The sequence below is a fragment of the Streptomyces sp. NBC_01257 genome (assembly GCF_035917255.1).
GTDB lineage: Bacteria > Actinomycetota > Actinomycetes > Streptomycetales > Streptomycetaceae > Streptomyces.
The window spans coordinates 1713413-1771083 of the sequence record NZ_CP108472.1; the positions used below are offsets into that span (position 1 = coordinate 1713413).

44 protein-coding genes and 1 riboswitch (2 of these 45 running past the window's edge) are annotated in these 57671 nt (G+C 71.8%); of the genes, 16 read left to right on the plus strand and 28 right to left on the minus strand.

Annotation, left to right across the window (positions count from 1 at the left end; genetic code table 11):
- Window positions 1-232: the start of a bifunctional diaminohydroxyphosphoribosylaminopyrimidine deaminase/5-amino-6-(5-phosphoribosylamino)uracil reductase RibD gene (gene ribD / locus OG408_RS06955; protein ID WP_326668902.1), read on the minus strand. 869 nt of this gene lie to the left of the window's left edge; 232 of the gene's 1101 nt are visible here — the first part of the coding sequence; the start codon lies at window positions 230-232; the stop codon falls past the left edge of the window.
- 156 nt (window positions 233-388) lie between these two features.
- Window positions 389-519, minus strand: a riboswitch (FMN riboswitch).
- 584 nt (window positions 520-1103) lie between these two features.
- Window positions 1104-2282 carry an ROK family transcriptional regulator gene (locus OG408_RS06960; protein ID WP_326668904.1) on the minus strand — a complete coding sequence of 393 codons (1179 nt, stop codon included), beginning with the start codon at window positions 2280-2282 and terminating at the stop codon, window positions 1104-1106.
- Between the two features lie 150 nt (window positions 2283-2432).
- Here OG408_RS06960 and OG408_RS06965 point away from each other — a divergent pair, with 150 nt between their 5' ends.
- Window positions 2433-3656 (plus strand): MFS transporter, encoded by a 1224-nt coding sequence (locus tag OG408_RS06965; protein ID WP_266776456.1) that lies wholly within the window; start codon window positions 2433-2435, stop codon window positions 3654-3656.
- Between the two features lie 22 nt (window positions 3657-3678).
- Here the strand turns inward: OG408_RS06965 and OG408_RS06970 are convergent, their stop codons facing one another.
- Complete coding sequence (locus tag OG408_RS06970; RefSeq protein ID WP_266776457.1) at window positions 3679-4965, minus strand: alginate lyase family protein; 1287 nt, start codon at window positions 4963-4965, stop codon at window positions 3679-3681.
- A gap of 235 nt (window positions 4966-5200) precedes the next feature.
- Between OG408_RS06970 and OG408_RS06975 the strand changes: the two genes are divergently transcribed.
- Complete coding sequence (locus tag OG408_RS06975) at window positions 5201-6595, plus strand: uracil-xanthine permease family protein (protein ID WP_266776458.1); 1395 nt, start codon at window positions 5201-5203, stop codon at window positions 6593-6595.
- Window positions 6596-6600: 5 nt separating this feature from the next.
- Here OG408_RS06975 and OG408_RS06980 read toward each other — a convergent pair whose 3' ends face one another.
- From OG408_RS06980 to OG408_RS07010, 7 genes are all read right to left on the minus strand, one after another.
- Window positions 6601-7791, minus strand: coding sequence for a glycoside hydrolase family 6 protein (locus tag OG408_RS06980; protein WP_442806012.1), 1191 nt, complete (start codon window positions 7789-7791; stop codon window positions 6601-6603).
- A 123-nt stretch (window positions 7792-7914) separates the two neighbouring features.
- Window positions 7915-8850, minus strand: coding sequence for a GNAT family N-acetyltransferase (locus OG408_RS06985; protein ID WP_266776460.1), 936 nt, complete (start codon window positions 8848-8850; stop codon window positions 7915-7917).
- The gene (locus tag OG408_RS06990; RefSeq protein WP_326668911.1) at window positions 8847-10997 is read right to left on the minus strand and encodes a peptidase C14; all 2151 of its coding nucleotides are present in this window, start codon (window positions 10995-10997) and stop codon (window positions 8847-8849) included. The genes OG408_RS06985 and OG408_RS06990 overlap by 4 nt, the downstream gene beginning before the upstream one ends.
- 62 nt (window positions 10998-11059) lie before the next feature.
- Window positions 11060-11899, minus strand: a complete 840-nt coding sequence (locus OG408_RS06995) for an SDR family NAD(P)-dependent oxidoreductase (RefSeq protein WP_266776462.1) — start codon at window positions 11897-11899, stop codon at window positions 11060-11062.
- A 160-nt stretch (window positions 11900-12059) separates the two neighbouring features.
- Window positions 12060-12905, minus strand: coding sequence for an amidohydrolase family protein (locus tag OG408_RS07000; RefSeq protein WP_266776463.1), 846 nt, complete (start codon window positions 12903-12905; stop codon window positions 12060-12062).
- The gene (locus tag OG408_RS07005; RefSeq protein WP_266776464.1) at window positions 12902-14089 is read right to left on the minus strand and encodes a mandelate racemase/muconate lactonizing enzyme family protein; all 1188 of its coding nucleotides are present in this window, start codon (window positions 14087-14089) and stop codon (window positions 12902-12904) included. Before OG408_RS07005 ends, OG408_RS07000 begins: the two co-directional genes overlap by 4 nt.
- Window positions 14089-15459 carry an aspartate aminotransferase family protein gene (locus tag OG408_RS07010; protein WP_266776465.1) on the minus strand — a complete coding sequence of 457 codons (1371 nt, stop codon included), beginning with the start codon at window positions 15457-15459 and terminating at the stop codon, window positions 14089-14091. Before OG408_RS07010 ends, OG408_RS07005 begins: the two co-directional genes overlap by 1 nt.
- 289 nt (window positions 15460-15748) lie before the next feature.
- Here OG408_RS07010 and OG408_RS07015 point away from each other — a divergent pair, with 289 nt between their 5' ends.
- The 10 genes from OG408_RS07015 (at window position 15749) to OG408_RS07060 (ending at window position 27519) form a co-directional block, all read left to right on the plus strand.
- Window positions 15749-16606, plus strand: a complete 858-nt coding sequence (locus tag OG408_RS07015; RefSeq protein ID WP_266776466.1) for an IclR family transcriptional regulator — start codon at window positions 15749-15751, stop codon at window positions 16604-16606.
- A 208-nt stretch (window positions 16607-16814) separates the two neighbouring features.
- Window positions 16815-18965, plus strand: coding sequence for a peptidase C14 (locus tag OG408_RS07020; RefSeq protein ID WP_266776468.1), 2151 nt, complete (start codon window positions 16815-16817; stop codon window positions 18963-18965).
- A gap of 40 nt (window positions 18966-19005) precedes the next feature.
- On the plus strand, window positions 19006-20262 hold the full coding sequence (locus OG408_RS07025) for a Gfo/Idh/MocA family protein (RefSeq protein WP_326668916.1): 1257 nt from the start codon (window positions 19006-19008) through the stop codon (window positions 20260-20262).
- Window positions 20263-20306: 44 nt separating this feature from the next.
- A complete protein-coding gene (locus OG408_RS07030) occupies window positions 20307-21563 on the plus strand; it encodes an ABC transporter substrate-binding protein (RefSeq protein WP_266776472.1) in 1257 nt (418 codons plus the stop codon).
- A 94-nt stretch (window positions 21564-21657) separates the two neighbouring features.
- On the plus strand, window positions 21658-22563 hold the full coding sequence (locus OG408_RS07035; RefSeq protein WP_326668918.1) for a carbohydrate ABC transporter permease: 906 nt from the start codon (window positions 21658-21660) through the stop codon (window positions 22561-22563).
- A gap of 2 nt (window positions 22564-22565) precedes the next feature.
- Window positions 22566-23513 (plus strand): carbohydrate ABC transporter permease, encoded by a 948-nt coding sequence (locus OG408_RS07040; protein ID WP_326668919.1) that lies wholly within the window; start codon window positions 22566-22568, stop codon window positions 23511-23513.
- 6 nt (window positions 23514-23519) lie between these two features.
- A complete protein-coding gene (locus OG408_RS07045; RefSeq protein WP_266776478.1) occupies window positions 23520-24548 on the plus strand; it encodes an NAD-dependent epimerase/dehydratase family protein in 1029 nt (342 codons plus the stop codon).
- Between the two features lie 8 nt (window positions 24549-24556).
- Window positions 24557-25612, plus strand: coding sequence for a dihydrodipicolinate synthase family protein (locus OG408_RS07050; protein ID WP_326668923.1), 1056 nt, complete (start codon window positions 24557-24559; stop codon window positions 25610-25612).
- Window positions 25596-26621: a hydroxyacid dehydrogenase gene (locus OG408_RS07055; protein WP_285566124.1), complete on the plus strand. Its 1026-nt coding sequence runs from the start codon at window positions 25596-25598 to the stop codon at window positions 26619-26621. The genes OG408_RS07050 and OG408_RS07055 overlap by 17 nt, the downstream gene beginning before the upstream one ends.
- A 49-nt stretch (window positions 26622-26670) precedes the next feature.
- The gene (locus OG408_RS07060; protein ID WP_285566122.1) at window positions 26671-27519 is read left to right on the plus strand and encodes a fumarylacetoacetate hydrolase family protein; all 849 of its coding nucleotides are present in this window, start codon (window positions 26671-26673) and stop codon (window positions 27517-27519) included.
- An 18-nt stretch (window positions 27520-27537) separates the two neighbouring features.
- On the opposite strand, the gene OG408_RS07065 is transcribed toward OG408_RS07060, so the two are convergent.
- Complete coding sequence (locus OG408_RS07065) at window positions 27538-29238, minus strand: flavin monoamine oxidase family protein (protein ID WP_266776485.1); 1701 nt, start codon at window positions 29236-29238, stop codon at window positions 27538-27540.
- 50 nt (window positions 29239-29288) lie between these two features.
- Window positions 29289-30086, minus strand: a complete 798-nt coding sequence (locus OG408_RS07070; RefSeq protein ID WP_326668927.1) for a carbon-nitrogen hydrolase family protein — start codon at window positions 30084-30086, stop codon at window positions 29289-29291.
- 288 nt (window positions 30087-30374) lie between these two features.
- Between OG408_RS07070 and OG408_RS07075 the strand changes: the two genes are divergently transcribed.
- Both OG408_RS07075 and OG408_RS07080 read left to right on the plus strand, forming a co-directional pair.
- Complete coding sequence (locus OG408_RS07075) at window positions 30375-33803, plus strand: CHAT domain-containing protein (RefSeq protein ID WP_326668928.1); 3429 nt, start codon at window positions 30375-30377, stop codon at window positions 33801-33803.
- A 3-nt stretch (window positions 33804-33806) separates the two neighbouring features.
- Window positions 33807-34793, plus strand: a complete 987-nt coding sequence (locus OG408_RS07080) for a hypothetical protein (protein ID WP_326668930.1) — start codon at window positions 33807-33809, stop codon at window positions 34791-34793.
- A 45-nt stretch (window positions 34794-34838) separates the two neighbouring features.
- On the opposite strand, the gene OG408_RS07085 is transcribed toward OG408_RS07080, so the two are convergent.
- The 3 genes from OG408_RS07085 to OG408_RS07095 form a co-directional block, all read right to left on the minus strand.
- Window positions 34839-35306 carry an Lrp/AsnC family transcriptional regulator gene (locus OG408_RS07085; protein WP_266776493.1) on the minus strand — a complete coding sequence of 156 codons (468 nt, stop codon included), beginning with the start codon at window positions 35304-35306 and terminating at the stop codon, window positions 34839-34841.
- 137 nt (window positions 35307-35443) lie between these two features.
- Window positions 35444-36901, minus strand: a complete 1458-nt coding sequence (locus OG408_RS07090; protein ID WP_326668932.1) for an aldehyde dehydrogenase family protein — start codon at window positions 36899-36901, stop codon at window positions 35444-35446.
- Between the two features lie 207 nt (window positions 36902-37108).
- A complete protein-coding gene (locus OG408_RS07095; RefSeq protein ID WP_266776497.1) occupies window positions 37109-38575 on the minus strand; it encodes a GuaB1 family IMP dehydrogenase-related protein in 1467 nt (488 codons plus the stop codon).
- A 307-nt stretch (window positions 38576-38882) separates the two neighbouring features.
- On the opposite strand from OG408_RS07095, the gene OG408_RS07100 reads away from it, so the two are divergent.
- On the plus strand, window positions 38883-39905 hold the full coding sequence (locus tag OG408_RS07100) for a terpene synthase family protein (RefSeq protein WP_266776499.1): 1023 nt from the start codon (window positions 38883-38885) through the stop codon (window positions 39903-39905).
- A 76-nt stretch (window positions 39906-39981) separates the two neighbouring features.
- On the opposite strand, the gene OG408_RS07105 is transcribed toward OG408_RS07100, so the two are convergent.
- The 4 genes from OG408_RS07105 to fmt form a co-directional block, all read right to left on the minus strand.
- On the minus strand, window positions 39982-40998 hold the full coding sequence (locus tag OG408_RS07105; protein WP_266786003.1) for a sugar-binding transcriptional regulator: 1017 nt from the start codon (window positions 40996-40998) through the stop codon (window positions 39982-39984).
- A 164-nt stretch (window positions 40999-41162) separates the two neighbouring features.
- Window positions 41163-41846: a ribulose-phosphate 3-epimerase gene (gene rpe, locus OG408_RS07110; protein ID WP_266776501.1), complete on the minus strand. Its 684-nt coding sequence runs from the start codon at window positions 41844-41846 to the stop codon at window positions 41163-41165.
- A 116-nt stretch (window positions 41847-41962) separates the two neighbouring features.
- A complete protein-coding gene (locus OG408_RS07115; protein ID WP_266776503.1) occupies window positions 41963-43396 on the minus strand; it encodes an RsmB/NOP family class I SAM-dependent RNA methyltransferase in 1434 nt (477 codons plus the stop codon).
- A 69-nt stretch (window positions 43397-43465) separates the two neighbouring features.
- Entirely contained in the window at window positions 43466-44398 is a 933-nt protein-coding gene (gene fmt / locus OG408_RS07120; protein WP_326668937.1) for a methionyl-tRNA formyltransferase, read from the minus strand.
- 277 nt (window positions 44399-44675) lie between these two features.
- Here fmt and OG408_RS07125 point away from each other — a divergent pair, with 277 nt between their 5' ends.
- Window positions 44676-45182, plus strand: a complete 507-nt coding sequence (locus OG408_RS07125) for a hypothetical protein (protein WP_266776507.1) — start codon at window positions 44676-44678, stop codon at window positions 45180-45182.
- A 470-nt stretch (window positions 45183-45652) separates the two neighbouring features.
- On the opposite strand, the gene OG408_RS07130 is transcribed toward OG408_RS07125, so the two are convergent.
- The 9 genes from OG408_RS07130 to carB form a co-directional block, all read right to left on the minus strand.
- Entirely contained in the window at window positions 45653-47812 is a 2160-nt protein-coding gene (locus OG408_RS07130) for a primosomal protein N' (protein ID WP_326668939.1), read from the minus strand.
- Between the two features lie 349 nt (window positions 47813-48161).
- On the minus strand, window positions 48162-49370 hold the full coding sequence (gene metK / locus OG408_RS07135; RefSeq protein ID WP_266776511.1) for a methionine adenosyltransferase: 1209 nt from the start codon (window positions 49368-49370) through the stop codon (window positions 48162-48164).
- Between the two features lie 240 nt (window positions 49371-49610).
- Window positions 49611-50813 (minus strand): bifunctional phosphopantothenoylcysteine decarboxylase/phosphopantothenate--cysteine ligase CoaBC, encoded by a 1203-nt coding sequence (coaBC, locus tag OG408_RS07140; protein WP_266776513.1) that lies wholly within the window; start codon window positions 50811-50813, stop codon window positions 49611-49613.
- A gap of 158 nt (window positions 50814-50971) precedes the next feature.
- The gene (gene rpoZ, locus OG408_RS07145) at window positions 50972-51244 is read right to left on the minus strand and encodes a DNA-directed RNA polymerase subunit omega (protein ID WP_003970369.1); all 273 of its coding nucleotides are present in this window, start codon (window positions 51242-51244) and stop codon (window positions 50972-50974) included.
- 104 nt (window positions 51245-51348) lie between these two features.
- Window positions 51349-51966, minus strand: coding sequence for a guanylate kinase (gmk, locus tag OG408_RS07150; RefSeq protein ID WP_266776515.1), 618 nt, complete (start codon window positions 51964-51966; stop codon window positions 51349-51351).
- Between the two features lie 38 nt (window positions 51967-52004).
- Window positions 52005-52328, minus strand: coding sequence for an integration host factor (locus tag OG408_RS07155; protein ID WP_018524251.1), 324 nt, complete (start codon window positions 52326-52328; stop codon window positions 52005-52007).
- A 245-nt stretch (window positions 52329-52573) separates the two neighbouring features.
- On the minus strand, window positions 52574-53413 hold the full coding sequence (gene pyrF / locus OG408_RS07160) for an orotidine-5'-phosphate decarboxylase (RefSeq protein WP_266776518.1): 840 nt from the start codon (window positions 53411-53413) through the stop codon (window positions 52574-52576).
- Window positions 53410-54519, minus strand: a complete 1110-nt coding sequence (locus OG408_RS07165) for a quinone-dependent dihydroorotate dehydrogenase (RefSeq protein WP_326668941.1) — start codon at window positions 54517-54519, stop codon at window positions 53410-53412. Before OG408_RS07165 ends, pyrF begins: the two co-directional genes overlap by 4 nt.
- 56 nt (window positions 54520-54575) lie before the next feature.
- A protein-coding gene (gene carB / locus OG408_RS07170; RefSeq protein WP_326668943.1) for a carbamoyl-phosphate synthase large subunit crosses the window boundary here: on the minus strand, window positions 54576-57671 show its 3' portion. It continues 213 nt past the right edge of the window; the window shows 3096 of its 3309 coding nt (coding positions 214-3309); its start codon lies off the right edge, out of view; the stop codon is at window positions 54576-54578.

Consider the following 57671-nt stretch of genomic DNA (forward strand, 5'->3'; position numbering starts at 1 on the left):
GTTCGAGGGTGACGTAGGCGGTGCCGCCACGGGCCTTCTCGCCGGCCGCGCGCAGGGCGTGAACCTCGGCGTGCGGCCCGCCGGCGCGCTGGTGGAAGCCCTCGCCCACGGGGTTGCCCGCCGCGTCGAGGACGACACACCCGACGACCGGATTGGGGCTGGTGGAGCCGAGGCCGCGGGCGGCGAGCGTGATCGCTCGGCGCATGGCGGTCGTGTCGGCTGCGGTGTCCACCGGGTCCTCCTGCCTCTTCGGGCACGGACTCCGGGGCCTGTCGATGAAGACAGATGAAGCGGAACGCTGAACAGGGACGCCGGAACATCCGAAAAACGGATGGATCGGTCGCCCGAAAACCACCCGCCGACGGCGGCGTACCCGCGAAACGGCCCGCCGCGCACTGCCTCCCATCCGGACTTTCACCGTCGGTCCAGGAATCTCACCTGGTCAACCGGCCGCTGGATGCGGACGGGTCGCGGACTATAACCGCCGGTTCGGAATTACACCGACCCCGGAGTGCGCTGCTGCTGGTACACGATCAGTGTGCCACGACTGGCCGTGACCCATACGGGTGAACGCTGTGGAGTGGCTCACAGACAGGCCGTGACAAGGCGGTTTTCGGACACGGTTGCCGCTGCGCTCCTGGGGTGCGGGGCCCCGTGTTGCGGGGGCGCCATTGTCCGGTGGGTGGGGGTGGGGGCCCTCCGGGGCGTCTCCTCAAAAACTGGCGTGGCGACCGGAGACGTTGCGGGGGCCGGGTATTACGCCATTTTTCTGCGGGGACCCCCCTGCACGCCCCCACCCACTCTCGCGTGCGTCTGAACACCGACGAAACGACTGCCGCAGACGCGGGGCGGCCGGGTCCGGGGCCGTGCAGGGGAGTCCCCGCAGGACGACGAACGGATTCCGGGGTTCGCTCGCGTGGGACTGGAAACGTTCGTCGTCTGAGGAGACGCCCCGGAGGGGCACCGGACCCCCACCCACCGAGGCAGGCGCCCCCGGGTCGCGGAGCACCCGCACAATCCAGCCCGTCGAGGGGGTCCCCCCATGCCCTTAAGGCTATGGGGGAGATTGAGGACGGAACCCCGCACCACGGACCGGCGCAACGTCACACCGCCGGGGCGAACAACGCGTCCTGCGCCGCCTCCCGCGCCACAAGCAGCGCGCCGCGCAGGACCGCGGTGCCGCCGAGCAGCCCGGCCCGGACCTCCGTGCGCAGGGGCGACATCAGGGCGAGCCGTTCCTCGACCCGGGCGGCCAGCGCGTCGCCGCCCGCGTGGCCGACCTCCCCGGAGAGCAGGACACAGCCGGGGTCCAGGACCGAGGCGACGGCCGCGGCCCCGGTGGCGAGGCGGTCGGCGAGGGTGTCGAGGAAGGTCTCGCTGTCGCCCTCGCCCGCGAGGGCCGCACGCACGGCGACCGCGGCGCCGGGTTCCCGGCCGCCGGCCGGTGCGGTGATGCCGTGGGCGGCGGCCAGTTCGCAGAGCGGGGCCGAGCCCACGAGCGAGTGGAATCCGCCGTCGCAGTTGACGGAGGAGGGCGTCCCGGCCGTGCCGGGCACCGGCAGGAAGCCGATCTCCCCCGCGCCGCCCGACGCGCCGCGGCGCAGTTTCCCGTCCAGCATCACCGCCGCCCCGACACCATGGCCGAGCCAGAGCAGGACGAACGTGTCGTGGTCCCGGACGGCGCCGACGCGGTGTTCGGCGACGGCGGCGAGGTTGGTCTCGTTCTCCACGAGCACGGTCGCGGACAGGCGTTGCTGGAGGGCGCGGACCAGGCTGCGGTGCCAGGCGGGCAGGCCGGTCGTGTCGCGGAGTTCACCGGTGACCGGGTCGATCAGGCCGGGGGCGCCGATGCCGACGCTGTGCAGGGGCGCCGTCCCGGCCTTGCGCGCTGTGCGCTCCAGGAGGGCGACTGCCTGTGCCACCGCGTCGTCGGCGGCGGTGTCGCTGCCGATCGGCAGGGTGGCCTCGGCGAGGGTGACGCCCAGCAGGTCGGCGACGACGACGGCGACGCTGTCGGTGCGTACGTCGAGGCCGGCCAGGTGGGCGCGGTCGGCGACGATCCCGTAGAGCCGGGCGTTGGGCCCCCGGCGCTCGGCCCCGGCCTCGCCGACCACCCGGACGAGTCCCGCTCCCTGCAGTCGTTCGACGAGGTCGGCGACGGTTGGCCGGGAGAGTCCGGTCAGGGTCTTCAACTGCGTGGCCGTCAGGGGGCCGTCCTGCTGGAGGAGGCGCAGGGCCAGCCGGTCATTGATGGCCCGGGCGGTGCTCGGTGATGCGGGCATGCCGGGATCCTTCCAGATCACTGTCGCGATGCAGACGCTCTATTTATCAGGCAGGGTTCCTGATAGTTTACTGCCCGCATCGTGGAGAAGGGCGCCCGGGAGCGTCACGAACCGCGCGGACAGAGAATTTCCAGGGGAGGGAACGGCGGCATGACGACGGATTCCACGGCCAAGGTCTTCGGCATACAAGAGGTGAGGCGGGCCAGGTACGCCGTTGCCGCGGTCTTCACCGTGCACGGCGCGGTGACCGGGAGTTTCGCCACCCGGGTGCCCTGGATCCAGGACCACGCCGGGGTCAGCGCCGGGCAGCTCGGCATCGCTCTGGCGTTTCCCGCGATCGGCGCCTCGCTCGCCATGCCGCTCGCCGGTGCGGTCAGTCACCGTTTCGGCGCGCGGACCGCGTTGCGCGGGCTGCTGGCCCTGTGGACCCTGGCGCTGATCCTGCCGTCCCTGGCCCCCAGTCTGCTGACCCTGTGCGCGGCGCTGTTCCTTTACGGGGCGTCGGCCGGCATGTCGGACGTGGCGATGAACGCGCTCGGGGTCGAGGTGGAGAACCGCCTCAACAAGTCGATCATGTCCGGGCTGCACGGGATGTGGAGCGTGGGCGCCCTGATCGGTTCGGCGGCGGGCACGGTGGCCGCCCATCTGGGAGCCGACGCGCGGCTGCACCACACGATCGCCGCTCTCGTCCTGACCGCACTGGGCCTGATCGCCTGTCAGCGGGTGCTGGACCTGCGCAGCGAACCGGACGAGGAGCCGCCGCCGCGCTTCGCGCTGCCGCCGAAGTCGGCGCTGATCATCGGTGCGGTCGGTTTCTGCGCGGTGTTCGCCGAGGGGGCCAGCCTGGACTGGTCGGCGGTCTACCTGCGTGATGTGCTGGACAGTTCGGCGGGGCTGGCCGCCGCGTCGACGACCGCGTTCGCCCTGACCATGGCGGTCGCGCGGATCGCCGGTGACCGGGTCGTCGACCGATTCGGCGCGGTGCGCACCGTACGGACCGGCGGCGTCCTCGCGACGATCGGCGGGGTCATGGTGGTCACCGCTCCGAACGCGGCGCTGGCGATGAGCGGGTTCGGCCTGATGGGGCTCGGCATCGCCGTGGTCGTGCCGCTCGCCTTCGCGGCGGCCGGGCGCAGCGGTCCCAATCCGAGCCAGGCCATCGCGGGCGTCGCGACGATCACGTACACCTCGGGTCTCATCGCCCCGTCGGCCATCGGTTCCCTGGCGGAGGCCACGTCGCTGGTCGTCTCGTTCGGTGTGGTGTCGGTGCTGGCGTTCGGGCTGGTGCTCGGTGCCGGGGTGCTGCGGGCCGGGGACCGGAAGACCGTGGCGGGATCGGACGCGACGAGCAGGGCGGCGGCGCCGCGCCCCTGAGCGCAGGGGCGCGGCGGGCCGTTCAGCCGGCGATCGAGTCGAGCTGTTCGGCGGCGGGCCGCAGGGCCCAGAGGTCTCCGCCGGGCGGTGTCTCCAGTTCCGCCACGGCGGCCCGGGCCTTCGCGTCACCGGCGTCGGCGGCCGCGTGCACGATGTCGCTCGCCGCGTAGCGGTAGAACTCCAGCTCCGGGTGGGGCCAGGGCGCTGCACCCGTTGCGGCGGGCAGGAGGTAGTCGACCGCCTTGAACAGGCTCTGGCCCTGCGGACCTTCGTACGCCCAGAGGTCCACCCCGACGTGTCGGCCGATGGCCGCGAGGCGAGTGTAGGCGACCAGGTCGAAGGTCGAGTAGTGCCAGCTGCGGGTGCGTGCCAGTTCCTGCGGCTGGGTGCCGTCGCCGGCGATCTGCGGATCGATGCGGAGTGCGCGGGCGGCCAGGACGGTCCTGCGGGCGAGCGCCTTGTCGCCGGTGGCGAGGGCGAGGCCGGCGATCTGCATGTCCTGGAAGGTGCCGTGGTTGTTCTGCGCCGCGGACTCCTGCTTCCCGAAGTCGGAGTCGACCAGCCAGTCGAGGAACGCGGCGTTCCAGCTCCGCATGGCGGTCCGGTCGTTCGTCGTCCAGCCGGGGGCGCCGGTGTCGAGCAGGGCGACGGCATCCAGGACCGATGTGTACTGCTGGGAGAAGTCGATGATGCCGATCGCCCGGCCGTCGTACTTGCAGGGGATGAACTGCCCGTGGTTCAGGTTGGGGTTCATCCGGGTCGCCGGGTCCAGGAACCAGGTGCGCAGGATGTCGGAGGCGTGTTCCGCGTACTGCTTCCGGCCCGTGTAGTACCAGGCGAGGCTGAGGGTGGTCACGGAGTTGAAGACCTTGCCGATGTCGGGGCGGTCGGTGCCGGTGTCGACCTCGGGATTGCGTTCGCCGTCGCGCTGGACGTACGGGCAGCCCCAGGGGTTCTCCGTGGTCCTCGGCTGGGACGGCCACCAGTAGGGCGCCTGGCTGAGGTAGTCGTGCGGGTCGCCGCCAGGTGCGGGCTTCGGCTTGTCGACGACCGTCCAGGGGCCCTGGCCGAGCCACTCGTCCGCCTTGGCGGTGAGGGAGCGCAGCGCGGTGCGCAGGGCCGGATCGCCGTGGTCGAGCCGGACCTTGGTCTGCTGGATGCGGTGCCCGTCGATGACCACGGTCGCCGGGGTACGGGACGGCGGGTGGCCGGGCGGGGCCGCCGAGGCGGTGGTGGGGACGAGCAGGGCGGTCAGGGCGGCCGCGGTGGCGAGGAGGGCGCCGAGGCGCCGACGGGGACTTCCACTCATCGAACACTCCCAGTCATGTATATGAACAATGTTCACGAGCAAGACCGTGCGAGCGTAGGGCCGACCGTTCTGAGTGACAATGCCTCGCGCACGATTCACGGATGGGACCCCGCCGGGCCACCGAACCCGGCGGGGTGGACATTCCGGACCGGCACTACCATGGCGCTGATCATTTCTGCGGTGCTGCCGTACCCGTCGAGGTACCGGACTCCGCGTCTACACACAGGGAGCAACCATGGGCGGCCTCGGCGTGCGCTGGACCTTGCACGGCGACGGGAAGACGCCCGCACCGGGAGCGGTGGTCCGCCCCGACGAGCGGCTCACCTGGCCCCGGACGTTCGGGCTCGGCGCCCAGCACGTGGTCGCCATGTTCGGTGCGTCGTTCGTGGCCCCGGTGCTCATGGGGCTCGACCCGAACCTGGCGATCATGATGTCGGGTGTCGCCACGGCCATCTTCCTGCTGGCCACCCGCGGTCAGGTGCCCAGCTATCTGGGCTGTTCGCTCTCCTTCGTCGGGGTGGCCGCCACCATCCGGGCCAGTGGCGGCAGCAGCGCGGTCGTCACCGGTGCGGTCTTCGTCGTCGGGGCCGTCCTCTTCCTCGCCGGTCTCGCGGTGCAGCGGTTCGGCGCCCGGATCATCCACGCGGCGATGCCGCCGGTGGTGACGGGCGCGGTCGTGATGCTCATCGGCTTCAACCTGGCACCGGTCACCGCGTCGACGTACTGGCCGCAGGACCAGTGGACCGCCCTGCTGGTGATGCTGTTCACCGGACTGGCCGTGGTCTGCCTGCGCGGTTTCTTCTCCCGTATCGCGATCTTCCTCGGTCTCGTCTTCGGCTACGTGCTGTCCTGGGTCCTGGACCGTGTCTTCGGCAAGATCCACTCACCGGCGGGCGGGGCCGAGGCCGTGGACCACTGGCGGCTCGACCTGTCGGGCGTCGGGAAGGCCGACTGGGTCGGACTGCCGACCTTCCACGCACCGAGCTTCGAGTGGTCGGCGATCCTGGTCGCGCTGCCCGTCGTCATCGCGCTCATCGCCGAGAACGCCGGCCATGTGAAGGCCGTCGGTGAGATGACCGGCCACTCCCTGGACAGCAAGCTGGGCACCGCGATCGCCGCGGACGGCGCCGCCTCGATGCTCTCGACCGCCGTGGGCGGCCCGCCGAACACGACGTACTCCGAGAACATCGGGGTGATGGCCGCGACCCGGGTCTACTCCACCGCCGCCTACTGGGCGGCCGCCTGCTTCGCCCTGCTGTTCGGCCTCTGCCCCAAGTTCGGCGCCGTCGTCGCCGCCATTCCCGGCGGGGTGCTCGGCGGCATCACCGTCATCCTGTACGGCATGATCGGCCTGCTCGGCGCCCAGATCTGGCTGAACGCCAAGGTCGACCTGCGCAACCCGCTGAACCTGGTGCCGGCCGCCGCGGGCATCATCATCGGCGTCGGCGGGGTCAGCCTGAAGATCTCCGACAACTTCGAACTGAGCGGGATCGCGCTCGGCACCATCGTGGTCATCACCGGCTACCACGTGCTGCGCGCCTTCGCCCCGGCCCATCTGAAGACGCAGGAGCCACTGCTGGACTCGGGCACGTCCGCGTACGACAAGGAGCCGCCGGCCGACGGCTCCTGATCCGGTCAGCCCGTCGCCAGCTGGTAGGCGTAGTCGGGGGTGAAGGACCCTGCCGCACCCTTGCAGCCGTCGGACTCGCCGGGCAGCTTCACCCACAGATAGGCGTCGATCCGGGACTCCCCCGTGGCCGTCGTGGGGGCCCGGCCCAGCGCCCGGCCCGCCGGATCGCACCACTCGCCCGCCTTCGGCGCCCCGTTCCCGTTGCGGCTGGTGTCGATGACGGCGCCGAGCCGCGCCGGGCCGCCGAGCTCGGCCAGCACCCGGCGGGCGTAGGCGGCCTCGTCCGCGGTGCGGTGGAAGTTCGACACATTGGTGAAGATGCCGTCGCTGCTGCTCGCCGCACCCGCCGCCCGCAGCGCCGCGGCCTGCTTCGGGGCCGCGTGCCAGCCCGAGTGGCCGCCGTCGAAGTAGACCCTGGTCTTCGGGTTCGCCGCGTGCAGGGCGTCGCCCGCCCGCGCCAGCGAGGCATAGCGCGCCTGCCGGTCACCGGCGGACAGGCAGTCGGCGAGCGCGACGGAGTCGGGCTCCAGGATCACGATCACCGGCCCGCTGCCGAGCCCCGCCGCGAACTCCCGTATCCACGCGTCGTACGCCGCGAGTCCGGGAGCACCACCCTGGGACGCCCCTCCGCAGTCCCGGCCGGGGATGGCGTAGGGCACCAGGACCGGTGTCCGGCCCGCCCTGGCCGCGGCCGCTGTCACCGACCGGACCTGACCGGTGACGGCCCCCGGGTTGTAGGCGGCGAACCAGACGGCGGCGGGCTGCGCCGCGATCCGGGTCTCGATCAGCGGGCGCCGCGGGTCGCCGCGGTGGGCCGCGACCCAGTCCAGGACCTGGGACTCGGGGTGGCGGTAGAGCCTCCCGGCGGGCGGGACCGCGGCGCCGCGGGACGCCGGCGGCGCCGCTTTCGAGGGGCGGGGCGCGGGTGAGGCGGTGGAGGCCGGGGCGGACGGGGTGCGCGGGGCGGCCGTCGCGCTCGGCACGGCGGGCAGGGGCACCACCGTCGGCGACGCCGTGGTGTCGGGGCGGGCCGTGGTCCGGTCCTCCTCCCCCGCGACGGCGGAGATCACCCCGGCAGCCGTGCCCACGGCCACCACGGCCGATGCGACGGCCGCCATGGCGTGCCTGCGCGCACGGCGTCTGCGTTCCCGGAACTCCCGCTGCGCGACCCGGCGTTGTGTGCGTGCCCCCGACACTCCCCGTTCCCCTCCCCGGCCCCGGCGACGACTCCCGGGTGCCACGGCGAGCCTACGGGCGGGGCGTCGGCCCAGGGTGCGGTTCGGGCAGTCGGACCACATCGCGGACCGGACCGCCGGCGCTCAGAAGCAGTCGCCGTACCAGTGGACGGCGCCGGGCGCGGTGACGGTGGCCCGTACGGACTCGGCGGTGGCGTGCAACGGCTTCGCCATTCCCACGTGTTCCGTCACCTGCCGGGCATCGGCCAGCAGGGCGGGAAGCGCGGCCGCCAGGCCTGGGCCGTCGGGGATCCGGACGCGGGCCCGGACCGCCCCTGCCGCCCGGCCGCGGGACGCGACGGCGGCGAGCAGCGCGCCCAGGCTCGCGATCTCGCCGGCGAACTCCCGAACCTCCACGCAGTCCCCCTCGTCCTGCGCGACGATCCAGCCGGCCAGCGCCCCGGAGCCGGGGTCCACCGCCACCAGGGACTTCTCGACGGGGCCGTACCAGGCGGGCACACGCACCGCCCAGTCCCCGGGTTCCCGCAGGGAGCTCAGCGGCCGGCCCGCGTTGTACGCGTGGTGTAGCGCGGCCACCTCCGCCGCGTCCCGCGCGGTGGCCTCGCGGACCGGGAGGGTGCCGGGGGCGGCCGCCGGGGCGGCCAGGGTCCCCTCGGTGTACGAGCTCGGGAACTCCTGCCATCCCGAGCCCCGGTAGACACCGGGTGTGCCGGTGAACAGCAGTGACCAGGCGCACTGTTCGGCGGCCATCGTGCGCTCCGCCGCCCCGAGCAGCCGCCGCACCAGACCCTGTCCCCGGGCCCCGGGGCGGGTGGCGACGCTGCCGATGCCGCCGACGCGCTGCGGGGTCCCGTGCGCGTCGCGGATCAGCCGCGGCACGTAGACGACGACCGCGTCGATCCCGTCGCCCGCGGCGTCGCACGCCACGAACGTGCGGCGGTGGCGCTGGGGGTCCAGGGCGTGCAGGGCGGTGATGTGCGGGGCGTCGAAGCACTCCTGCCACAGCGCGGCCAGGGCCGGGTCGTCGGCGGCGGTCGCCGTGCGGATCAGGGTGCTCACAGAACCAGGTTCCCGTCGGTGCGGACGGTGGCGCCGTCGCCCGGCATCGCCGTGCGCCGCGTGCCGTCCTCGACACACGCGGTGTGCAGGACCGAGGCGAGGGCGTCCGGGGCGAGGTGGAGGGTACCGCCGGTGTAGCGGCTGCCGGTGGCCGCGTAGTGGTTGGTGCCGTCGGCGATCCGGACGTGGGCGGTATCCGGTCCGGCCGCCGTGCTGCTGATCCCGGTGATGTCCCAGGTCACCCTCCCCGGGCCGTCCGCACGGCCGAGCAGCGCCTTGGCCTTGTTGCTGCCGGTGAACCGGGCGCCGCCGGTCACGGTGATCCGCTGGTCGCGCACACCGCTGAGCTCGATGCCGGTGTTGTCGTACGTACCCCCGTCGATCCGCAGGTCCGCCGAACCGGCCGAGACCGGGGCCGCGTTGTCGGTGCCGGTGACCGTGCAGTCGGTGAAGTGCACGGGTCCCGCACCGCGCAGGACCGCGCCGTCGACACCCTTGAACGTGCAGCGCACGAAGTGGACGGGCGCGGTGACCGGTGTCTGGACGAGGACGGCGCCGGCGGGCGGCTCGAAGGAGCAGTCGCTGATCGTCGTCGGCCGGGTGGAGCGTGCCGAGCGCTGGGCCACGGCGAAGGTCTTCGCGGTGCAGCCGCGCACCTGGGCCCCGTCGGCGTTCACGGTGAGGGTGCCGGCCTGGTCGAAGGTGGGGCGTGCGATCACCGTGACGTCCTCCAGGGTCAGGTCGGTGATCTTCGTGTTGGCGGTGAACCAGGAGCAGACGTGTCTGCGTACGGTGATCCGCTTGGCGGAGATGCCCCACTGGGCGCCTGAGTTGGCGATGTCCATCAGCCCGGAGTTGCCGTCGAAGAGCAGATCGTGCTCGTACTGGCCGTGGGTGGTGAAGGGGTTGCCGCCCGCGTCGTCGCCGTCGCCGTGGCAGTTCACGACGGTGCAGTAGGCGGAGGCGGTGAGGTCGTTGAGGTGGCGCACGTTGCTCGTGGTGCAGTCGGCGACCCGCCCGTACAGGCAGTAGATCTGCTGGGTGAGATAGCCCGCGCCGCCGTACTCGACGGTGGGCGGGTTCTTCAGGGAGCAGTCCTCGGTGCGGAAGCGGGTGCACCAGCGGCGCATGACGACCGGCCAGAAGGTGCCGGTGGCGTGGATGCCGGAGACGTCGCAGCCGACGGCGTACTCGAAGCTGACGGGGTGGGAGCCGGTGTACTCGTCGGGTCCCGCGCCCTCGAAGCGCATGTTGCGGATGTGGGTGTTGCGCACCGGTTCGATGCGGGTCCAGGTGAGGGTGCGGCCCTCGGCGAGTTCCCAGCCGTTGAGGTAGCCGATCCGGATGTGGCCCGCGTCGATGATCTCGGTGATCTCGACCAGCTTCTGCAGCTCGCGCTCGTCCCCGCCGCCGCCCGCGACCGGGTCGACCTGCACGGCCCACCACTGGCCGACGGCGAACGCCTTGGCGTCGGGGACCGGGAAGGTGTCGGTGAGTTCGATGACCTTGCCGGAGAGCGCGTGTCTGACGGTGGTGTCGGTGATGGTGCCGCGGAAGGAGAGGACGGCGCCGAAGGGGTTGTCGTGGGTGTTCTTCTCGATGTTCTCGGTGCGGATGTGGTGGCCGCCGAAGTCGAGTTCGATGTGGGAGCGGTCGAAGAGGTGGCGTTGGGTGAGGAGGAGGTCGGTGTGGGCTTCGATGCGGTGGACGGTGGGGTCGTTGACCATGGTGTCCAGTGCGGTGTCGGCGGGGGTGCCGGCGTCGAAGTGGCCGAAGGTGCGGAAGTCGAGGGTTCCGGTGTGGAGCTGGTGCCAGCGTCCGGTCTTCGTCGTGCCGTTGGGGGCGATGACGGTGCCGGCGTTGTGGGTGGCGGTGGATTTCTTGTTCCAGCGCAGGGCCATGGTGCCGCCGTCGCCGGGGGTGTTGTAGCCGGCGACGATGACGTGGGTGCCGTCGGCGAGGGGCTTGGTGTTCAGGGCGCGCAGGGCGGTGACGGTGTCCAGGTGCAGGACGTCACCGGTGTGTGCGGGTGCGGCCTGCGCGGAACCGGTGGCCACGGCGGTGCCGGCCATGACCAGACCGGCCAGACCCGAAGCCCGCAGCACACTGCGACGGGACGAGGCGGGGGACGAAGCAGGGGCGGACATGACGGAGGTGCTCCTCGCGTTGTCGATGCGTGCTCGGGGTACCGACTGCCGGTCGGCCGCGGTCAGATCGTGTTGCGGTAGGGCGGCATGAAGCGCATCCGCGGCATCTGGTCGGCCAGCACTCCCCCGTCCACGACGAGGCGCGCACCCGTGAGGTAGGCCCCCGCGTCCGAGGCGAGCAGCAGCAGTGCGCCGACGCACTCGTCGGGCTGCGCGTACCTGCCGAGCGGGATGCGCTCGCGGTACGCGGACTCGAAGGCCTCCCGGTCGAAGGGGAACTCCCCGTCGATGGGGGTCTCGACCATGCCGGGGGCGAGGGTGTTGGCGGTGATGCCGTGCGGGGCGAGTTCGACCGCCAGGGTCTCGGTGAGCAGCTGGGCGGCGGCCTTGGAGGCGTTGTAGTGGGCCAGGCCGGCCTCCGCCACGAGGGCGTTCTTCGAGGTGATGGTGATGATGCGGCCGGCGACGGAGTCGGCCGTCATGTGTTCGGCGACGCGCTGGCTGAGGAAGAACACCGCGTCGACGTTGACCCGCATGATGTGCGACCAGCCGGCCGGGGTGATCTCGTTGAAGCGCTCCAGGGCCGCCGTGCCCGCGTTGTTGACGAGGATGTGCAGCGGCCCGGCCTCGGCGCGCACCGTGTCGACGAACGCGGACAGCGCCTCGATGTCCGCGAGGTCCTGCCCGTAGACGCGGCAGCGCCGGCCGAGCGCCTCGATCGCCGCGGCGGTCCCGGCGACGCCCTCGGCGTCTGGCAGGTCGACCAGGACCAGGTCCGCGCCCGCCTCGGCGAGCCCGACGGCGAAGGAACGGCCGAGGCCCCGGGCGGCCCCGGTGACGACCGCGGTGCGGCCGGTCAGGTCGAAGCGGTCGGTGCCGCGGGGCGGGACGGCTGCGGTCATCGCGGGTTCCTTCGGGCGAGGGCGGGCGGGGAGAAGCGAGGGGTGGGCCGCCGCGCGGGACACAACAGGGTGGGGAGCGCGGCGGCCCGTCTGCGGACCGGCACCGGGTACCGGGGGGTGGCCCCTGGCGCCGGCCCGCAGGCTTTGGTGAACGGCCGGGTCAGCCGTTCAGGCCCAGAAGATCGAGGGAGGGCCGGTGGATGATCTCCTCGATCGCGTCCGCGTCCAGCGGCGGCAGCCCGGGGATGCCGGGGATGCGGGCGATCTCCCGCAGCCCCTTCACCGAGTCGTCGACCGTCGTGAACGGGTAGTCGCTGCCGAACAGCACCTTGTGGAAGACCCCGTAGTCCTGGACCAGCCGGAGGCTGTGCCAGAGCTGGAAGGGCCGGTAGTGCAGGGCACTGAGGTCGGCGTACACGTGCGGGTGCTTGCGGATGACCGCGATGCACTCGCCCTCGAAGGGGTGGCCGAGGTGGGCGAGGACCATCCGCAGTTCCGGGTGGCGGATGGCGACCGCGTCCAGGTGGCGGGGCATCGCCCACTCCAGCGGTGCGCTGGAGACGAACGTGGTGCCGGTGTGCACCAGGAGCGGCAGCCCGTGCCGTTCGGCGTACGTGTACAGCTCGTCGTACTCCTCGGCCGCCGGGTCGAAGCCCGCGTACATCGGCATCAGTTTGATGCCGCGCAGGCCGAGCTCCTGGTGGCCGTAGCGCAGTTCCTCCTGCCAGCCGGGCTGGGTGGGGTCGAGCGCCAGGTAGCCGATCAGCCGGTCGGGGTGTTCGCCGACGTACGCGGCCACGGCGGCGTCGTCGACCCAGAGCCCGCTGCGGCGCGCCTTGCCGCCGACGACGATCGTGCGGGTGGAGTCGGGCGCGGTGGCGGCGTACTCCTCCCACTTCACCGTGAGGTCGACCTCGCCGGCGTGGGCGCGGGCGGAGTCGGAGCTGAACGGGTCGGTGAAGTCGTGGCTGTGCCGGAAGAGGTGGGAGTGGACGTCGGTGATCATGTGCGGTTCCGCTTCTCCCAGCCGTCCGCGAACATGTTCCAGAAGCGGTGGCTGGGCGGGTGTTCCTCGAAGACCTCGTCGACGAGTTCGACGCCGAGCCCGGGGGCGGTCGGCAGTCCGATGCGGCCGTCCGCCATCGGGAGGGTGCCCTTGAGGGCGTCGAAGACGAACGGCTCCAGGAGCCCGTCGAAGGTCTCGAGGATCTTGAAGTTGGGGATTCCGAGCGCCGCGTGCACCGAGACGGTGGTGCAGAGCGGGGAGTTGGAGTTGTGCGGGGCCACCAGCATGCCGTGGGTGTCCGCGATCGCGGCGAGCTTCCTGACCTCGGTGAAGCCGCCGGCCATGGACAGGTCGGGCTGGATGATGTCGACGGCGTTCGTCGCGAAGAGCTGCTTGTACTCGTAGCGGTTGTGGAAGTGCTCGCCGCCGGAGATGGGGAAGGCAGCGCGCTGCCGCAGTTCCGCGTACCGCTCGATGTGCGTCCAGGGCATCGGCTCCTCGAACCAGCCGATGTCGAAGGGCTCCAGCTCCCGCACGAGACGGGCGGCGGTCGGCATGGCGAAGCGGGCGTGGCCCTCGATGAAGAGGTCGATGTCCGGTCCGATGGCTTCGCGGACGGCGGCGACGAGGTCGATGGAGCGGCGCAGTTCGGCGCGCTCCAGCTCGTGCAGGCCGGGGCCGAAGGGGTCGAACTTGAGGGCGGTGTAGCCCTTGGCCACGGTCTCCTTCGCCTTGGCGGCGAAGGTCTCGGGCTCGCGTTCGCCGGTGTACCAGCCGTTGGCGTAGACCCGGACGTCGTCGCGGCAGGCGCCGCCGGTCAGCCGGTAGGCGGGGACGCCGAGCGCCTTGCCCATCAGGTCGTACATCGCCTGGTCGAGGCCGGACAGCGCGACGCCGCCCATGTCGCCGCCGCGCAGGAAGTCGCCCTGGTAGACGCGGAGCCACAGCTCCTCGATGTCGAAGGGGTCGGCGCCGATGAGGTGCCGTCCGGCGATGGCCTCGGTGAGGGCGCAGACCTCGCTCACCCGGTACGGGTGGGTGATCTCGCCGATGCCGGTCAGGCCCTCGTCGGTGTGGACCCGGACGTAGCCGAAGTCGCGCCAGGAGGTGCCGAGCATCAGGGTCTCGACGCGGGTGATCCGTCCGGCGGGGCCGGCGGGGCGGGTGCGGTTGACGGTCAGCATCAGCGGGTCGCTCCGCCCATGGTCGAGGTGTTCTCCAGGTCGCGGGCGCCGCCGTCGGCGAGGACGGCCTTGACCGCGGCCTCGGTGCCCTCGATCAGACGGTCCACGTCCGCGTCGGTGTGGGCGTAGCTGATGTGGCTGCGCTTGAGGTTGAGCGGGAGCTCGAACAGGCCGTGGTCCAGGAGTTTGCGGCGGTAGCCGACGAACATCGAGGCGTCGTTGTTCAGCAGGTCCGCGTAGGTGCGGGGGGCCTCGCCCGCCATGAAGTAGCTGACGAACACGGAGCCGTAGCCGGTGACGACGGCGGGGACGCCGAGGCGCTCGTACAGTGCGGTCAGTTCGGTGCGGACGCGGTCGCCGAGCCGGAAGACGTGGTCGTGGACCGGTTCCTCGCGGAGCTTGCGCAGGGTGGCGAGGGCGGCGGCGACGACGGACGGGTGGCCGTTGTACGTGCCGGCGAAGAAGGCGGGGGCGCCGGGGCGGGTGGAGAAGAGGTCCATCAGGTCGGCGCGGCCGCCGATCGCGCCGACGGGGGCGCCGTTGGCGATGGCCTTGCCGAGGGTGGTGAGGTCGGGGGTGACGCCGGAGATCTGCTGCCAGCCGCCGATGCTGTGGCGGAAGCCGGTGATGACCTCGTCGAAGATCAGCACGCTGCCGGCCTTCGTGGTCTCCACGCGCAGCGTGGTGAGGAACTCCTGGTACGGCAGGAGTGCGCCGACGTTGTGCGGGACGGGTTCGACGATGACGGCGGCGATGTCGGAGCCGTGCTCGGCGAAGGTGCGGCGGACGGCCTCGCTGTCGTTGAACGGCAGGACGAGGGTGGCTTCGAGGACCTCGGGCAGGATGCCGGTCGAGATCGGGTCGTGGCCGCCGACCTTCGAGGGCTCGGAGATGACGTTGAGGCTGACCGCGTCGTGCCAGCCGTGGTAGCAGCCCTGGAACTTGACGACCAGGCGGCGGCCGGTCGCGGCGCGGGAGACGCGCAGCGCGTGGAACGTGGCCTCGCTGCCGGTGCTGGTGAGCAGGACCTTCTCGATCGAGGGGATCAGCTCGGTGAGCTGTTCGGCGAGGAGGACCTCGCCCTCGGTGACGCCGACGCCCATGTGCCCCAGGGTCGCGCCCGCCTCGGCGGTGGCACGGGCCACGTCGGGGTCGTTGTGGCCGAGCAGCGGTGGGCCGAACGCCGAGTGGAAGTCGGTGTACTCGCGTCCGTCGGCGGTACGGAACCGTGCGCCGTGGGTCCCCGTGACGACCAGGTCGGTCAGTCCGGGAACGCTGCGCTGACCGCTGTTCACGCCGCCGGGTACGACCTGGCGGGCGCGCTCGGCGAGTCGGGCTCCGGATTCGTTGCCTACCGGGCCTGAACTCATGGTGCTTGCTCCTTGCGTCGAGAGTCGTCGGTTTTCGCGGGCCCTGCCCGGCCCGTGAGTCCCTGGCGCCATCCGCCCGGCAGTCGCCGCAGGAAGAGGGTGATCCGTGGTGCTCGGTGATGCGTTTCGCTTTTTCAGAACGCTGTTCTGTAGAGCAGAACAGTGCCTGGATATTACGTCCGGGCCGAAAACCGGTCAACCCCCTTCCGCCCCGCCAAGGCCCGGATGTGGGGGATTTGTTGAATCGGAGGCACTCTCCGCACCCACGGAGGCACTACGCTGTTCTGCTATGACGAACAGTGCTGCCCCAGAAGAACCGAAGTACTGGGTCAAGAGCGTGGCCAGGGCAGCGGACATCCTCGAAGCGCTCGCCGCTCCCTCGCAGGGGAACGGCCTGAGCGTCACCGAGGTCGGTCAGGCCTGCTCCATCTCCAAGAGCGCCGCCTTCGGCATGCTCCAGACCCTGCGCGCATACGGCCTCGTCTCGGACGACGGCGAGGGCATGAACCGCCGCTACCGGCTCGGCATGAGCCTGGCCCGGCTCGGCGACCGGGCCAGGTCCCAGGTCTCCCTGCGCGGGGTGGCCCACCCGGTGCTGCGCGACCTCACCCGGACCACCGGCATGGCGTCCCGGCTCGCCGTCCCCGAGGACGGCCACGCCGTCGTGGTGGACCAGGTCGAGCTCGACCAGCGCGTCCGGCTCGATCTGCGGATGGGCCAGCGCGAGCTGCCGCACTGCACGGGGCTCGGCAAGGCGCTGCTCTCCGCCGTGCCGCAGAGCGAGGCCGCCTCGGTGATCGAGCGCTTCGGGCTGCCCCGGCGCACCTCGCGCACGATCACGGACCCGGCGACCTTCCTGGCCCATCTCCGCGACATCGCCCGGGTCGGGTACGCGCTGGACGACGAGGAGGACGCCGAGGGCATCATCTGCATCGGCGCACCGGTTTTCGACGACCGGTCGGTGTGCGCGGGCGCCGTGTCCATCACCGGTCTCAAGCTCGGGCTGCCTGCCTGGCGCTACCAGGAACTGGGCGGCCAGGTACGGGACGCGGCCCGCCGGATCAGCGTCTCGCTGGGCTGGACCGAGGACCCGGACGAGGCCGACACGGAGGCCGGCACGGCACATTCCGACGGAATCGGGTCTTGACCGATCGGCATCACCAGCCGTAGGTTCCCTGCCAACCGAGGTGACATTCACCGGTCACCGACGTTTTATCCCCTCCGGTCCGCTTCCGGCGCCTGCCCACCGCGCCGTGAACACCCGACGACCGGAGCCTTTTCAGCCATCCGCCGTATGGCAGTCCACCGCAGGAACGCTCCCTCACTCGTCGCACTTCTCGGAAGGCGAAGTCCGCATGAGCGTTCCGCACCACCCCTCCCCCGCCTCGTCCCGTCGCAGTGTGCTGCGGGCTTCGGGTCTGGCCGGTCTGGTCATGGCCGGCACCGCCGTGGCCACCGGTTCCGCGCAGGCCGCACCCGCACACACCGGTGACGTCCTGCACCTGGACACCGTCACCGCCCTGCGCGCCCTGAACACCAAGCCCCTCGCCGACGGCACCCACGTCATCGTCGCCGGCTACAACACCCCCGGCGACGGCGGCACCATGGCCCTGCGCTGGAACAAGAAATCCACCGCCACCCACAACGCCGGCACCGTCATCGCCCCCAACGGCACGACGAAGACCGGACGCTGGCACCAGCTCCACACCGGAACCCTCGACTTCCGCACCTTCGGCCACTTCGACGCCGGCACCCCCGCCGACACCGCACTGGACACCATGGTCAACGACCCCACCGTCCACCGCATCGAAGCCCACACCGACCTCCTCCTCACCCAACGCCACCTCTTCGACCGCTCCCACATCGAACTCGACTTCGGCGGCCACCACATCCGCACCGAGAACATCGAGAAGAACACCCACGACAACCCCTTCGGCGCCGTCCTCTCCTTCCGCGGCACCATCACCGACACCACCGTCAAGCACAGCCTGAGCGCGGCGATGCCGGACCTGTCGGACCTCTTCGAGGTCGGTGACTCCTCGAAGTTCGCCGTCGGACAGTGGTGGGCGGTGGAGATCAACGCCCTGGCGGGGACGTACGAGAAGGAGATCCAGCGCCTCGTCCAGGTCACCGGCGTCGTCGACGCGACGCACATCCGGGTCAACTACCAGATCGGCTGGGACCTGGCGGCCGGCCGCACCCTGACCTGGACCCGGATCGAGCCCGTCGACCGCGCCCACGTGCGCAACATGGTCTTCGAGGGCTGGGGCGAGGACGAGATGACCGGCTCGCACCCGGTCGCCTACGAGTACGCGGTGCGCTGCGACGTCTCCGGGATCGAGGCCGTCGGCACCTTCTGGCCGGTGGTGATGCGCCGCTGGTGCACGTACTACCGCACCGAGCAGTGTTCGCTGACCAACCCGAAGTCCGTCACCTACGGCGGCGCGGGCTACCTCACCCAGCAGATCTACTGCCTGTACGGGCACGTGGAGGACTGTCACACCTCCAACGCCCGTCACCTCAACGACTTCACGGCCTCGGCCTACTGCTACGTCACCAACTGCCACGGCGACGGTGACGACGAGGGCCCGTTCGTCACGCACGGCCAGTTCGAGCACGACCTCGTCTACACCGGCAACTCCGGTCTGATGACGTTCGCCAACTCGGGGGCGGCCTGGGGCGGCAGGGCCAAGCGGATCACCGTCCGGCGGCACGCCTGTTCCTGGTTCGTCGCCCGCGTCAAGATCACCGATCTGACGCTGGAGGACGTCCTGGTCATCGGCAAGGAGTCGCTGGCCGGCTCCGGGATGCTCTGGGTCAACGCCGACGGGGTGCAGATGCGGGGCTGCACGGCCACCGGTCCGCTGATCGTCTCCCGCGCCTCGGACCTCTCCGCCCGCCCCAACGTCATCGCCGACTCCTCCTTCGCCTTCGCGGCGGGCGCGGAGGTCACCCAGGCAGGCGTCACCGTCCCGCTCACCCTCCAGCGCACCACGCTGAAGGGCGTCGACGGCGCGGTGTTCAACGGCACCGGGCCGCTCGTCATCGACCAGTGCACGCTGACCGGATCCAAGGACACCGCCCCGGTCTCGCTCGCCCACGCCGACATCAGCGTCCTCGGCGGCGAACTGCGCGACACCGGGATCAAGCTGACCTCGGCCAAGGACCAGCGGCTGCGCGTCGACGGCACGCGGCTGTCCGGCACCAACAAGGACGGCGCCCTGCTCGCCCGTACCGGCTCGGCCCGGACCGTCGACTGGCAGCTCAGCGGCCTCGACTCGACCGCACCCGAGGGCACCGCCCATGTGCTGGTCACCGAGGGCACCAACCGCTACCGGGCCACCGGCTCCACCTTCACCGGCGGCCGGCTCGAACTGCGGCCCGCGGCGTTCGGCGGCAGCAGCCATCTGCTGCACACCGGCTGCGTCGAGGACGGCACCGAGCGCACCGCGCTGCCGGACGAGGGCGACCGCGTCGCCCACACCGCGGCCACGCTCCGCTTCTGACCACCGGGCCCAACCGCCCATCGAGCACCAGGGATTCCCCGTGTCCACGCATACCCCGATCACCGGCCGGCCCGTCCGGGTCGCGCTCGTCGGCGCCGGCAACCGCGGTCTGACGTACGCCGAGTGGATCAAGGCGCACCCCGAGCGCGCCGAACTCGTCGCCGTCGCCGATCCGCGCCCCGCCGCGCGGACCGCCGCCGGCGCGCCCGTCGAGTTCGACGACTGGCGGCCGCTCGTCGACACCCGCATCGCGGACGCCGTGATCGTCGCCACCCAGGACCGCTTCCATGTGGAGCCGGTGCTGGCCCTGGCCGAGGCCGGTTACGCGATCCTCGCCGAGAAGCCGCTCGCCCCGACCGAGGAGGAGACCCGCCGGATCGTCGAGGGGGTCGAGCGGGCCGGGGTGCTGTTCGCGGTGTGCCACGTCATGCGGTACACCCCGTACACCGACCTGGTGAAGGAGGTCGTGGACTCCGGAGTGCTCGGGCAACTGGTCTCGATCGACCATCTGGAGCCGGTCGGCTGGTGGCACTACGCGCACAGTTACGTACGCGGCCCGTGGCGCAGCGAGAGGGACTCCTCCCCGATGCTGCTCGCCAAGTCCTGCCACGACCTGGACTGGATCACGTACGTCATGGGCGGCCGGATCGAGCAGGTCACCGGTTTCGGCGGGCTGAAGCACTTCCGGCCCGAGAACGCCCCGGCCGGGTCGGCCGGCCGCTGCCTGGACTGTGCGGTCGAGTCCGGCTGCCCGTACAGCGCGCAGAAGCTGTACATGCCGACGCTGCGCGAGAAGGGCGCGGTCTGGCCGGTCACCCATGTCACCGAGGCGACCGACGAGGCCGGTCTCGTCCAGGCGCTGCGCGAGGGCCCGTACGGGGTCTGCGTGTACCGGAGCGACAACGACGTGGTCGACCACCAGGTCCTCGCGATGCAGCTGTCGGACGGGGTGACCGCGACCTTCCAGATGGTGGCGTTCACCGAGCAGACGCACCGGCAGACCCGGATCTTCGGCTCGCACGGCTGGCTCGTCGGTGACGGCGAGCGCGTCACCGTGCAGGACTTCCGGACCGGTGAGTCCACCGTCCGCGAACTCGGCACGTCCGGGTCGAACGCGGCGGACGGGCACGGTGGCGGGGACGCCGCGCTCGTCGAGGCGTTCGTCACCGCCGTCGCCACCGGTGACGCCGGGGCGGTCCGCTCCGGTCCCGCCACCTCGCTCGGCAGCCACCTCGCGGCGTTCGCCGCCGAGCGCGCCCGGCACACCGGCACCGTCCAGACGGTCCCGGCGCAGTGACTCCCCCTCTTCTTCCCACCCTCACGTCCTCGGAGGACCCCCTCATGTCCCGTCTTCTCACCCGCCGTTCCAGAGTCCGCGCCCTGGCCGCGCCCGTCGTGGCGACCGCGCTCGCCGCCGGTGTGCTGGCCGGCTGTTCCGGCAGCGGCGACGACGGCAACACCGTCACCATGTGGACCTACCCGGTCATCTTCGACGAGGCCAAGAACAAGGCGTACTGGGACGGCCTGATCAAGGCCTTCGAGAAAGAGCACGCGGGCGTCACGGTGAAGGTCGAGACCTTCCCGTGGGCCAACCGCGACACCGCGCTGGCCACCGCGATCGCCTCGGGCAAGGGCCCGGACGCGGTCTACCTGATCCCGGACCAGCTGCCGAAGTACGCCAAGAACATCGTCCCGGCCGACGACTACATGCCGGCCGACGCCAAGTCCGACTACACGGACTTCGCCCTGAAGTCCGTCACGGTCGACGGCAAGGCGCTCGCCACCCCGATCCTGACCAGCGCCAACCCGCTGATCTGCGACAAGCGCGTGTTCGCCGCCATCGGTGAGAAGACCTACCCGACGAGCTGGGCGGACCTGGAGGCGCTGGCCCCGAAGCTGAAGAAGAAGGGCTACTACGCCACCAGCTACAGCGGCGACACCCAGCAGACGCTGAACATGACGTTCTACCCGCTGCTGTGGCAGGCCGGCGGCGACGTGTTCTCCGATGACGGCAAGAACGTCACGTTCAACGACGCGGCCGGCGTCAAGGCGCTGACGTACCTGAAGAAGCTCGTGGACGGCGGCTACACCGACAAGGACCTGGTCACCACCACCCCGAAGCTGGAGCAGACCCCGACCGCCAAGGGCAAGGTCGCCTGCACCTGGCAGAACACCCCGGCGGACGTCGAGCCGTTCTGGGGCAAGGAGAACATCGTCGTCCAGCCGCCGCTGAAGGACACCGCGTCCGTCGGCTACGGCACCGTCGGCGCGCTGTCGATGCTGAAGGGCGCCGACAAGAAGAACACCGGCGACTGGCTGAACTTCGTCGCCGAGTCGAAGAACACGGCCGGTCTGCAGAAGGCTGCCGGCTTCTTCCCGGCCCGCACGTCCGGCGGCAACCTCTACCCGGACGACGCGCTGCAGTCGGCGGTCGGCGCCACGCTTCCGAGCATGGACGTGGGCCCGCTGCAGGACAAGGCCCGTGAGGTCCAGGGCGTGCTCGCGCCGGAGATCCAGGCCGCCCTGCTCGGCAAGAAGAGCCCGCAGGACGCGCTGGACGCCGCACAGAAGGCCGCGCAGGCGATGCTCGGCCGCTGATCCACGGCGGCGGGGCCGGCCTCCGGCCCCGCCGCCCCACGGGGGTGAAACCCCCGGACCCCCCGCAATTCCCCCGTACCGCAAGGAGATCCCCGTGGCAGTCGTCGCGGAACCCACCCGCCGGGGCCGTCGCAGCGGGCCGCAGGCGCGCCGCGAGGCCCGGATCGGCCTGCTCTTCGTCCTCCCGTGTTTCCTGCTGTTCCTGGCCTTCCGGTTCGGCCCGGGCGTCGCCGGTGTGCTGATGAGCTTCACCGACTACTCCCTCACCGGCGGCGGCAGCTTCATCGGGCTCGACAACTTCACCCGCCTGTGGGACGACCCGCTGTTCTGGCAGGCGCTGAAGGTCACCGTCCTCTACACCGTGCTCGCCGTGCCGGGCACGCTCATCGCGTCGGTGTCCCTGGCGCTGATCACCCGTCGCGCGTTCCGCGGCGCGAAGTTCTTCCGCTCGGTGTTCTTCCTGCCGGTCGTCACCTCGCTGGTGCTGGCCGCCACCGTCTTCGTGTGGATCTTCTCGACCGGCGGCCCGTGGTCCACCCTGATGGGCTGGTTCGGGATGTCCGAGGGCTCCTGGCTCTCCGACGACGTGCTGGTGCTGCCCGCGCTCGCGATCGTCGGCGTCTGGTCCCGGTTCGGGTACGGGATGCTCATCCTGCTCGCCCGGATGCAGGACATCCCGCGCGAGCTGGAGGAGGCCGCGCTCACCGACGGGGCCGGCCCCTGGCAGAGGTTCCGGTACATCGTGCTGCCGCAGCTCAAGCCCGCGCTGTTCTTCCTCGCGGTGATCGAGACGACGGCCTCCTTCCAGGTCTTCGACGCCGTGTACACGATGACCGGCGGCGGCCCCGCCAACGCCAGCTACACGCTCGTCTTCCAGCTCTACGACGCGGGCTTCAAGTACTTCGACCTGGGTTACGCCTCCGCCATCGGGGTCGCGCTCTTCGTGCTGACCGTGGTGGTCGCGGTGATCCAGCGGCTCGTGATCGGGAAGGACCAGTGACCATGACCGCAGCACCCGCAGAGACGAAGGCCCCGCCCGCGGGCCCGGCCCCCGCACCGCGGGACCGGGCCGAGCGCCGGGCCGCGCGCAGGCTGCGCAAGCTCTCCGAGCAGGACACCGTCCCGTACGGCATGCGCGCCACCCGGACCGGAAAGATCGCACGCGGCGTGCTCCTGACGGTCGCCGCGCTCGTGACGGTCTTCCCGTTCTACGCGATGGTCGTGCTCTCCCTGAAGCCGTCGGCGGCAGTCGACTTCCCCGGCAGTCTGCTGCCGTGGCCGCTGACCGGCGAGGCGTACGACACCGTCATGGGCGCCCAGGACGTGCCGCGCTGGCTGCTGAACACACTGATCTACTCGGTCGTCTCCGTCGTCGGCGTGCTGCTGCTCGCCTCGCTCGCCGGGTACGCCTTCGCGAAGAAGCGCTTCCCGGGCCGGGAGACGATGTTCTGGTCGTTCCTGTCGATGGTGATGGTCCCGTACCACGTCACGATGATCCCGACCTTCGCGATGATCGCGAAGCTGGGCGGCGTCGACACGTACTGGGGTCTGATCGTGCCGACGCTGGCCAACGCCCAGGCGGTGTTCCTGATGCGGCAGTTCATCCAGGGACTGCCGGACGAACTCTTCGAGGCGGCCCGGCTGGACGGCTGCAACGAGTGGCAGATCTTCTACCGGATCGTGCTGCCGCTGCTGAAGCCGATCCTCGCCACGCTCGGTGTCTTCGTCTTCCTCTGGCACTGGAACGACTTCCTGTGGCCGCTGGTCATCGGCCAGTCCACCGACATGCGCACCCTCACCGTCGGCATCGCCTCGCTCCAGCAGCAGAACGTGCCGCTCAACGTGGTGCTCTCCGGCTCCGTCATCGCGTTCGTGCCCATCTTCGCCGCGTACATGGTGGGCCAGCGCTACTTCACCGAGGGCGTCACCGCGTCCGGAATCAAGGGATAGCCACACATGTTCACCGATGAGGCCGCACTCGAAGAGCGGCTCGCCACCCCCTCCCCCGCGCTCGTCGCCGACCTCGGCGCGCTCGAAGGCGATCTGCTGGTGCTCGGCGCCGGCGGCAAGATGGGCCCCAGTCTGTGCCGGCTGGCACGCCGGGCGCTGGACGCCGCGGGCCGCGGGGACGTGACCGTGTACGCGGTCTCCCGCTGGTCGGACAGGACGGCGGCCGAGGAGCTGGAGGCGGCCGGGGTCCGTACCGTCGCCTTCGACCTGATGGACCCGGCCGCCGATCTGGCGGAACTGCCCGACGCGGGGAACATCGTCTTCATGGTCGGCGCCAAGTTCGGTTCCGCCGGGGCACCCTCGCACGCCTGGGCGGTGAACGCCGCGATGCCGGACCGGGTGGCCCGGCGCTGGTCCGGCGCCCGGATCGCCGCGTTCTCCACCGGCAACGTCTACCCCCTGGTGCCGGTCTCCTCCGGCGGCTGCACCGAGAGCGACCCGGTCGGCCCGGTCGGCGAGTACGCCATGTCGTGCCTGGGCCGGGAGCGCGTCTTCGCGCACGCCGCCCTGACCCGTGGCACCAGGGTCGCCAACATCCGCCTCAACTACGCGGTCGACCTGCGCTACGGCGTGCTGGCCGACATCGCCTACCGCGTGCAGGCCGGGGAACCCGTAGACGTGACGACCGGTCACGCCAACGTGGTGTGGCAGGGGTACGCCAACGAGGTCGCGCTGCGCTCGCTGCCGCACGCCACCGACGGCGACGCGTTCACCCTCAACCTCACCGGCCCGGAGACCGCTTCGGTGCGCCGCATCGCGCAGTGGTTCGGCGAGGAGTTCGGCAAGGAGCCGGTCCTCGCCGGCCAGGAGGCACCCACCGCGCTGCTCTCCGACGCGAGCCGCTGCCATGCTCTCTTCGGCTACCCGGACGTCGCGCTGCGCACCCTCGTCGAGTGGCAGGCCGACTGGCTGCGCCGCGGGCTGCCGCTGTCCGGCAAGCCCACCAAGTTCCAGGTACGTGACGGAAGGTTCTGATCCACTCCATGTCCACTCCCTCCCTCCTGTCCACGCCCGCGCTCGAACTGCTCGCCCACGGCGCGGCCATCCCCGCCCATCCGCTCGCCCTGCACGCGGACGGCACGTTCGACGAGCGCCGGCAGCGCGCCCTGACCCGGTACTACCTGGCCTCGGGCGCGGGCGGCGCGGCCGTCGCCGTGCACACCACCCAGTTCGAGATCCGTGAGCGGGAGGTGGGGCTGTTCCGCCCCGTCCTCGAACTCGCCGCCGAGACGATCGACGCCGAGGCGGGCCGCCCGTTCGTGAAGGTCGCCGGTGCCTGCGGCTACACCGCCCAGGCCGTCGCCGAGGCGGAGACCGCCGCCTCGCTCGGCTACGACGCGGTGCTGCTCAGCCCGGCCGTGCCCGGAGCGGACGAGAAGGGGCTGCTGGAGCGGGCCCGGGCGGTCGGCGAGGTGCTGCCGGTGATCGGCTTCTACCTCCAGGAGGCCGTCGGCGGGCGGTACTTGTCGCCGTCCTTCTGGTCCGCGTTCACCGATCTGCCGAACACGGCCGCGGTGAAGATCGCCCCGTTCGACCGCTACCGCACCGCCGACGTCGTCCGGGCGGTCGCCGCCGCGGACCGGGCTGACGAGGTCGCCCTGTACACCGGCAACGACGACGACATCATCGGCGATCTGCTCACCCCGTACGAGACGGCCGCCGGCACCCCGCGCTGGTTCGCGGGCGGGCTGCTCGGCCAGTGGGCGGTGTGGACGAGCTCCGCGGTGACGCTGCTCGACGACGTCCGCCGGGCCCGGGCCGGGGACCACGAGGCGATGGTCCGCTGCCTGGCCCGCCGCACCGAACTCACCGACGCCAACAGCGCGGTCTTCGACGTGCGCGGCGCCTTCCGCGGCTGCATCGCGGGCATCCACGAAGTGCTGCGCCGTCAGGGCCTGTTGGCGAACATCCGCTGCCTGGACCCGGCCGAGACGCTCTCCCCCGGACAGGCCGAAGAGATCACCCGGGTGGCCGCGGCCTACCCTTGGCTGACCGATGACGCCTTCGTTGCGGAGCACCTCGATGCCTGGCTCTCCTGAATCCGCCGACCGCACCTCACGGGTGGTCGTCGCCGTACCACCGGGCCTGCGCGCCCAGTTCTTCACCGCCGATGTGTGGCGGGAGCTGGAGCGGGCGGCCGAACTCACCGTCATCGACGACCACTCCGACCGTGCGGCGGTCGCGGCGGCCCTGCCCGGCGCCCGTGCGCTGATCACCTCGTGGCGGGCCCCGAAGGTGGACGCGGAACTGCTGGCGCACGCCGACCGGCTGGAGCTGGTGGCGCACACCGGTTCCGCGGTCGCCCCCTATGTCACCGAGGACGTGTTCCGGCGCTCCATCCTGGTCACCCAGGCAGGCGACGAGATGGCCCGCCCGGTCGCCGAGGTGGCTCTCGCCTTCACGCTGTCGCTGCTCCACCGCATCCAGCGCTTCGACCACGCGCTGCGCGGCGGCCTGGACTGGGCGGCCGCGAGCGAGGCCCCGGCGCGCCACGAGATCCACGGCAGCGAGATCGGCGTGATCGGCGCCTCGCGCACCGGCCGCGCCTACATCAAGCTGGCGCGGGCGATGGGGGCGCGGGTGAGCGTCACCGACCCGTTCCTCTCCGACGAGGAGGCCGCAGAGCTCGGTGTGACGTCCGTGCCGCTGGAGACGCTGCTCACCGGCAGCCGGATCGTGGCCGTGCACGCCCCGGTCACCGAGGAGACCCACCACATGATCGGCGCCGCTCAGCTGGCGCTGATGCCGGACGGCGCGGGTCTGGTGAACACCGCCCGGTCGTGGCTGGTCGACGAGGACGCGCTCCTGGCCGAGCTGGCCACGGGCCGGCTGGACGCGGCGATCGACGTGTTCGACGCCGAACCGCTGCCCGTGGACCACCCCTTCCGCGCGCTGCCGAACGTGCTGCTCACCCCGCACCAGGCGGCGGGCAGTGTCGAGTGCCGGCAGCGGCTGGGCACCAGCGCGGTCAACGAGGTGCTGCGGCTGATCGCCGGACGCCCCCCGGTGCACGCGGTGACCGCCGCGGCTCTCACCCGACTGCGCTGACTCCCTTTTCGTCCCCGCACAACCCCAGAATTCAGGAGATCTCACCGTCATGCGACTGATGCGCATCGGCGAGCCGGGCCATGAGCGCCCGGTCGCCGTCTGCCCCGAGGGCCGCCACTACGACCTGTCCGGCATCACCGACGACATCGACGGCGCCTTCCTCGCCGCGCTGGCCGACAAGCCGCACCTGATCCCCGCGGCGGCGGTCCTCCCGGAGACCGACATCGCCGGACAGCGCATCGGCGCCCCGGTGGCCCGGCCCTCCGCGCTCCTGTGCATCGGGCAGAACTACGCGGCCCACGCGGCGGAGTCCGGTGCCGAGCCGCCGGAGCAGCCGATCCTCTTCTACAAGTCGCCGAACACCGTGGTCGGTCCGTACGACGACGTCCTCATTCCGCGCGGGTCGAAGAAGACCGACTGGGAGGTGGAGCTCGCCGTCGTGATCGGCCGCCGCGCCTCCTACCTGGACTCCCCCGCCGACGCCGCCGCCCACATCGCGGGCTACGCGGTCAGCAACGACGTGTCCGAGCGCGCCTTCCAGCTGGAGGAGTCGGGCGGCCAGTGGTCCAAGGGCAAGAGCTGCGCGACCTTCAACCCGCTGGGCCCGGTGCTGGTGACGGCCGACGAGGTGGGCGATCCGCAGCAGTTGCGGCTGCGCAGCTTCGTCAACGGTGAGCCCCGGCAGGACTCCTCCACCGCGGACATGATCTTCGGCGTGGCGCATCTGGTGCACCATCTGTCGCAGTACCTGGTGCTGGAGCCCGGCGACATCATCAACACCGGTACGCCGCAGGGCGTGGCCCTGTCCGGCCGGTTCCCGTACCTGGGTGCCGAGGACGTGATGGAGGTCGAGATCTCGGGCCTTGGCCGGCAGCGCAGCGTCTGCCGGCCCGCGTAACCGGGGCCGCGAGGGGCCTCAGTCCTCCGGGAGTTCGACCGGGGCGATCTCGTCGAAGACGTCGCCGGGGCCGGGGTTGGTCGCGTCGGTCGCACCGCCGAACTGGGCCATCACACCCCAGACGGCGTTCAGCGCCGTCTGCACGGCCCCCTCGGCCCAGCCGGCCGTCCAGGAGATGTCGTCGCCGGCGAGGAACAGGCCCCGCTTGTCGGCGGGCAGCCGGTCCTGCATGAAGTGGGTGAACAGCCGTCGCTGGTAGCGGTAGTGGCCGGGCAGGTTCGCCTTGAACGCGCCCATGAAATAGGGCTCGTTCTCCCAGGACACGGTCACCGGATTGCCGGTGATGTGCTTGCGGATGTCGACGTTCGGATAGATCTCGCCGAGCGACTTCAGCATGACGTCCATGCGCTCGGTCGCGGAGAGCGGCAGCCACTTCAGGCTGTCGTCGCACCAGGTGTACGAGAGGCAGATGCTGGCCGGCTTGTCCGGGCCGTCGTCGAGGAGGTACGTGCCGCGGGTCATCCGGTCGGTCAGCGTCATCGACATGGTGTCGCGGCCGGTGGTCTCGTCCTTGTCCAGCCAGAACGGCCGGTCGACGGGGACGAACAGCTTGGACGACTCCATGTAGTGGGTGCGCTCCATCGCCGTCCAGTGGTCGATGGGGAAGAGCGCGTCGTCGCAGGCGATCTTGGAGAGCAGCAGCCAGGACTGCCCGGTGAAGACGGCGGCGCGGAAGGTCCGGATGTCGCCGGTGGCGTCGGTGACGGTGATCCGGTTGCCGGCCGTGCGGTGCAGCCGGGTCACGGCGCCGCGCGGCTCGCCGTCGTGCAGCGAGGCCAGCGAGGTGCCGAGCGGCCAGTGGACGATCTTCTGCGGCTCGCGCTCCCACAGGCGCAGCGGGAGCTGCTGGCTGCCGCCGACGATGGAGCGGTGGTGGTCGTCCGCCTCGGTGTAGACGACGCGCAGGATCTCCAGGATGGAGTTGGGGAAGTCGGTGTCCCAGCCGCCGGTGCCGAAGCCGACCTGTCCGAAGATCTCGCGGTGGCGGAACGACTTGAAGGCGTCGGAGTCGCAGAGGAAGCCGTAGAAGGTCTGGTTGTCGAGCTTCTCGACGAGCCGGGCCCAGATCTCCCGGATCCGCGGTACGTCGCGTTCGCGCATCGCCCGGTTCATGTCGGAGAAGTCGGCGCCCTCCTCCAGGCAGGCGTTCCAGGCGTCCATCACGTCGCGGTAGACCTGCGGGAGGTCGTCGATGGTGGTGGCGTAGTGCGACTCGCCCTTCAGGTCGACGACGGTCGACGGGGTGACCGGGGAGAGCGGGTTGGGGAACGGCTTCGTCTCCAGGCCGACCAGGTCGATGTAGTGCTGGAGGGCGGTCGAGGACGGCGGGAAGCGCATCGCGCCCATTTCGGCGGTGAGGGGCTCGCCGTCCGTGGTGCAGCCGTCGAACTCGACGGTGCGCAGCCGGCCGCCGATGCGGTCGGCCTCGTAGACGACGGGCTTGAGCCCCATCTTCATCAGCTCGTAGGCGGTGACGATGCCGGAGAGTCCGCCGCCGATGACGGCCACCTCGCTGCCGTGTTCGGTCGCCGGTATCTGGCCGAGGCCGGCGGGGTGCGCGAGGAAGTCGTCGTAGGCGTAGGGGAAGTCCGGTCCGAACATGGTGATCGGCGGGGCTGCGTCGGTGTGCGGGACGGCCGGGGGCACCGTGGACGTCATGGGGTACGGACTCCTTGCGGGAACAGGTGGGTGAGGGCGGGGCGGCGTTCTCAGACGAGGGAGCCGTACAGACCGGGACGGCGGTCGCGGAGGTAGGGGTTGGCTGCCCGGGAGGCGGTGAGCAGGGCGGGGTCGACGTCGCCGATGACGAGTTCCTCGCCGCGTCCGGCGCGGGTACGGACCGTGCCGTCGGGGCCGGCGAGGCCGCTCAGTCCGACGAACTCGAAGGGTCCCTCGGTGCCGGTCCGGTTGGCGTACGCGACGTAGAGCTGGTTCTCGAAGGCGCGGACCGGGACGACGGACTCCGCGACGAACGGGAAGGGGTGCATCAGGGCGGTCGGTACGAGCAGCAGATCGGTTCCGGCGAGCGCGTGCGCCCGTACGTTCTCCGGGAACTCGACGTCGTAGCAGATCAGCAGGCCGACGCGGACGCCGTCCAGTTCGGCCTGGACGACCGCCTGGTCGCCGGGGGTGAACCAGCGTTCCTCGAAGTCGCCGAAGAGGTGGGTCTTGCGGTAGTTCGCGAGCCGCGTCCCGTCGGGCCCGATGAGCTGGGCTGCGTTGTACAGGGTGTCGCCGTCGCGCTCCGGGTAGCCGTAGTGGACGGCGATGCCGTGCCGGACGGCGATCCCGGCGACGGCCTGTGCGGCGCTGCCGTCGGCGGCCTCGGCCAGCCGGGGCACGTCGTCGCCGATCGCGTACCCGGTCAGGAACATCTCGGGGCAGACGAGCAGCCGGGCGCCGCTCGCCGCGGCGCGTCCGGCGGCGCTCTCCAGTGCCTCGATGTTCCGGGCCACCGAGCCCGGGGTTCCGGAGCTCTGGAGCAGGGCGGTGCGCAGCGGCGGCATGGCTGACCTCGGACGATGGGGCGGGGCGGGGACGTATTGACGGTACGTTCCGCGATTCCCCCCGGACAAGGCGCGAGTGTTGCGCACCAACCGTCGATCCGTTGCGTGCGCGGGCGGTCGGCGGCGATTCGTTGCGCGGGACATCCGCGCACGTCACCGGGGGTGTCCCGGCCGGAGCACGGGGCGGCGGAGGCAGGGGGCGGGGGGTGGCCGGCGCAGAGCGGCCCGTCCGGGGCCCGGCGGCGGATAATCTGACCGCTTGTTGCGTTACGTGACGGGGAGGGCACGGTGAACGACGGCATGCGTGACGTCCGGGTGGCGGAGGTGGCGCGCCTCGCGCGGCGCTGGCTCGGTGCGGACGCCCTCGCCCGGCGTCAGGAGTCCGACGCGTGGTGGGCGGCTCTGGCGTTGCGCTGTGCGCGGGCCGCCCTCGCCACGGACTCCGGCCCCGGCGGCGCGGAGCAGGCACGGGCGGACGCGATCACCGCGCTGACGGCCGCCCTGGATCTCGGCCTGGACGCGGGGACGGCATCGTTGCCGGCCCTGCTCGAACAGCATGCGCCGGTGGCCTTCTCGCTTCCGCCGGCGGGGTCTGCGGTGCTGCGGGATCCGGTGGACAGGGTCGCGCCGTCCGACGACGGAGCGTGGTGGACGTGGTCGCCGCTGCCGGCCGACCGCGATCCCGTGCTGACGTGGCCGATGCCTCCGGTGCTGCTCTCCCGCTACCGGCCCCTGCCCGGCGGCACGTCGGCCGGGGACGAACGGGACGAGGCGCTTCCCGCCGGGCGGGGCCTCCGGCTCCTGGTCGAGTACACGCGCACCGGAGCACCGGAGCGGCTCGACGAGGCGGTGACGCTGCTGGAGCGCGCGGTCCGGACCGTGGCCAGTGACTCGGAGGCGGCCAACGGGGATCTGGCGTGGGCGCTCCTCCAGCGCTTCACCCGTTCCGAGCTGCGTGCGGATCTCGACGGCTCGGTCGAACACGCCATGGTGGCGGGAGTCTTCAACCGGGACGACGAGGGCGGCGACGCGCGCGCCCCGGTGTGGCTGGCCGTCCTGGGTCTCGCGCTGCTGACCCGCTACGAGCTGACCGGCGGACCGGCCGATCTCGACAACGCCGTCGGCGCCCTGCATCGCTCCGTCACCGCGCTCGGCGAGGGCCATCCGGACTTCGACGCGGTGACCTCGGCGCTCGCCGACGCCCTGCTGTACCGCCACGGCCTCACGGGGGCGTCGGCGGACCTGCGTCTGGCGGGCGAGCTGGTCTTCACGCCGGAGCAGCCTGTGGCGTACGCCCCCTCCGTGTACGCGGCGTTTCTGGAGGACGGCGATCCCACGGCCCTGAACGACGCCGTGGGACAGGCGCGTTCGGCGCTGACACGGATCAGGGACGACACCCGGCGGCCCTGGGCGCTGAACGGTCTGGCCGGCTTCCTCCTCGCCCGTTACGCGGCACTCCACGACCCGTCCGACGCCTGGGCGGCGGTGGACCGGCTTCAGGAGGCCCGGGCCCTGCTGCCGCCGGGAACCACCCCGTACGCCACGGTGCTGGTCAATCTCGCGCACGCCCTGACGGCGGGCCCGCAGCGGGACACCCCGGCGGCCGCCCGGCTGGCCACCGAAGCACTGGACACCCCGCACATCTCCGTCAGGCTCGAAGCGCAGGCACTGGAACTCCTGTGCGCGCTGGCAGAGTTGTCCGGCCATCCGGCCGAACTCGCCCTCGCGCCCGATCTGCTCGACCGGCGGCTCACCACCCTGCTGGAACAGCGGGCCGACGCACCGGCGGACCCCCGCCGCACGGCGCTGCGCTGGGCACAGGCGCGGCTGCGGCGGAGCAGCGGGCGTCCCGCGGAAGGGCTGGAACTGGCCCGCGCCGTGCAGGAGGACCGGGTGTGGGACGTCCTGGCCCAGCCGGACGCGGGCGAGTCCTTCAGAAGGGCCCGCCGCGCACTCGCCGAGGCGGCCGAGATGGCGGTCTGGATGGAGGAGGACGGCGAGCCCCGCGAGGCGTTCGCGGCGATCGAGTCCGCGCGCGCCCTGACGGTGCTCGCGGCGACCGAGGCGGATCCGGTCTCGGCCCGGCTGACCGCGCTCGGCAGCGGCGAGCTCCAGGAGCGGTGGCTGCTCGCACGGACGTCCGCGCCCACGGACCGCGACCCGTCCCGGCTGCCGTCCGCCCGTCGCGGGCTGGGCGACGCCGGTCCCGGTGCCGACGTGCCGCCGGAACTGCGGGCGGAGGTGCGCGGCGCCCTCCTGCCGTCGGCCGGAGCGGGTCCGCAGGACTTCCTGGGCCGCCCGACGCCCGACGCGCTGGCCGAACCGCTGCACGCCATCGGGGCCGACGCCGTGGTGCACGTGGTGGCGGGCCGGGGCCACACGCCGGGCCTGGCCCTCGTCCTGCACGCCACCGGCGAGGTCGCCTCGCTCGTCCTCCCTCACCTGTCCGAACAGGCACGGGAGCTGCGCCGATTCGCCCGGGCACACGACGAGTGCCTGCGCAGTCCCGGTGACCGGGCGGCGGGCAGCGCGTGGCGGACCGCCCTGCGACAGGTTTGCGACTGGTCCTGGAGAGCCGCCGTCCACGCCGTCCACGATCATCTGTCGGCCCGCGCCGGGGCCGAGGCCGGGCGGATCCCCCATGTGGTGTTCGTCCCCACCGGGGCGCTGGGACTGGTGCCCTGGCATGCGGCACGGCGTAAGCACGAGGGCGCGAGGCGTTACGCCATCGAGGACATGTGCTTCAGCTACGCCCCGTCCGCGAGTGCGCTGGACGGCTTCGCGCGCAGGCAGCGGTCCGTGCCGGACGGCACCGGGCTGGTGGTGGCCGACCCGCTGGGCGATCTGCCGCACGCCCGTCAGGAGGGCGCGGACCTGCACCGCTGGTACTACTCCAAGGGGTCCCGGCTCGGCAGGTCCGGCGCTGCGGACGCGATGCCCGCGACTCCCCGGGCGGTGCTCGAAGCGCTGCTGGCGGAAGGCGACGGCCCGGGCCCCGCGGTGGTCCACTTCGCCTGCCACGCCCGCAGTTGCGCCCCCGCGACCGAGTCGCACCTGGTGCTCGCCGGTGGCCAGCGGCTCAGTGTCGGCAGTCTGCTGGCGCATGCGCGGCCGTCGGCGGCGCACGGCCGGAATCCGCTGGTCGTGCTGGCCGCCTGCGCCACCGCCGTACCCGGGGAGCAGTACGACGAGGCGCTGAGCCTCGCGACCGCGTTCGCCGCGGCCGGTGCGTCCTGTGTCATCGGCACCCTGTGGACGGTCGGGGACGAGCACGCGACGCGGCTGATGACGGACTTCCACCATTTCCTGAACCTCGACGGACTGCCCGCGGCCCAGTCCCTGCGGCAGTCGCAGCTGCGGGCCCTGGACCGGGCCCGCAGCCGGACCGCCGGCAGCGGCCCGGCGGCACGGACCAGGGCCGAGGACCCCGCGCACTGGGCGGCGTTCCTCCATTACGGGACCGGGTTCCCCGGGCCGGGTGGTGTGCGGGGAGGCCCGGACGCGGAAGCGTTGTCCGGGTCCGCCACGGACGGGCTCGGTCCGGCCGCGGGAACGCGCGCCCCGCTCTTCTCCCGGATGCCGGGCCGGGAACGCTCCGAGGTCATCTGGATCTGCCCTCAGCGCGACTGCCTGCGCCGGGCCGCGGGGGACGCCAAGGCGCCGTTCGACGAGGACACCTGCCCCGATCATCCGCGCCAGGCACTGAGGCGGGAGTAGCGCGTGGGCGACCTCGTGAAGGGCATGGTCGAACCCCTCGCCAAACGGTGGACGGCCACGATGGGCGGGCCCCTGCTGCTGTTCTGGATGGCGGGCGCGCTGACCGTGCTCCACCGCTTCGGCCCGCCGTCGGAGCTCTGCGGACGGGCCGGTGCGCTGGGCCGTCCGGTGTGCCGGATCGCCGGACAGGGGGCCTGGGGGACGGCACTGCTCGCTGCCGCGCTGACGGCGGGGCTGGTGCTGTCGGCCGTGGCACTGTCCGCCGTCGCGTCCCCCGCGCTGGAGGTGCTGGCGGGCAGGTGGGGAACCTCGGCTCCCGCTGTGGCGCTCGCCCACCGGCGTACCGCACGGCACGCGTCACGCCGTGAACGGCTCGGCCGTCGGGCCGCCGACCGCTCAGGGCCCGGCGCCCACCAGGGCGACCGGCTGATCGCGTGGCGGGCGCAGAACGCGTGGCGGCGCACCGGAGCGGGGCGGGCCTGGTCGCACTATCCGCGGCGGCGGGACGAACTGCGCCCCACGGCGGTGGGCAACGCCCTGCACGGGGTGGCGGCCGGCATCGAGCGCAACTACGGGCTGTCGCTCCCGGTCTGCTGGGGACCCTTCGTCGAGTGCCTGGAGGCGACGGCCCGCGAGCGGCTCACGGCGTCGGCCACCAGGGTCCTGGGCCGGACCCAGGCGCTGGTCTGTGCGGTGCTCGCGCCCGTGTGGACGCTGCTGCTGGAGGGGGTGGCGGCGCGCGTCGTCTGGCTCGTCGTCTGCGCGCTGTGGGTCTGGGGCGCGCACCGCGCTCTGCGCTCCGGGACCGAGCAGTACTGCGAGCACGTGCGCGACGTGTTCGCGGTGCACCGGATCCGTCTCTACCGGGCGGCGGGCTTCCCTGCGCCCGTGTCGACGGAGGCCGAAGTCGCGTCCGGGAACGCGCTCAGCGAGGCGCTGGCGATGGAGCTGACCCGGGACACCCTGTTCGCCTGGCCCGACGCACCGTAGCGCCCCGGCTGCCGGACGCGGGCCCTGTGCGGCGTCCCCCGGCGGTCAGGGGGTGGATGCGTCCGGGGCGCCCGCCGAGTAGCGCCGCAGCAGTGGCGAGAGGACCAGGACGGACTTCGTCCGCTCGACGTACGGCTCGCCCGCGATCCGCTCCAGGACCTGTTCGAAGTGGCGCATGTCCGCCGCGAACACCTGGACCAGCGCGTCCGCGTCCCCCGTGACCGTGGACGCCGAGGCGACCTCCGGGTAGCGGGCGAGCCCCTGCTTGATCGACTCGGGTGAGGTGTTGCGGCTGCAGTAGATCTCGATGTAGCCCTCGGTCTCCCAGCCCAGCGCCGCCGGGTCCACCCGCACGGTGAACCCGGTGATCGCTCCCTCGGCGCGCAGCCGGTCCACCCGGCGTTTCACCGCGGGTGCGGACAGCCCGATGATCGAGCCGATGTCGGCGTAGGAGCGGCGGGCGTCTTCGGCGAGGGCGTGGACGATGCGTTCGTCGAGGTCGTTCAGTCGCACGTCGTACGGATCACTTCTCTGCGATGGCGAGCGCCCCGGTGGGGCGGGCCCGGCTGGTTCCGGGGGCGGCGTCGCCGCCCCCGGAAGTAGACCATGACCCGCCCCACCGGGGCGCGCTCAGCGCAGGTGGCGCCGGATCAGAACGGGAACTGCGAGCGCCCGTGCTGCACGGAGATCCACTTCTGGGTGGTGAAGGCCTCCAGCATGGAGTCGCCGTTCAGCCGTCCGAGGCCGGAGTTCTTCTCGCCGCCGAAGGGGACGATCGGCTCGTCGTGGACCGTGCCGTCGTTGATGTGGATCATGCCGGTACGGATGCGCTGTCCGACCCGGACGCCGCGCTCGATGTTGCCGGTGTGCACGGCGCCGCTCAGCCCGTAGGGGCTGTCGTTGGCTATCCGGACCGCCTCGTCCTCGCCGTCGAACGGCACGAGGAGCGCGACCGGGCCGAAGATCTCCTGGGAGAGCACCGGGGAGTCGGCGGCGAGACCGGTCAGGACCGAGGGGCTGACGAGGTTTCCGTCGGCGCGTCCGTGCAGCAGTGCGGTGGCGCCGGCCTCGACGGTCTGGTCGACGAGCGTGGCGATGGCCTCGGCCTGCGTCGAGTTGATCAGCGGGCCGATCTGGGTCGCCGGGTCGGCCGGGTCGCCGACCCGCAGCGACGCCACCTTCGCGACGAACTTCTCGGTGAACTCCTCTTCCACCGCGCGGTCGACGAGGATCCGGTTGGCGGCCATGCAGACCTGGCCCTGGTGCACGTACCGGCTGAAGACCGCCGCGTCGACGGCGTAGTCGACATCGGCGTCGTCGAGGACGATCAGCGCGCTGTTGCCGCCGAGTTCGAGGACGGAGCGCTTGAGGTTGGCCGCGCACACCGTCGCGACGTGCCGGCCGACCTTGTCGGAGCCGGTGAAGGAGATGACCTGCGGGACGGGGTGCTCCAGCAGTGCGTCGCCGATCTCCGCGATGTCGGTGACGACGACGTTCAGCAGGCCGGCCAGCAGTCCGGCGTCCTCGAAGACCTTGGCGACCAGGGTGCCGCCGCAGACCGGGGTGTTCTGGTGCGGCTTGAGCACGACGGCGTTGCCCAGCGCCAGGGCCGGAGCCACGGACTTCAGGGACAGCAGGAAGGGGAAGTTGAAGGGGCTGATGACACCCACCACGCCGACCGGTACCCGGTAGACGCGGTTCTCCTTGCCCGGGGTCGGCGAGGGCAGGATCTGCCCGGTGGAGCGCAGCGCGAGCTGGATCGCCTCGCGCAGGAACTCCTTGGCCAGGTGCAGCTCGAAGGCCGCCTTCAGCCGGGTGCCGCCGAGCTCCGCGACGATCGCGTCGCCGATCTCGTCCTCGCGCTCCTCGACGACGCGCAGGGCCTTCTCCAGCACCGCGCGCCGGGCGTAGGGGTTGGTGTCCGCCCACGCCTGCTGAGCGGTCTCCGCCGCGCGGTAGGCCTGGTCCACCTCGTCGGCCGTGGCGACCGTGATGGAGGCGAGCTTCTCCCCGTCGAACGGGTTGAAGTCGATGATGTCCCAGGACCCCTTGCCCGGCCTCCACTCTCCGTCGATGTACTGATGGGCCAGGTCAGTGAAGAAGGACATGAGATCCCTTACCGCAGAGTGGGCGGGCAGCTGAGTGGGATTCATATTACTTAATTTTCAACAGAGTTGGTATGGATCTCAGCCCCGTGCGACCGCCGTTTCCGGCCATGCGCCGGCCGGCCGCCGGCCCCGGGAACACCCGGAAAACACCGGTGCCCCTCCCGGCGTGAAAGCCGGAAGGGGCACGGTCGGTGCAGGGGTGCGGGATCAGCTCCAGCTGGCGTGCAGCGGCTTGCCCTCGGCGTAACCGGCGGCGCTCTGCACACCGACGACGGCCTTCTCGGCGAACTCCGCGAGGGAGCCCGCACCGGCGTAGGTGCAGGAGGAGCGGACACCCGCGATGATCGAGTCCACCAGGTCCTCGACGCCGGGGCGGGTCGGGTCCAGGAACATCCGGGAGGTGGAGATGCCCTCCTCGAAGAGCGCCTTGCGGGCCCGGTCGTACGCCGACTCGTCGGACGTGCGGTTCTTCACGGCGCGCGCGGACGCCATGCCGAAGGACTCCTTGTAGAAGCGGCCGTCGGCGGACTGCTGGAGGTCGCCGGGCGACTCGTACGTCCCGGCGAACCAGGAACCGATCATGACGTTGGACGCACCCGCGGCCAGCGCCATGGCGACATCGCGCGGATGACGGACGCCGCCGTCGGCCCAGACGTGCTTGCCGTACTTCTTCGCCTCGGCGGCGCACTCCAGGACGGCGGAGAACTGGGGCCGGCCCACGCCGGTCATCATCCGGGTGGTGCACATGGCGCCGGGGCCGACACCGACCTTGATGATGTCCGCGCCGGCCTCGATGAGGTCGCGCACACCCTCGGCGGCGACGATGTTGCCCGCGACGATCGGCACCTGCGGGTCCAGCGCCCGGACGGCGCGGACGGCGCTGATCATGGACTCCTGGTGGCCGTGGGCGGTGTCGACGACCAGGGTGTCGGCACCCGCGTCGAGCAGCTGCTTGGCCTTGCCCGCGACATCGCCGTTGATCCCCACGGCGGCCGCGATCCGCAGCTTGCCCGCCGCGTCGGTGGCGGGCGTGTAGAGAGTGGCGCGCAGTGCGGCCTTCCGGGTGAGGATGCCGACGAGCCGGCCGTCCGCGTCGACCGCGGGGGCGAGCTTGCGGTTGGCGCCGTCGAGCTTGTTGAACGCGTCGCGCGGGTCGATGTCCGCGTCGAGCAGCACCAGGTCCTTCGACATGACCTCGGAGAGCTGGGTGAAGCGGTCGACCCCGGTCAGGTCGTGGTCGGTGACCACGCCGACGGGACGCTGCTCGGCGTCGACGACGACCCCGGCGCCGTGGGCGCGCTTGGGCAGCAGCGACAGGGCGTCGGCGACCGTCTGGCCGGGGGCGAGGATGATCGGGGTGTCGAGCACCAGGTGGCGGGACTTCACCCAGCTGATGACCTCGGTGACGACCTCGATCGGGATGTCCTGCGGGATCACGACGAGCCCACCGCGACGGGCGATGGTTTCGGCCATCCGGCGGCCCGCGATGGCCGTCATGTTGGCCACGACGAGCGGGATGGTGGTGCCGGTGCCGTCGGGCGACGACAGGTCGACCCCCTGGCGGGATCCGACCGCCGACCTGCCCGGAACCATGAAGACGTCGTCGTACGTGAGGTCGTACGGAACGCCGGGGGACTCTGTGTATCGACCGGTGCCGGGCTCAAGAAAACGCATAACACTCATTTTTTCATATGAAATGGCGCAGGTCGTTTCCACGAAGACACAGCAAACGACTCCCGCCTTCGTATGTTCCTCCAAGGAACAAGATCGGGAGTCCCGGGCAAGTGGAACCTGCCTTGCCCACAGACCCTACCCGAAGGGCCTGCGAATCATTCGTGATCATCTTCCCTGGACCTGGTGACTGGGGGTCAGGTAGCTTCAAACGCGCAGGTCCCGAGGGTCACCCCAACACCCCGGATCAACTGGCGGAGCGGTCACAACTCCCGCCACACGTACGACCGGAGAGGATCACGACCCGCCCGTGGAGAGTGAACTGCCCGACATCTACTGCCCGTTCCCCCAGCGGACGAACCCGCACGTCGGGCACGTACGGGAACATCTCGACACCTGGACACGCAACACCGGTCTGGTGCACCGGGATTCGGCCAGGGAACGCTTCGAGCAGGCCGACTTCGGCGCCTTCGTCGGCATGGTCTACCCGACCGCTGGCAGCGCGGACCTGGACCTCGTCGCCGACTGGTTCGTCTGGCTCTTCCTCGTCGACGACCAGCTGGACGACGGGCACCTGGGCCGCAGCCCGGACCGGGTGCGGGACGTCGTCGCGCTGATGCAGTCCGTGGTCGAGGGCTCCGGTACGGGCACCCTGGCGGACGAGAAGCTGCCTGCGGCGGTGGTCGCCCTCGCCGACCTGTGGGAACGCACCACACCGGCCGCGGCGGCGCACTGGCGGCGGCGCTTCGCCTGGCACCTGATCACGTACCTCACGACGGCCACCACCTGGGAGGCCGGCAACCGCGCGGACGGGGTGGTCCCGCCCGAGGCGGTGTACATCGAGAAACGCCGCCACACCGGCGCCATACACGTCTGCATGGACCTGATAGAGATCGTGGCCGGCATCGAGGCGCCCGAGTCGATCCACAACGACCCGCGCTTCATCACCGCCCTCGAAGCCTCGTGCAACGTCGTGTGCTGGGCCAACGACGTGTACTCGTACGAGAAGGAGCAGGTGCTCGGCGAGATCCACAACCTCGTCCACCTGGTCCGCCACCACCGCGGCTTCGGCAAGCAGCAGGCACTGGAACACGTCTGCGCGGAGATCACCACGGAGACCGAGCGTTTCCTGACCGCGGAGGCCGAGCTGCTGGCCGCGTACCCGCAGCTGTCCCCGATGCTGGAGCCGTACCTGGACGGGATGCGGAGCTGGATGCGCGGGAATCTCGACTGGTCCCGGCAGACACCGCGCTACAACCCGGCCGACGTCAGCCAGTACAAGGAGCCGGAGCAGTATCTGGAGGCGACGGTCCTGGGCGTCCGGCCGGACTGACCGGGCACTGCGGAGACAGCCGGAAGGGGGCGGGCGGTGTGATCACCGCCCGCCCCCTTCCGTACCGTTCCGGCTGCTATTCCCCGTCCGGGTCGGCCCGCTCCAGTGCGGGCCTGCGCGGGGCGGCCGACTCGGTCAGCAGGTAGTCCGCCGCCGCGGTGTCCGTCACCAGGCTGGTGACGAGCCCGGACCGCAGAACCGCCCCGATCGCCGCGGCCTTGCGCTGGCCGCCCGCGATCGCGACCACCTCGGGAATCCGCCGCAGCCGGTCCGCCTCGACCGTGATGCAGCGCTCGCCGAGGTCACGGCCGACCCGGCGGCCCTCGGAGTCGAAGAGGTGCGCCGACATCTCGGCGGCCACCCCCAACGAGGCGTAGTGCTCACGCTCCGTGTCCGAGAGCATGTCGTGGACCGTGGAGATCCCGGGCTCCCAGGAACCGATGGAGACGGCCGCGACCGTCACCTTGTCGAAGTACTCGAAGGCGCGCGCGATGCCCGTCTGGTGGCGCAGCGCGGCGGCCGTGGCCGGGTCGGGCAGCAGCATCGGCGCGTAGATCGGGTGGGCCTCGCCGCCGGACACCTGGGCGGCCCGCCGGACGGCCTCGACCGAGCCGCGCTCGGCCGTTCCCGCGTCGTACACCCCGGTGAGCTGCACGACCGTGCAGGGCGGCAGCCGGTCGAGGGCCGCCGCCATGTGGATCGTGGAGCGTCCCCAGGCGAGCCCGAGCACATCGCCCTCGTTCACCAGTTCGCCGAGCAGGTCGGCCGCGACCTCGCCCAGGTTCTCCGGGTCGGCGGCGTCGTCCTGCTCCTCGGCCGGGGATTCGACCACGACCGCGTGGCGCAGCCCGTAGCGGGCGCGGAGCGCGTCGGAGCGCTCGGCGTCCAGTTCCGCGGGGACCCGGATCTCGATGCGTACGAGGTCACGCTCCAGTGCCGTCTCCAGGACCCGGGCCACCTTGAAGCGGCTGACGCCGAACTCCTCGGCGATCTGGATCTTGGATTTGCCCTCGAGGTAGAAGCGGCGGGCCATGGCCGCCGCCTGCACCAGCTCCGCGGGCCCCATCCGCAGGGCGGACCGGCCCGCCGACATTGCAGACACCGCGTTCTCCTCACTGCTGTTCACGCTCTCGATACGCCGTTCATCCTGTCAGATACGGCGATCCCTGATCGGTCCCGTCGGACCGCGTTCATCTGCGTTTGGCCCGGCCGACGTGCAACCGGGGGCCGGAGCGGGTGTCTGCGCCGTGACCGGCGTCAGTGGCCGCACGCCCACTCCGCCGAGGCGATGACCCCGTCGGCCTTGGCGCGCAGGGCCCGGACGGCTTCGGCCGGGTCCTTGGCGCCGTACACGGCGGAACCGGCGACGAAGACGTCCGCGCCGGCCTCCGCGCACCGTTCGATGGTGGACTCGGAGACCCCGCCGTCGACCTGGAGCCACAGTTCGAGTCCGTGCCTGGAGATCAGCTCACGGGTGCGGCGGATCTTCGGCAGCATGATGTCCAGGAAGGACTGGCCCCCGAAGCCCGGCTCCACCGTCATGATCAGCAGCATGTCGAGCTCGGGGAGCAGGTCCTCGTACGGCTCGATGGGCGTCGCCGGCTTGAGCGCCATGGAGGCGCGGGCGCCCTTGGCCCGGATCTCCCGTGCCAGCCGCACGGGCGCCGCCGCCGCCTCCGCGTGGAAGGTGACCGACCCCGCGCCCGCCTCGACGTACTGCGGGGCCCAGCGGTCCGCGTCCTCGATCATCAGGTGGCAGTCCAGCGGGGTGGACGTGGCCCTGCTGAGCGATTCCACGATCGGGACGCCGAGCGTCAGATTGGGCACGAAGTGGTTGTCCATGACATCGACATGGAGCCAGTCGGCGCCTTCGACAGCCTTCGCCTCCTCGGCGAGGCGTGCGAAGTCGGCGGAGAGAATGCTGGGGTTGATCTGGGCCATGGGCCAAGCCTGCCATGTTCTGGGGCACTTCCCCGCTTCGGTGCGCCCCAAAGCCTCACGGGATCATTACGGTTCGCACATTCCCGGCGTTTCACCCCTGGTCGGGGCCGTACCGGTCAGCCGGTGCGCCGCAGCAGGGCGAGGTACATCGCGTCCGTGCCGTGCAGATGCGGCCACAGCTGGACGTCCGGTCCGTCGCCCAGCGCGGGCACACCGGGCATCAGCGGGCGGGCGTCCACCCACTCGGCCTCGACGGGTGCGCCGCCGCGTCCCTTGAGCACGTCGTCGACGACGACCCGGGTCTCCGCCAGATGCGGCGAGCACGTCGCGTATCCGACGACTCCGCCGATCCGTACGGCCTTCAGCGCCTCGCGCAGCAGACCGCGCTGGAGGGGCGCGAAGCTCTCCAGGTCCTCCTTGCGGCGGCGCCAGCGGGACTCCGGGCGGCGGCGCAGCGCACCGAGGCCGGAGCACGGCACGTCCATCAGGATCCGGTCGAAGGTGTCGGGCAGCCACGGCGGGCGGGTGCCGTCGGCGGTGATCACCTGGTACGGGCCGGGGTTGCCGGCCAGCGAGCGCTCGACGAGACGGGCCCGGTGGGGCTGCTTCTCGGCGGCCAGCACGGCGGCGCCGCGGCCCGCCGCGAGGGCGGCCAGCAGGGCGGCCTTGCCGCCGGGGCCCGCGCAGCCGTCGAGCCAGCGGGTGTCCCTGCCCTCCAGCGGGGCGTTGGCGAGGGCGGCGGCGACGAGCTGGCTGCCCTCGTCCTGGACCCCGGCCCGGCCCTCCTGCACGGCGGTCAGGGCGCCGGGCTCGCCGCCCTCGGCCATCCGCACGGCGTAGGGGGACCAGCGGCCCGGCAGGCCGTTCTCCTCACCGAGCGCGTCGAGGAGTTCTTCGGTGGTGGAGCGGCCGGGGCGGGCGACCAGGGTGACCTCGGGCCGTTCGTTGTCGGCTTCGAGCAGGTCCTCGATGCCGGCGCGGCCGCCGCCAAGGGCGTCCCAGAGCGCCGAGACGACCCACCGCGGATGCGAGTGCACGACCGCGAGGTGGTCCTCGGCGTCGTCCTCGTAGGAGGGCGCGACCTTGGCCACCCAGCCGTCGAGGTCGTCGGCGGACACCTTGCGCAGCACCGCGTTGACGAACTTGGCACGCCCCTCCCCCAGCACCACCCGGGCCAGCTCCACACTCGCGGAGACCGCGGCATGGGTCGGGATGCGGGTGCCGAGCAGCTGGTGCACGCCCATGTTCAGCACGTCCAGGACCGGCGGGTCGACCTCGCGCAGCGGCCGGTCGATGCAGGCGGCGACGATCGCGTCGTACGTGCCCTGGCGGCGCAGCGTCCCGTAGACCAGCTCGGTCGCCAGCGCCGCGTCCCGGTTGTCGAAGTCGCCCTTGGCGCGGGCCTTCTTCAGCAGCGGAGGAAGCACGAGGTTGGCGTACGCGTCACGCTCGTCGACGGCCCTGAGCGCCTCGAAGGCGAGGAACCTGACCGGGTCCTTCTGCGGACGGCGGTGGGGCTTGGCAGGACGGCGACGAGGCTGGTCGTTCACGTGAAAGGTGCTCCGCTGATGGTGAGAGGGCGAACCCTCCCAGCCTACGTCCCCTGGCCGGCCGGTCCGTCAGCTGCCCACGAGCTCGCCGGGAACGATGCGCACTCCGCGCGCCCAGTCCGCCGCGCGCATCGGCTTCTTGCCCTGGGGCTGGACCCAGAGCAGCTCGACGGCGTGGGACCCGGTGCCCACGTACACGTTGTTCTTGGCCGCGGACAGCTCGCCGGGCGCGAGGTCGGCACGGTCCACGACGGGCACGGCCTGGATCAGCTTGAGGCGCTCGCCGCGGAACAGCGTCCACGCGCCGGGGGCCGGGGTGCAGCCGCGCACGATCCGGTCAACGCGCAGGGCGGGCGCCGACCACTGGACCTGGGCGTCCTCGACGGTGATCTTCGGGGCCAGGGTGATCCCCTCGGCGGGCTGCGGCACGGCGTGCAGGGTGCCGTCCTCGATGCCGTCCATCGTCGCGGCGAGCAGCCCCGCCCCGGCGAACGCCAGCCGGGTCAGCAGGTCACCGCTGGTGTCCGTGGGCCGGACCTCCTCGGTGAGGACGCCGTAGACGGGTCCGGAGTCGAGCCCCTCCTCGATGAGGAAGGTCGAGGCGCCCGTCACCTCGTCCCCCGCCATGACGGCGTGCTGGACGGGCGCGGCACCGCGCCAGGCGGGCAGCAGGGAGAAGTGGAGGTTGACCCAGCCGCGGGTGGGGACGACCAGTGCGCTCTTGGGCAGCAGCGCGCCGTAGGCGACGACGGGACAGCAGTCCGGCGCGATCTCCCGCAGCCGTGCCAGGAAGTCCTCGTCCCGGGGCCTGACCGGCTTGAGCACCTCGATGCCGGCTTCCTCGGCCCGCTCGGCGACGGGGCTGGCCACCAGCCGGCGTCCGCGCCCGGCGGGGGCGTCGGGCCTGGTCACGACGGCGGCGACCTCGTGGCGGCCGGAGGCGATCAGGGCGTCCAGTGCGGGTACGGCTACCTCGGGGGTGCCTGCGAAGACGAGCTTCATGGGTGGCTGACTGCCTCTCAGGCCGAAACTTCACGGTGACGAGCAACGCACAAGTCTATGGGCCCCGCGCCCGGACGGCCGCCGGGGATCCCGGACCCCGGAGCCGCTCCGGTCCTCCCGGGGGGCGTACGCGAAGTTGTGCGCCCCTCACTTGTGCACATACGCCCCCGAAGCGTGACCAGATCCCCGGGTGAGGCGTTGGTCAAGAGAGATTGACCGAAGCGAGCCGCCATGGTGCGGCCCGATCCCTTTCAACGCCGGTTCGAGAGGCTTCTTCATGGCCGACCACGCAACCCACGACGCCCAAGCGCGGGCCAGCCTGCATCTTCTGGTGCGGGACATCGAGCGGGTCCGGCGGCAGGTGGACGCACTGCGCACGCTCACCGCCCAACTGGGCAACGTCTACCGTCCGCGCCGCTCCGGCCCTTCCACGGGCTTCGTCGTCTACGGCAGGGCCCCGGCCCCCACCGTCAGGCTGGCCCAGGAATTGCGGGACAGCGTCGAGACCCTGGTCACGGCGGCAGTGGACTTCGACCGTTCGCTGGGCTTCTCCTGGGACGCGGTGGGCTCCGCACTCGGAGTCACCAAGCAGGCGGTCCACCGCCGCTACGGCGCGCGGCGTGCCGCCCCGCAGCCGGTGCCGGCGGACGGCGCGGCGGAGGGCGTTCCCGCACTGCCCTCCGTGCCGGCGGCACGCTCGATGCCGCCGCAGCCGTCGGCGGAACGTCCGCCCCTGCGCGAGGACCTGCGCCCGGGCGCCTTCCCGGGACCACGCAACGGCTGACGCCGGTCCGTGGTGCGGGGTTCCGTCCTCAATCGCCGGACGGGCTTGTGTGCGGGTCCCCCGCGGGGCGCGAATGCCCGGTGGGTGGGGGTGGGGGCCCTCCGGGGCGTCTCCTCAAAAACTGGCGTGGCAACCGGAGACGTAGCGGGGGCCGGGTAGTACGCCAATTTTCTGCGGGGACGCCCCTGCACGCCCCCACCCACTCTCGCGTGCGTCTGAACCCCGGCGGTACGAACGCCGCAGACGCTCGGCGGCCGGGTCCGGGGCCGTGCAGGGGAGTCCCCGCAGGACGACGAACGGATACCGGGGTCGCTCGCGTGGGACTGGAAACGTTCGTCGTTTGAGGAGACGCCCCGGAGGGGCACCGGACCCCCACCCACCGGGGAACGGCGCACCCCGCGGGGAACCCGCACACAAGCCCGTCCGGCGATTGAGGACGGAACCCCGCACCAAGGACGAGGCGCACACCGTCACCCGATATCCGGCGGGTCCACCCGAATCCGCACCGCGCCGCCCGACGCGCCCGCGCCGCCTCCCCGGGACATCCGCGCGGCCTGTGCCGCCTTCAGCGCGGCCGCCAGTGCCGCCCCGCTGCCCGGGGGCACCCTGATCAGGGCCCGCTCCCAGGTCTCGCCCGCCGGTGCGTCGAAGGGGCGGCGGGGCCGTCCCGGCTCACCGCCCTGGACCGGCACGGGCCCGAGCACCTGGGCGTCCGGCGGGAGCTCGGCCGCCGCCAGGAAGCCGGCCAGTGCCTCGGGCGCCCCCGTCACCGACGCCATCCGGGACACCGGCGGGAAGCCCAGCTCGGCCCGTTCCGCGAGTTCGCGCCGCGCGTGTCCGACCGGGTCCCAGCGCACCAGGGCCTGCACGGGCCGCAGCGTCGGCTCGGCGACGATCACCACCGTGCCGCCCTCCGGCTGCCCGCGCACCAGCGCGGCGGCGGCCGTCCAGCGGCGCAGGGCCTCCTCGCCCGCCCGCAGGTCGGGCCGGCCGACCATCGCCCAGCCGTCCAGCAGCAGCGCCGCCGCGTACCCGCCTTCGGCGACCGGCTCCGCCCCCGGTGTGCTGACCACCAGCGCGGGCTGGTCCGGCACGGAGTCCAGGATGTGGTCGCGGCCGGACGTGCGGACCGGCACGGCGGGAAAAGCGCGGCCGAGCTCCTCCGCGGTGCGCCGGGCGCCGACGATCTGGGCCCGCAGCCGGCGGGAGCCGCAGGCGACGCAGTGCCAGGACGTCTCGGACCGTCCGCACCAGGTGCAGTTCAGATCCTGCTGGTCGGGCGCCTCCAGCGGTCCCGCGCAGTGCCGGCACCTCGCCGGTTCCCGGCAGCGCTCGCAGGCCAGTCGCGGGGCGTAACCCCGGCGCGGCACCTGGACCAGCACCGGTCCGGTGCGCAGCCCGTCCCGCACGGTCTGCCAGGCCAGGCTGGGCAGCCGGGCGGCCCGGGCGGCGCCGTCCCTGGCGAGCTCGCCGTCGCCGACGGTGCGCACCAGGGGCGCCGCGGTCCGCAGCTGCTCCCGCTCGGCGCGCAGCGGCAGCGCCCAGCCGCTCTCGACCAGTTGCGCCGCCTCCACGGTGCAGCTCGTGCCGCCGAGCAGGAAGCCGCACCTGCTGTGCGCGGCCCGCAGTTCCAGCACCTCGCGGACGTGCGGGAAGGGGGCGTTGTCGTCGCTGTGGCTGGAGTCCCCGTCGTCCCAGATCGCGACCAGGCCGAGATCGGCGACGGGGGCGAACATCGCGGCCCGGGTCCCGACGACCGCCCGGACGGACCCGCGCCGCACGGCGAGCCACTCCCGGTAGCGCTTCTCGGGTCCGGAGCCGGCGGTCAGCAGTGCGTGCCGGCCCTCGCCGAGCAGGGCGGTGAGGGCGGCGTCGACCCGGCCCGCGGTCCGCCCGTCGGGGACGACGACCAGGGCGCCGCGTCCCGAGGCGAGGGTCGCCGCGACGGCCGAGGCGATCTCCTGCGGCCAGTGGGGGCCGGGCAGCGCCGTCCACACGGCCCTGGGCGCTCCGCCGCCGGCCAGCGCCGACAGGAAGGCCGGTCCCTGTCCGTACCGCTCCCAGGTCCCGGGCGGTGGTGGCGGGGGCGGCGGCAGCGGCTCGGGCGACGGCTTCGCCTCGGCCCGGGCGTTCCTCGGGGGCACCGCGAGCTGGAGGACGTCGGCGAGGCTGCCCGCGTAGCGGTCGGCGACGGCGCGGGCGAGGGCGAGCAGCTCCGGTCCGAGGACGGGTTCGGGAGAGACGACGGAGGCGAGCGCGGCCAGCGCCCCGTTGTAGTCGGACTCGGCCAGCCGCTCGACCAGGAAGCCGTCGATGAGCCCGCCGCCCTCGCGGCGGCCGCCCCGCACGTTGCGTCCTCCGGCGCCGAACCGCACCCGTACCCGCACCCCGGGCCGCGCCTCGGCGTCCAGCTCCTCGGGCACGGCGTAGTCGAAGTACTGGTCGAGGTGCAGGGCCCCCTTGTTGACCAGCACACGGGCGACGGGCAGCTCCCTGGCGAGCGCGGCGCCGCGCCAGGTCCGCGGTTTGGCGCGCGGGACATCGGCCTTGCGCACGGTCTCCCGGATCAGCGCAAGCTGTTCCGGTGCCCCGGCATCGGGCTCGTCGGACCGCTTGTCGTCGCTGCTCACAGCCAAATTCCTACCAGACACCACTGACAGCGGCGCCGTCCCGGAAAGCGGGGGCGGCGCCGCGACGGTCGCGCGACCGGGTGTGGGTCTCCCGAGATCGGATAGGCCGCGGCGGCAGAGAATCCCTTCAACACGGGGCTCACGCCCCGCTCCAGAAGTAGCCGCGTCCTGCGCACCGGGAGGACGTCATCGTAGCCGGGTCCGCGCTCGCTCCGCCCGCGTATTTCCGGCACCGCCCGGGAGGCCGGACGGACATGGGCCGGCCGGAGAACGTCCGGAGCCCGGACACCTGTGTCGGCGTCCGGGCTCCGGCATCCGTACAACGCCCCCGAGGGGGCGACCGGCAGGCTTACAGGCCCGCGGCCTTGCGCAGTGCGTCCACGCGGTCGGTGCGCTCCCACGTGAAGTCGGGCAGCTCACGGCCGAAGTGACCGTACGCCGCGGTCTGGGCGTAGATCGGGCGCAGCAGGTCGAGGTCGCGGATGATCGCGGCCGGGCGGAGGTCGAAGACCTCGCCGATGGCGTGCTCGATCTTCTCGGTCTCGATCGCGGCGGTGCCGAAGGTCTCGACGAAGAGGCCGACGGGCTCGGCCTTGCCGATCGCGTAGGCGACCTGGACCTCGCAACGGGCCGCGAGACCCGCCGCCACCACGTTCTTGGCGACCCAGCGCATCGCGTACGCGGCACTGCGGTCCACCTTCGACGGGTCCTTGCCCGAGAAGGCGCCGCCGCCGTGCCGGGCCATGCCGCCGTAGGTGTCGATGATGATCTTGCGTCCGGTCAGACCGGCGTCGCCCATCGGGCCGCCGATCTCGAAACGACCGGTCGGGTTGACCAGCAGGCGGTAGCCCTCGGTGTCGAGCTTGATGCCGTCCTCGATGAGCTGGCCGAGGACGTGCTCGACGACGAACTCGCGGATGTCGGGAGCGAGCAGCGAGTCGAGGTCGATGTCGCTGGCGTGCTGCGAGGAGACGACGACCGTGTCGAGGCGGACGGCCTTGTCGCCGTCGTACTCGATGGTGACCTGGGTCTTGCCGTCGGGGCGCAGGTACGGGATTGTCCCGTTCTTGCGGACCTCGGAGAGGCGGCGCGAGAGCCGGTGCGCGAGGTGGATCGGCAGCGGCATCAGCTCGGGCGTCTCGTCGCAGGCGTACCCGAACATCAGGCCCTGGTCGCCCGCGCCCTGCTTGTCGAGCTCGTCCTCATCGCCCTCGACCCGCTTCTCGTACGCGGTGTCGACACCCTGTGCGATGTCGGGCGACTGTGCTCCGATGGACACCGAGACGCCGCAGGAGGCGCCGTCGAAGCCCTTCTTCGAGGAGTCGTAACCGATCTCCAGGACCTTGTTGCGGACCAGGGTCGGGATGTCGGCGTAGGCCTTGGTCGTGACCTCACCCGCAACATGCACCAGACCGGTGGTGATCAGGGTCTCGACGGCGACACGCGACGTCGGGTCCTCACGCAGGAGTGCATCGAGAATGGTGTCGCTGATCTGGTCAGCGATCTTGTCGGGGTGACCCTCGGTGACGGACTCCGAGGTGAAGAGACGGCGGGACACATCGCTCCCTGGGGTTGCAGCGGCTGCTGGCTGATCATTTGGCGGACGGCCCGGGAGCTGCGCCCGGTACGGTCCTGGACCAGTTTATCGGTCGGCTCCGGCTGTCGGACAACGTGTCTCGCCCTTTGGGAGATCTGTGACATGCGGCACCGGCGTCCCGAGGCCCCCAAAGGCCGTCCCGGACACCGTCCGTGCCCGTATTGCAAGGGTTCGGACCGCTCGGGCGGCGACACGAGAAATTCACCCGAGACGCGCCGACACGAGGTCCCAGACCGTGTCGGCGAGCGCTTCCTTGGGTCCGTACGGCACCGCGGTCTCGCCGCCGTCGGCCGCGAGCACCACCGCTTCGTTCTCCTCGGAGCCGAAGGTCTTGCGCTCCCCCACCTCGTTGACCACCAGCAGGTCGCAGCCCTTGCGGCGGAGCTTCTCCCGGCCGTTGGCCAGGACGTCGTCGGTCTCGGCGGCGAATCCGACGACGATCTGCCCGGGCGTGGCGCGCTCGGCGGACACCTCGGCGAGGATGTCGGGATTGCGTACGAGGACGATGGGAGCGGGCTCCTGGCCGTCCTTCTTCTTGATCTTGCCCGTCACGTACTGCGCGGGCCGGAAGTCGGCGACCGCCGCCGCCATCACCACGACGTCGGCGTCCGCGGCCGCCTTCAGCACGGCCTCGCGCAGCTGCACCGCGGTGCCCACGTGGACGAGGTCGGCGCCGGAGGGGTCGGGCAGTCCGGTGTTGGCCTCGACCAGCGTGACCCGGGCGCCGCGGGCGACGGCGGTGCGGGCGAGGGCGTATCCCTGCTTGCCGGAGGAGCGGTTGCCGAGGTAGCGGACCGGGTCGAGGGGTTCGCGGGTGCCGCCCGCGCTGATCACGACGTGCCGGCCGGCGAGGTCGGGGGCGACCGGGCCGCGGGCCAGGACGCGGCGGCAGACCTCGAAGATCTCCGCCGGGTCGGGCAGCCGTCCCTTGCCGGTGTCGACGCCGGTGAGGCGGCCGACGGCGGGCTCGATGACGACGGCGCCGCGCCGGCGCAGCGTGGCGACGTTCTCCTGGGTGGCGGGGTGCTCCCACATCTCGGTGTGCATGGCGGGCGCGAAGACGACCGGACAGCGGGCGGTGAGCAGGGTGTTGGTCAGCAGGTCGTCGGCCAGGCCGTGGGCCGCCTTGGCGAGCATGTCGGCGGTCGCGGGGGCGACGACGACGAGGTCGGCGTGCTGCCCGATCCGCACGTGCGGGACCTCGTGGACGTCGTTCCAGACCTCGGTGGAGACAGGGTGGCCGGAGAGCGCCGACCAGGTGGCGGCACCCACGAAGTGGAGCGAGGCCTCGGTCGGGACGACCCGGACGTCGTGGCCGGACTCGGTCAGCCGGCGCAGCAGCTCGCACGCCTTGTACGCGGCGATGCCGCCGCTGACCCCCAGAACGACCTTCGGCTTGTCCACTGCGTCTCCCCGCACTCGGATACGTACGCGCTCCGTACGTCCCCATGCTGCCTCACCGCCGGGGGTGCCGGTCCGTCGCCCCGGGGGGACGCCGTGAGACACCACGGGCCCGGCGGTGGTGACCGCCGGGCCCGTGGTGAAGGTGCCGTGCTTCCTGCTTACTGCGCGGGGCCCTCGATGGCCTCGGAGGTGAGCAGGCCCGCGTTGATCTCGCGGAGCGCGATCGAGAGCGGCTTCTCGTGCACGTGCGTGTCGACGAGCGGTCCGACGTACTCGAGGAGTCCCTCACCGAGCTGCGAGTAGTACGCGTTGATCTGGCGCGCGCGCTTGGCGGCGTAGATCACGAGGCTGTACTTCGAGTCGGTTGCTTCGAGGAGCTCATCAATCGGCGGGTTGATGATGCCCTCGGGCGTGGTGATGGAAGAGGACACTCTCTGCCTTCCGAAGGGGGTGAAGATCAAAGAAATCTTTGACAGTCAGGGGCTTTGTGGCCGGTGCCGCCGTGTCGGTGCGGTGCGTTGCGACGTGATCGCGTTCACTCACCGGTGGCACGGTGGCCGGAAGCCTCCAGCATCAAGGCTAGCAGCTCACGTGCGACATCCTCGACGGAGGTGTTGACAAGGGTCGTATCGAACTCGGATTCGGCGGCCAGTTCGACCTTCGCCGCACCGAGACGGCGCTCGATGACCTCCGGCGCCTCGGTCCCGCGGCCGGTGAGCCGGCGCACCAGCTCGTCCCAGCTCGGCGGAGCGAGGAAGACCAGCTGGGCGTCGGCCATGGACTGCCGGACCAGCCGGGCACCCTGGAGGTCGATCTCCAGCAGCACCGGCTCTCCGGCCTCCAGCCGCTCCTGCACGGCGCGCCGGGGCGTGCCGTAGCGGTTGCCGGCGAACTCGGCCCACTCCAGCAGCTCGCCGTTGGCGATCAGCTTGTCGAACTCCTCGTTGTCCACGAAGAAGTAGTGGACGCCGTTGCGTTCGCCGGGGCGGGGCTTTCGGGTCGTCGCCGACACCGAGAGCCACACCTCGGGGTGGACCTTGCGCATATGCGCGACGACCGTGCTCTTGCCGACCCCCGAGGGGCCGGAGAGCACGGTCAGCCGCGGACGTACGTCCGGGGGTACGGGGGACGTCCCCCGGGATGTTGCAGCCATGGAGCGATTATCCCGGTTCTCAGGAGTGCCTGAGACCGTCAGGCGGCGCTGCCGCCGAACTCACGCTCCAAGGATGCGATCTGGTTGGAGCCAAGACCCCGGACCCGACGGCTCTCGGAGATGCCGAGCCGCTCCATGATCTGCTTGGCACGGACCTTGCCCACACCGGGCAGGGACTCCAGCAGGGCGGAGACCTTCATCTTGCCGATGACGTCGTTCTCCTGTCCCGACTTGATGACCTCGTGGAGGGAGGCGCCGGAGTGCTTGAGTCGATTCTTGACCTCGGCCCGCTCCCGGCGAGCCGCGGCGGCCTTTTCGAGCGCGGCTGCGCGCTGTTCAGGGGTAAGGGGCGGAAGAGCCACGCCTACGTCACCTCGGATGTCGATCTGTCGGATACGGACCGGTGAGGCGACTGGATCGCCCCTCACCTGGTGAGCCGCGAACAACCTGTGCTCGTTGGCTCTCGACGGAGACTAGCGGCCAAGGCCGCCGGAGTCAGCGAGAACAGACGAAAAGTCCTGGTCAGCCTCAGCCGACCAGGACATTCCTGGCATAACACCTGAGTTTTTTGCTCAGGATTCCGTCAACACGCTGTTACGTGACAGTGTCAGCCGTCCGAGACGGCCGCGCGGACCTCGTCCACGAACCGTTCGGCCGCTTCGCGCAGCCCTGACGCGTCCGGTCCGTGGCGCAGCACGCCCCGGCTCACGCTGGGCACCACATTGCGTACCGCGTCCCCGAAGACCCCGGGAAGATCCGCCGGCGTCGCGCCCTGGGCGCCGATGCCGGGCGCGAGCAGCGGGCCGTTGATCGCGAGGTTCACACCCGCGTCGCCGAGCGTCGCCCCGACCACCGCGCCGACCGAGCCGAGCGGGGTCGCGCCCTCGTTCTCCGCGGCCATGTGGTCGAGCATCACCTGCGCCAGCGAGCGGCCGTCCGCCGCGGCGGCGCGCTGCACCTCGGCGCCCTCCGGGTTGGAGGTGAGGGCCAGCACGAAGACGCCCGCGCCGGAGATCGCCGCCGCGTCGAGCGCCGGCCGCAGCGATCCGAAGCCGAGGTACGGCGAGACGGTGACCGCGTCCGAGAACAGTGGCGAGTCCTTGTGCAGGTAGGTCTCCGCGTAGGCCCCCATGGTGGAGCCGATGTCGCCGCGCTTGGCGTCCATCACGACCAGCGCGCCGGCCGCACGGGACTCCTCGACGGCCTTCTCCAGGACGGCGATGCCGCGCGAGCCGAAGCGCTCGAAGAACGCGGACTGCGGCTTGAGCACCGCGACCCGGTCGGCCAGTGCCTCGACGACGGTACGGGTGAAGCGCTCCAGGCCCGCGACGTCGTCGTTCAGCCCCCAGGAGGTGAGCAGGGAGGCGTGCGGGTCGATACCGACGCAGAGCCGGCCACGGGTGTCCATGGCCTGGCGCAGACGTGCGCCGAAGGGTTCCGGGGTCATTTCGCTGCCTTCCGGGTTTCCGCGCCGACCGCGTCGGCGAGGGTGGCGTACGGGGAGGCGGCCAGGCGCGCGGCCAGGCCCTTGTGGATCGCGCGGGCGTAGAACGGGCCCTCGTAGATGAAGGCGCTGTAGCCCTGGACGAGCGTGGCGCCGGCGAGGATGCGCTGCCAGGCGTCCTCGGCGTTCTCGATGCCGCCGACGCCGACCAGGGTGATCCGGTCGCCCACGCGCGCGTAGAGGCGGCCCAGGACCTCCAGGGAGCGCTCCTTGAGGGGCGCGCCGGACAGTCCGCCGGTCTCCCCGGTCAGGGCGGCCGGGGACTTCAGGCCCAGGGTCTCGCGGGCGATGGTGGTGTTGGTGGCGATGATGCCGTCCAGGCCCAGTTCCACGGCGAGGTCGGCGACGGCGTCGACGTCCTCGTCCGCGAGGTCGGGGGCGATCTTGACGAGCAGCGGGACGCGTCGGCCGGAGACGGTCCGGTCGGCCGCCTCGCGCACGGCGGTCAGCAGCGGGCGCAGCGACTCGGTGGCCTGGAGGTTGCGCAGTCCGGGCGTGTTGGGCGAGGAGACGTTGACGACGAGGTAGTCCGCGTGTGCGGCGAGCCGCTCGGTGGACTTCACGTAGTCGGCGGCCGCGTCGGCCTCGGCGACGGCCTTCGTCTTGCCGATGTTGACGCCGACGGTGGTCCGGAAGACCGGGTTGCGGGCCCCCAGCCGCTCGGCGACGGCGGCCGAGCCCTCGTTGTTGAAGCCCATGCGGTTGATGAGCGCGCGGTCCGCCACCAGGCGGAACAGGCGCTTCTTCGGGTTGCCCGGCTGGGGCTCGCCGGTCACGGTGCCGATCTCGACGTGGTCGAAGCCGAGCATCGCCATGCCGTCGATCGCGACGGCGTTCTTGTCGAAGCCGGCGGCGAGGCCGAAGGGGCCGTGCATCCGCAGGCCGAGGGCCTCGGTGCGCAGCTCCTGGTAGCGGGGGGCGAGCGCGGCGGCGACGAAGGTGCGCAGGACGGGGATGCGGGCGGCCAGGCGGATCCAGCGGAAGGCGGCGTAGTGGGCGCGCTCCGGGTCCATGCGCTTGAAGACCAGCTGGAAGAAGAGTTTGTACATCACGGTGTCCTCATGAAGAGGGGGACACCGTTTCCGGTGTCCCCCTGCTGGCTTCTCTAGTCGCGGGCCGCGGTCAGATGCTCCGCGTGTTCCTGGAGCGACCTGACGCCCACGTCCCCGTGGTTGAGTGCGTCGATGCCCTGGACCGCCGCGGCGAGCGCCTGGACGGTGGTGAGGCACGGCACGGACCGGGCGACGGCCGCGGTGCGGATCTCGTAGCCGTCGAGCCGGCCGCCGGTCCCGTACGGCGTGTTGACGATGAGGTCGACCTCGCCGTCGTGGATCAGCTGGACGATCGTCTTCTCGCCGTTCGGGCCCTCGCCCTCGGACTGCTTGCGCACGATGGTGGCGTTGATGCCGTTGCGCTTGAGCACCTCGGCGGTGCCGGAGGTGGCCATCAGCTCGAAGCCGTGGGCGACCAGCTCGCGGGCCGGGAAGATCATCGAGCGCTTGTCGCGGTTGGCGACGGAGATGAAGGCGCGGCCCTTGGTGGGCAGCGGGCCGTAGGCGCCGGCCTGCGACTTGGCGTACGCCGTGCCGAAGACCGAGTCGATGCCCATGACCTCGCCGGTGGAGCGCATCTCCGGGCCCAGCACCGTGTCGACGCCGCGGCCGTGGATGTCGCGGAAGCGCGACCACGGCATGACGGCCTCCTTGACGGAGATCGGGGCGTCCAGCGGCAGGGTGCCGCCGTCGCCGTGCCTGGGCAGCAGGCCCTCCTCGCGCAGCTCCGCGACGGTCGCGCCCAGCGAGATGCGGGCGGCGGCCTTCGCGAGCGGCACCGCGGTCGCCTTCGAGGTGAAGGGGACGGTGCGCGAGGCGCGCGGGTTGGCTTCGAGGACGTAGAGGATGTCCCCGGAGAGCGCGAACTGGATGTTGATCAGTCCGCGGACGCCGACGCCCTTGGCGATGCCCTCGGTGGAGGCGCGCAGCCGCTTGATGTCGTAGCCGCCGAGTGTGATCGGGGGCAGGGCGCAGGCGGAGTCGCCGGAGTGGATACCGGCCTCCTCGATGTGCTCCATGACGCCGCCGAGGTAGAGCTCGGTGCCGTCGTAGAGCGCGTCGACGTCGATCTCGATCGCGTCGTCGAGGAAGCGGTCGACCAGGACCGGCCGGGTGGGGCTGATCTCGGTGGACTCGGAGATGTACGAGGAGAGCCGGGTCTCGTCGTACACGATCTCCATGCCGCGGCCGCCGAGCACGTACGACGGGCGTACGAGGACGGGGTAGCCGATCTCGTCGGCGATGGCCTTGGCCTCGGCGAAGGTGGTCGCGGTGCCGTGCTTCGGGGCGGGCAGGCCGGCCTCGGCGAGCACGCGGCCGAAGGCGCCGCGGTCCTCTGCGGCGTGGATCGCCTCCGGGGAGGTGCCGACGACGGGCACGCCGTTGTCCTTGAGCGCCTGCGCCAGGCCGAGCGGGGTCTGGCCGCCGAGCTGGACGATGACACCCGCGATCGGGCCCGCGAGGGACTCGGCGTGCACGATCTCCAGCACGTCCTCCAGCGTCAGCGGCTCGAAGTACAGGCGGTCGGAGGTGTCGTAGTCGGTGGAGACCGTCTCCGGGTTGCAGTTGACCATCACGGTCTCGAAGCCGGCGTCGCTCAGGGCGAAGGAGGCGTGGACGCAGGAGTAGTCGAACTCGATGCCCTGGCCGATGCGGTTGGGGCCGGAGCCGAGGATGATCACCGCGGGCTTGGTGCGGGACGCGACCTCGCTCTCCTCGTCGTAGGAGGAGTAGAAGTACGGCGTCTTCGCGGCGAACTCGGCGGCGCAGGTGTCGACCGTCTTGTAGACCGGGCGGATACCGAGCGCGTGCCGGACCTCGCGGACGACGTCCTCGCGCAGGCCGCGGATCTCGGCGATCTGCGCGTCCGAGAAGCCGTGCCGCTTGGCGTCGGCCAGCAGTTCGGGGACGAGCTTGTCGGCGGCGGCCAGCTCGTCGGCGATCTCCTTGATCAGGAAGAGCTGGTCGACGAACCAGGGGTCGATCTTCGTGAACTCGAAGACCTCCTCCTGGGTGGCGCCGGCCCGGATCGCCTGCATGACGGTGTTGATCCGGCCGTCGGTCGGGCGGACCGCATCGGCCAGCAGCTCCGCCTTGTCGCCGGGCTCGCCGGTGAAGGCGAACTGCGAGCCCTTCTTCTCCAGGGAGCGCAGCGCCTTCTGGAGCGCCTCGGTGAAGTTCCGGCCGATCGCCATGGCCTCGCCCACCGACTTCATGGTGGTGGTGAGGGTGGAGTCGGCGGAGGGGAACTTCTCGAAGGCGAAGCGAGGGGCCTTGACCACGACGTAGTCGAGCGTCGGCTCGAAGGAGGCCGGCGTCTTCTCGGTGATGTCGTTGGGGATCTCGTCGAGCGTGTAGCCGACGGCCAGCTTGGCGGCGATCTTGGCGATCGGGAAGCCGGTGGCCTTCGACGCCAGCGCCGAGGAGCGGGAGACGCGCGGGTTCATCTCGATCACGATGACGCGGCCGTCGGCCGGGTCGATGGCGAACTGGATGTTGCAGCCGCCGGTGTCGACGCCGACCTCGCGGATGATCGCGATGCCGATGTCGCGCAGCCGCTGGTACTCGCGGTCGGTGAGCGTCATCGCCGGGGCGACGGTGATCGAGTCACCCGTGTGGACGCCCATCGGGTCGAAGTTCTCGATGGAGCAGACGACCACGACGTTGTCGTTCTTGTCGCGCATCAGCTCCAGCTCGTACTCCTTCCAGCCGAGGATGGACTCCTCCAGGAGCACCTCGGTGGTCGGGGAGAGCATGAGGCCCTGTCCGGCGATGCGGCGCAGCTCGTCCTCGTCGTGGGCGAAGCCGGAGCCGGCGCCGCCCATGGTGAAGGAGGGGCGGACGACGACGGGGTAGCCGCCGAGGGTGTCGACGCCCTCGATGATGTCGTCCATCGTGTGGCAGATGACGGAGCGGGCGGACTCGCCGTATCCGATCTTCGCCTTGACGGCCTCGACGACGCCCTTGAAGAGGTCGCGGTCCTCGCCCTTGTTGATGGCCTCGACGTTGGCGCCGATGAGCTCGACGCCGTACTTCTCCAGGACACCGTTCTCGTGCATGGAGATCGCGGTGTTGAGCGCGGTCTGGCCGCCCAGGGTGGGGAGCAGCGCGTCGGGGCGCTCCTTGGCGATGATCTTCTCGACGAACTC

Coding starts and splice junctions, on each gene's coding strand:
- OG408_RS06960 (WP_326668904.1), bottom strand. CDS start 2,282: ATGCCCGCATCACCGAGCACCGCCCGGGCCATCAATGACCGGCTGGCC.
- OG408_RS07065 (WP_266776485.1), bottom strand. CDS start 29,238: ATGACGTCCACGGTGCCCCCGGCCGTCCCGCACACCGACGCAGCCCCG.
- OG408_RS07125 (WP_266776507.1), top strand. CDS start 44,676: ATGGCCGACCACGCAACCCACGACGCCCAAGCGCGGGCCAGCCTGCAT.
- pyrF (WP_266776518.1), bottom strand. CDS start 53,413: ATGACCCCGGAACCCTTCGGCGCACGTCTGCGCCAGGCCATGGACACC.
- OG408_RS07010 (WP_266776465.1), bottom strand. CDS start 15,459: ATGAGTTCAGGCCCGGTAGGCAACGAATCCGGAGCCCGACTCGCCGAG.
- OG408_RS07105 (WP_266786003.1), bottom strand. CDS start 40,998: ATGTCGGCGGGCCGGTCCGCCCTGCGGATGGGGCCCGCGGAGCTGGTG.
- OG408_RS07165 (WP_326668941.1), bottom strand. CDS start 54,519: ATGTACAAACTCTTCTTCCAGCTGGTCTTCAAGCGCATGGACCCGGAG.
- OG408_RS07090 (WP_326668932.1), bottom strand. CDS start 36,901: ATGTCCTTCTTCACTGACCTGGCCCATCAGTACATCGACGGAGAGTGG.
- OG408_RS07050 (WP_326668923.1), top strand. CDS start 24,557: ATGTCCACTCCCTCCCTCCTGTCCACGCCCGCGCTCGAACTGCTCGCC.
- OG408_RS07095 (WP_266776497.1), bottom strand. CDS start 38,575: ATGCGTTTTCTTGAGCCCGGCACCGGTCGATACACAGAGTCCCCCGGC.
- OG408_RS07040 (WP_326668919.1), top strand. CDS start 22,566: ATGACCGCAGCACCCGCAGAGACGAAGGCCCCGCCCGCGGGCCCGGCC.
- OG408_RS06975 (WP_266776458.1), top strand. CDS start 5,201: ATGGGCGGCCTCGGCGTGCGCTGGACCTTGCACGGCGACGGGAAGACG.
- OG408_RS06965 (WP_266776456.1), top strand. CDS start 2,433: ATGACGACGGATTCCACGGCCAAGGTCTTCGGCATACAAGAGGTGAGG.
- OG408_RS06995 (WP_266776462.1), bottom strand. CDS start 11,899: ATGACCGCAGCCGTCCCGCCCCGCGGCACCGACCGCTTCGACCTGACC.
- OG408_RS07060 (WP_285566122.1), top strand. CDS start 26,671: ATGCGACTGATGCGCATCGGCGAGCCGGGCCATGAGCGCCCGGTCGCC.
- OG408_RS07045 (WP_266776478.1), top strand. CDS start 23,520: ATGTTCACCGATGAGGCCGCACTCGAAGAGCGGCTCGCCACCCCCTCC.
- OG408_RS06970 (WP_266776457.1), bottom strand. CDS start 4,965: ATGAGTGGAAGTCCCCGTCGGCGCCTCGGCGCCCTCCTCGCCACCGCG.
- fmt (WP_326668937.1), bottom strand. CDS start 44,398: ATGAAGCTCGTCTTCGCAGGCACCCCCGAGGTAGCCGTACCCGCACTG.
- gmk (WP_266776515.1), bottom strand. CDS start 51,966: ATGGCTGCAACATCCCGGGGGACGTCCCCCGTACCCCCGGACGTACGT.
- OG408_RS07005 (WP_266776464.1), bottom strand. CDS start 14,089: ATGCTGACCGTCAACCGCACCCGCCCCGCCGGCCCCGCCGGACGGATC.
- rpe (WP_266776501.1), bottom strand. CDS start 41,846: ATGGCCCAGATCAACCCCAGCATTCTCTCCGCCGACTTCGCACGCCTC.
- OG408_RS07020 (WP_266776468.1), top strand. CDS start 16,815: ATGAGCGTTCCGCACCACCCCTCCCCCGCCTCGTCCCGTCGCAGTGTG.
- OG408_RS07030 (WP_266776472.1), top strand. CDS start 20,307: ATGTCCCGTCTTCTCACCCGCCGTTCCAGAGTCCGCGCCCTGGCCGCG.
- OG408_RS07070 (WP_326668927.1), bottom strand. CDS start 30,086: ATGCCGCCGCTGCGCACCGCCCTGCTCCAGAGCTCCGGAACCCCGGGC.
- OG408_RS07000 (WP_266776463.1), bottom strand. CDS start 12,905: ATGATCACCGACGTCCACTCCCACCTCTTCCGGCACAGCCACGACTTC.
- OG408_RS07015 (WP_266776466.1), top strand. CDS start 15,749: ATGACGAACAGTGCTGCCCCAGAAGAACCGAAGTACTGGGTCAAGAGC.
- OG408_RS07055 (WP_285566124.1), top strand. CDS start 25,596: ATGCCTGGCTCTCCTGAATCCGCCGACCGCACCTCACGGGTGGTCGTC.
- OG408_RS06990 (WP_326668911.1), bottom strand. CDS start 10,997: ATGTCCGCCCCTGCTTCGTCCCCCGCCTCGTCCCGTCGCAGTGTGCTG.